Annotated in this window: 43 protein-coding genes and 2 riboswitches (2 of these 45 running past the window's edge); of the genes, 24 read left to right on the top strand and 19 right to left on the bottom strand. The window is 68.8% G+C overall.

Annotation, left to right across the window (positions count from 1 at the left end):
• Nucleotides 1–3070, top strand: the 3' portion of a protein-coding gene (locus AruCF_RS22370; RefSeq protein WP_049076254.1) for a translocation/assembly module TamB domain-containing protein. The gene continues 770 nt to the left of window position 1, outside the view; only the last 3070 of its 3840 coding nucleotides appear in the window; its start codon lies off the left edge, out of view; the stop codon is at nt 3068–3070.
• Between the two features lie 90 nt (nt 3071–3160).
• Complete coding sequence (gene dcd / locus AruCF_RS22365) at nt 3161–3724, top strand: dCTP deaminase (RefSeq protein ID WP_006385856.1); 564 nt, start codon at nt 3161–3163, stop codon at nt 3722–3724.
• Nucleotides 3725–3776: 52 nt separating this feature from the next.
• On the opposite strand, the gene AruCF_RS22360 is transcribed toward dcd, so the two are convergent.
• Nucleotides 3777–4625 (bottom strand): GNAT family N-acetyltransferase, encoded by an 849-nt coding sequence (locus AruCF_RS22360; protein ID WP_049076252.1) that lies wholly within the window; start codon nt 4623–4625, stop codon nt 3777–3779.
• Nucleotides 4626–4784: 159 nt separating this feature from the next.
• On the opposite strand from AruCF_RS22360, the gene AruCF_RS22355 reads away from it, so the two are divergent.
• Nucleotides 4785–6026 carry a GGDEF domain-containing protein gene (locus AruCF_RS22355; RefSeq protein WP_049078112.1) on the top strand — a complete coding sequence of 414 codons (1242 nt, stop codon included), beginning with the start codon at nt 4785–4787 and terminating at the stop codon, nt 6024–6026.
• 25 nt (nt 6027–6051) lie between these two features.
• Here the strand turns inward: AruCF_RS22355 and AruCF_RS22350 are convergent, their stop codons facing one another.
• Nucleotides 6052–6579 carry a GNAT family N-acetyltransferase gene (locus AruCF_RS22350; RefSeq protein WP_366617138.1) on the bottom strand — a complete coding sequence of 176 codons (528 nt, stop codon included), beginning with the start codon at nt 6577–6579 and terminating at the stop codon, nt 6052–6054.
• Nucleotides 6580–6685: 106 nt separating this feature from the next.
• On the opposite strand from AruCF_RS22350, the gene AruCF_RS22345 reads away from it, so the two are divergent.
• The 8 genes from AruCF_RS22345 (at nt 6686) to gcvP (ending at nt 17635) form a co-directional block, all read left to right on the top strand.
• A complete protein-coding gene (locus tag AruCF_RS22345; RefSeq protein ID WP_049076250.1) occupies nt 6686–7138 on the top strand; it encodes a hypothetical protein in 453 nt (150 codons plus the stop codon).
• Between the two features lie 267 nt (nt 7139–7405).
• A complete protein-coding gene (locus AruCF_RS22340; RefSeq protein ID WP_049076248.1) occupies nt 7406–9667 on the top strand; it encodes an arginine/lysine/ornithine decarboxylase in 2262 nt (753 codons plus the stop codon).
• Between the two features lie 17 nt (nt 9668–9684).
• A complete protein-coding gene (locus AruCF_RS22335) occupies nt 9685–10887 on the top strand; it encodes a BaiN/RdsA family NAD(P)/FAD-dependent oxidoreductase (protein ID WP_049076246.1) in 1203 nt (400 codons plus the stop codon).
• Between the two features lie 260 nt (nt 10888–11147).
• A complete protein-coding gene (locus AruCF_RS22330; protein WP_049076245.1) occupies nt 11148–11762 on the top strand; it encodes a superoxide dismutase in 615 nt (204 codons plus the stop codon).
• Between the two features lie 27 nt (nt 11763–11789).
• Nucleotides 11790–12683, top strand: coding sequence for a ZIP family metal transporter (locus AruCF_RS22325; RefSeq protein ID WP_049076242.1), 894 nt, complete (start codon nt 11790–11792; stop codon nt 12681–12683).
• Nucleotides 12684–12763: 80 nt separating this feature from the next.
• Nucleotides 12764–12856, top strand: a riboswitch (glycine riboswitch).
• A gap of 33 nt (nt 12857–12889) precedes the next feature.
• Nucleotides 12890–13012: riboswitch (glycine riboswitch) on the top strand.
• A gap of 83 nt (nt 13013–13095) precedes the next feature.
• Complete coding sequence (gene gcvT / locus AruCF_RS22320) at nt 13096–14196, top strand: glycine cleavage system aminomethyltransferase GcvT (protein ID WP_049076240.1); 1101 nt, start codon at nt 13096–13098, stop codon at nt 14194–14196.
• Nucleotides 14197–14292: 96 nt separating this feature from the next.
• Nucleotides 14293–14670: a glycine cleavage system protein GcvH gene (gcvH, locus tag AruCF_RS22315; protein ID WP_006385867.1), complete on the top strand. Its 378-nt coding sequence runs from the start codon at nt 14293–14295 to the stop codon at nt 14668–14670.
• Between the two features lie 91 nt (nt 14671–14761).
• Nucleotides 14762–17635, top strand: a complete 2874-nt coding sequence (gene gcvP / locus AruCF_RS22310; protein ID WP_049076238.1) for an aminomethyl-transferring glycine dehydrogenase — start codon at nt 14762–14764, stop codon at nt 17633–17635.
• Between the two features lie 106 nt (nt 17636–17741).
• Here the strand turns inward: gcvP and AruCF_RS22305 are convergent, their stop codons facing one another.
• The 10 genes from AruCF_RS22305 to aptA all read right to left on the bottom strand — a co-directional run bounded on the left by AruCF_RS22305 (nt 17742) and on the right by aptA (nt 32616).
• Nucleotides 17742–19712 carry a DUF945 family protein gene (locus AruCF_RS22305; protein WP_049076236.1) on the bottom strand — a complete coding sequence of 657 codons (1971 nt, stop codon included), beginning with the start codon at nt 19710–19712 and terminating at the stop codon, nt 17742–17744.
• Nucleotides 19713–19922: 210 nt separating this feature from the next.
• Nucleotides 19923–21398: a M81 family metallopeptidase gene (locus AruCF_RS22300; protein WP_049076234.1), complete on the bottom strand. Its 1476-nt coding sequence runs from the start codon at nt 21396–21398 to the stop codon at nt 19923–19925.
• A 45-nt stretch (nt 21399–21443) separates the two neighbouring features.
• Nucleotides 21444–22850 carry an amidase gene (locus tag AruCF_RS22295; protein WP_049076232.1) on the bottom strand — a complete coding sequence of 469 codons (1407 nt, stop codon included), beginning with the start codon at nt 22848–22850 and terminating at the stop codon, nt 21444–21446.
• A 44-nt stretch (nt 22851–22894) separates the two neighbouring features.
• On the bottom strand, nt 22895–24580 hold the full coding sequence (locus AruCF_RS22290) for an ABC transporter ATP-binding protein (RefSeq protein ID WP_063569874.1): 1686 nt from the start codon (nt 24578–24580) through the stop codon (nt 22895–22897).
• Nucleotides 24581–24585: 5 nt separating this feature from the next.
• A complete protein-coding gene (locus tag AruCF_RS22285; protein ID WP_049076228.1) occupies nt 24586–25491 on the bottom strand; it encodes an ABC transporter permease in 906 nt (301 codons plus the stop codon).
• A 9-nt stretch (nt 25492–25500) separates the two neighbouring features.
• The gene (locus AruCF_RS22280; RefSeq protein ID WP_049076226.1) at nt 25501–26442 is read right to left on the bottom strand and encodes an ABC transporter permease; all 942 of its coding nucleotides are present in this window, start codon (nt 26440–26442) and stop codon (nt 25501–25503) included.
• A 26-nt stretch (nt 26443–26468) separates the two neighbouring features.
• Nucleotides 26469–28034 (bottom strand): ABC transporter substrate-binding protein, encoded by a 1566-nt coding sequence (locus tag AruCF_RS22275; protein WP_049076225.1) that lies wholly within the window; start codon nt 28032–28034, stop codon nt 26469–26471.
• 84 nt (nt 28035–28118) lie between these two features.
• Nucleotides 28119–29624, bottom strand: coding sequence for a M81 family metallopeptidase (locus AruCF_RS22270; protein ID WP_049076223.1), 1506 nt, complete (start codon nt 29622–29624; stop codon nt 28119–28121).
• Nucleotides 29625–29696: 72 nt separating this feature from the next.
• A complete protein-coding gene (locus AruCF_RS22265; protein WP_049076221.1) occupies nt 29697–31193 on the bottom strand; it encodes a CoA-acylating methylmalonate-semialdehyde dehydrogenase in 1497 nt (498 codons plus the stop codon).
• A 97-nt stretch (nt 31194–31290) separates the two neighbouring features.
• Entirely contained in the window at nt 31291–32616 is a 1326-nt protein-coding gene (gene aptA / locus AruCF_RS22260) for an omega-aminotransferase AptA (protein ID WP_049076219.1), read from the bottom strand.
• Nucleotides 32617–32787: 171 nt separating this feature from the next.
• On the opposite strand from aptA, the gene AruCF_RS22255 reads away from it, so the two are divergent.
• Complete coding sequence (locus AruCF_RS22255) at nt 32788–34206, top strand: aminotransferase-like domain-containing protein (RefSeq protein WP_049076217.1); 1419 nt, start codon at nt 32788–32790, stop codon at nt 34204–34206.
• Nucleotides 34207–34279: 73 nt separating this feature from the next.
• Here AruCF_RS22255 and AruCF_RS22250 read toward each other — a convergent pair whose 3' ends face one another.
• From AruCF_RS22250 to AruCF_RS22235, 4 genes are all read right to left on the bottom strand, one after another.
• Nucleotides 34280–34765: a dihydrofolate reductase gene (locus tag AruCF_RS22250; RefSeq protein WP_054415457.1), complete on the bottom strand. Its 486-nt coding sequence runs from the start codon at nt 34763–34765 to the stop codon at nt 34280–34282.
• 143 nt (nt 34766–34908) lie between these two features.
• The gene (locus AruCF_RS22245; protein ID WP_049076216.1) at nt 34909–36972 is read right to left on the bottom strand and encodes a putative bifunctional diguanylate cyclase/phosphodiesterase; all 2064 of its coding nucleotides are present in this window, start codon (nt 36970–36972) and stop codon (nt 34909–34911) included.
• Nucleotides 36973–37358: 386 nt separating this feature from the next.
• Nucleotides 37359–38330 carry a thymidylate synthase gene (locus AruCF_RS22240; protein WP_049076214.1) on the bottom strand — a complete coding sequence of 324 codons (972 nt, stop codon included), beginning with the start codon at nt 38328–38330 and terminating at the stop codon, nt 37359–37361.
• 48 nt (nt 38331–38378) lie between these two features.
• On the bottom strand, nt 38379–38822 hold the full coding sequence (locus AruCF_RS22235; RefSeq protein ID WP_049076211.1) for an OsmC family protein: 444 nt from the start codon (nt 38820–38822) through the stop codon (nt 38379–38381).
• A gap of 118 nt (nt 38823–38940) precedes the next feature.
• Between AruCF_RS22235 and coq7 the strand changes: the two genes are divergently transcribed.
• The 10 genes from coq7 to AruCF_RS22185 all read left to right on the top strand — a co-directional run bounded on the left by coq7 (nt 38941) and on the right by AruCF_RS22185 (nt 51811).
• Nucleotides 38941–39618, top strand: coding sequence for a 2-polyprenyl-3-methyl-6-methoxy-1,4-benzoquinone monooxygenase (coq7, locus tag AruCF_RS22230; protein WP_049076209.1), 678 nt, complete (start codon nt 38941–38943; stop codon nt 39616–39618).
• A gap of 793 nt (nt 39619–40411) precedes the next feature.
• Complete coding sequence (locus AruCF_RS22225) at nt 40412–41515, top strand: MraY family glycosyltransferase (protein WP_049076208.1); 1104 nt, start codon at nt 40412–40414, stop codon at nt 41513–41515.
• Between the two features lie 101 nt (nt 41516–41616).
• Nucleotides 41617–42894 (top strand): Vi polysaccharide biosynthesis UDP-N-acetylglucosamine C-6 dehydrogenase TviB, encoded by a 1278-nt coding sequence (tviB, locus tag AruCF_RS22220; RefSeq protein WP_049076207.1) that lies wholly within the window; start codon nt 41617–41619, stop codon nt 42892–42894.
• A 12-nt stretch (nt 42895–42906) separates the two neighbouring features.
• Nucleotides 42907–43932 carry an SDR family oxidoreductase gene (locus AruCF_RS22215; protein ID WP_049076206.1) on the top strand — a complete coding sequence of 342 codons (1026 nt, stop codon included), beginning with the start codon at nt 42907–42909 and terminating at the stop codon, nt 43930–43932.
• Between the two features lies 1 nt (nt 43933).
• Nucleotides 43934–45283 carry a murein biosynthesis integral membrane protein MurJ gene (gene murJ, locus AruCF_RS22210; RefSeq protein WP_049076205.1) on the top strand — a complete coding sequence of 450 codons (1350 nt, stop codon included), beginning with the start codon at nt 43934–43936 and terminating at the stop codon, nt 45281–45283.
• Nucleotides 45284–46429 carry a glycosyltransferase family 4 protein gene (locus AruCF_RS22205; RefSeq protein WP_049076204.1) on the top strand — a complete coding sequence of 382 codons (1146 nt, stop codon included), beginning with the start codon at nt 45284–45286 and terminating at the stop codon, nt 46427–46429.
• A gap of 47 nt (nt 46430–46476) precedes the next feature.
• Nucleotides 46477–48408 (top strand): asparagine synthase (glutamine-hydrolyzing), encoded by a 1932-nt coding sequence (gene asnB / locus AruCF_RS22200; protein WP_049076203.1) that lies wholly within the window; start codon nt 46477–46479, stop codon nt 48406–48408.
• Nucleotides 48409–48411: 3 nt separating this feature from the next.
• Nucleotides 48412–49527 (top strand): glycosyltransferase family 4 protein, encoded by a 1116-nt coding sequence (locus tag AruCF_RS22195; RefSeq protein ID WP_049076202.1) that lies wholly within the window; start codon nt 48412–48414, stop codon nt 49525–49527.
• The gene (locus AruCF_RS22190; protein WP_049076201.1) at nt 49524–50681 is read left to right on the top strand and encodes a glycosyltransferase family 4 protein; all 1158 of its coding nucleotides are present in this window, start codon (nt 49524–49526) and stop codon (nt 50679–50681) included. The genes AruCF_RS22195 and AruCF_RS22190 overlap by 4 nt, the downstream gene beginning before the upstream one ends.
• A complete protein-coding gene (locus AruCF_RS22185) occupies nt 50678–51811 on the top strand; it encodes a glycosyltransferase family 4 protein (protein ID WP_049076199.1) in 1134 nt (377 codons plus the stop codon). The genes AruCF_RS22190 and AruCF_RS22185 overlap by 4 nt, the downstream gene beginning before the upstream one ends.
• 4 nt (nt 51812–51815) lie before the next feature.
• Here the strand turns inward: AruCF_RS22185 and AruCF_RS22180 are convergent, their stop codons facing one another.
• From AruCF_RS22180 to AruCF_RS22170, 3 genes are all read right to left on the bottom strand, one after another.
• Nucleotides 51816–53495, bottom strand: coding sequence for a gamma-glutamyltransferase family protein (locus tag AruCF_RS22180; RefSeq protein ID WP_235432703.1), 1680 nt, complete (start codon nt 53493–53495; stop codon nt 51816–51818).
• Between the two features lie 75 nt (nt 53496–53570).
• On the bottom strand, nt 53571–55130 hold the full coding sequence (gene pgi, locus AruCF_RS22175; RefSeq protein ID WP_049076197.1) for a glucose-6-phosphate isomerase: 1560 nt from the start codon (nt 55128–55130) through the stop codon (nt 53571–53573).
• A 7-nt stretch (nt 55131–55137) separates the two neighbouring features.
• Nucleotides 55138–56529 carry a phosphomannomutase/phosphoglucomutase gene (locus tag AruCF_RS22170; RefSeq protein ID WP_049076196.1) on the bottom strand — a complete coding sequence of 464 codons (1392 nt, stop codon included), beginning with the start codon at nt 56527–56529 and terminating at the stop codon, nt 55138–55140.
• 310 nt (nt 56530–56839) lie between these two features.
• Between AruCF_RS22170 and AruCF_RS22165 the strand changes: the two genes are divergently transcribed.
• Nucleotides 56840–57469, top strand: a complete 630-nt coding sequence (locus AruCF_RS22165; protein WP_049076195.1) for a BPTD_3102 family carboxylase-like protein — start codon at nt 56840–56842, stop codon at nt 57467–57469.
• Between the two features lie 86 nt (nt 57470–57555).
• Nucleotides 57556–57671: the 5' end (the start) of an FAD-binding oxidoreductase gene (locus tag AruCF_RS22160; RefSeq protein WP_049076194.1), read on the top strand. Its footprint extends 1300 nt past the window's final position; only the first 116 of its 1416 coding nucleotides appear in the window; it begins with the start codon at nt 57556–57558; its stop codon lies off the right edge, out of view.

Genomic DNA, 57671 nt, shown 5'->3' with positions numbered 1-57671 from the left:
GGCCAAGGGGGAATCCGCCAAGGCCGCCGCCGGCGCCAGGCCGTCCTCCGCCACGCCGACCGAGGGCGCCCAGGCCAAGACCACGGATGCGTTCGTCGGCCCGCCGGCGCCGGCCTGCCAGGTGATGTTGCAGGCCGATGCGGCGGGCTCGCTGGACGGCATCCAGGCCAAGCTGGATGGCACCGGCGCCGGTCTGGCGTTGGAGGTGATGGCCGATCTGGCGCCGCGCACGCCGCTGGTGCTGCGCAGCGCGCGGGCCGAGGCGCGGTTGCCGGATCAGTCGACGCTGTCGGCGCGCCTGGACCTGCGGGCGGTGGACGGCCAGCCGGGCCGCGACCGCATCGTCGGCACCGTTGGGGCGCGGCGCCTGGACCTGTCGCCCTGGCTGGGTGACGCGATTCCGCCGGCCATCGTCAGCGCCAGCGCGCAGTTGAGCGCCGAGTTCGAGAACCTCAGCCAGTTGCGCCAGGCCGCGATCGACCTGCGCTTCGAAGACGGCGCGCGCTGGAACAAGCAGGCGCTGGCGGGCGCGGTTAAGGCCCGGGTGGATATCGCCGCGCCCGCCGCCGGCCCGCGGGCCAGCGCCAGCGCCGTGGCGTCGGGCCCAGATGCCGCGCCGGGAGCCCCCGATGCCGCGGTCAGGCCCGCCGCCGATGCGCCCGATGCCGCCGCCAAGCCCGCCGCTGGCACGCCCGACGCCGGTACGCCCGACGCCGATCTGCTGGCCGGACTGCGCATCCACGGCCTGGACGTCGATCTCAAGCTGGGCGCCAACCGGATCCGGGCGCAGGGCGAGATCGGCGGGGCCGACGGCGCGCTGACGCTGGACGCGCAGGCGCCGCAGCTGGATGCATTCTGGCCCGGCATTCCGGGCGGCGCCGACCTCAAGGGCAAGCTCGGCGGCACCATCGCCGCCCATAAGGCCGAGATCACCGCCGGCTACAACCCGCCCAAGCCGCGCCCCGGCGTGTTGGGCGAATCGCGGGCCCAGGCCACGCTCGCCTTCGCTGGCGGTTGGGGCAAAGGCGCGGCGGGGGCGGCCGACGCCGCCCTGACCGGTTGGCGCGGCACGGTTTCGCGCCTGACGGCCGACAGCGCCGGCTTTACCGTTTCGGTCGACCGGCCCGTGACGCTGTCTTACCTGCCGGCGGCGGTGGCGCCGCAATGGCAGTGGCAGGTGGGCCAGACCGTGCTGGGGTTGGCCCTGCCGGGCAAGGAAAAACTGGCGATCGCGCACAAGGGGTCGCGCGGCGACGCCAAGCGCTGGGAAACCGCCGGGCAGGCCGACAACCTGGTCATCACCGCCGCGATGGCGCGGCAGGTGATCGCCGCCGTCGACCCGGAGGCCGCGGCCAAGATGAACAAAGGACCGAAGCGCGTCAATGCTACGGTGGCGGAAAGCCAGCGCCGCATCGCGCTGGACGCGTCCTGGGACCTGAAATTCGACGGCCGCCTGGCCGGCCGCGCCCGCATCGCGCGGCGCGACGGCGATCTGCTGATCCCGGGCGACCCGCCGGTGCCGCTGGGGGTGAAGGCGCTGGTGCTGGACCTGACCGCCACGCCGACCTCGGCCAACGCCAGCCGGCTGGACGCCAAGCTGGACCTGGCCACCGACAAGATGGGCAAGATCGCCGGCAATGGCACGGCGGTGCTGGCGGTGGACGCCAAGGGCGGCATGGCGCTCGATCCGCGCCAGCCGATCCGCGCCAGGCTGGATGCGGATATCACCGATCTGGCCTGGGTCGGCCTGTTCGTCGGCGACTCCATGGAGGTCGGCGGCCAGGTCAAGGCCAACCTCGAAGCCCAGGGCACGCTCAGCGGCAAGTGGAGCGCGAGCGGCGCGATCCGCGGCGACAAGCTGCGCGTGGTGCGCATTGACGACGGCGTGCGCCTGATCGACGGCACGCTGGCCGCGCGGCTGGACGGCGACAAGCTGGTGCTCGACAGCCTGCGTTTCCCGGCCTCGCTGCGCGTGATGCCGGCCGAATGGCGCACCAAGGAATGGATCACCACCAACCCCGAGGCCAAGGGCGGCTATGCCGAAGCCAAGGGGCAATGGAACCTGATCGACGGCGGCGGCAACGTGCGCCTGACGCTGTACCGCTTTCCGGCGCTGCAGCGTTCCGACCGCTATGCCATGGTCTCCGGCACCATCGACCTGAACGCCGCGATGCCGCGCATCGACATCGTCGGCGACCTGAAGGCGGACGCCGGCTGGTTCAGCCTGGAGATCCTGCAGGGCGTGCCGTCGCTGGACGACGACGTCAAGGTGCGGCGCGCGGGCGACGACCCCGGCACCGTGTCGACGCCGCTGCAGACCAGCATGAACCTGAAGTTCGACATGGGGCCGCGCTTCTATATCACCGGCATGGGGCTGGACGCCGGCCTGTTGGGGTCGATCCAGATCCTGCTGAACGACGGCCGCCTGACCGGCGTGGGCGCGCTGCGCACGCGGGGCGGCGGCATCGAGGCCTATGGCCAGAAACTGCGGCTGCGGCGCGGCACGCTGACCTTCCAGGGCCGCCTGGACAACCCGCTGCTGGACATCGAGGCCCTGCGCACGGGCGAGCAGGTCGAGGCCGGTGTCAAGGTGGTGGGCACCGCGCAGCGTCCGCGTATCGACCTGGTGTCGTATCCGGACGTCAGCGACGTCGAGAAGCTGTCGTGGCTGCTGCTGGGGCGCGGCCCCGACGAAAGCGGCAGCGACGCCGCGCTGCTGCTGTCGGTGGGCACGGCCCTGCTGGGCGGCGGCGAGCCGTTCTACAAGCAATTCGGGCTGGACGACGTCAGCGTGCGCACCGGCAACCTGGGCAGCTCGGGCAGCATTCTGCCGGACCGCACCGTGGCCGGCGACGTCAACCGCGACAGCGATAGCCAGCTGGCGACGCAATTCCTGGTGGCCAGCAAGTCGTTCGCCAATGGCATCACGCTCAGCGTCGAGCAGGCGCTGGCCGGCAGCGACACCGTGGGCCGGGCCAGCTACCGGCTGGCGCGGGGCCTGTCGCTGGACCTGAAGGGCGGTTCGGTCAACGGCATCGCGCTGGTGTACCGTACCTTCTTCGGCGATTGATATCCGATGCCGTTCCGTCCCCATTCGGGAACGGGGCGGCGCTCGGGATAAAATGTCGCCCATTCCATTCCCCCAAGCACCTCTGCCATCATGAGCATCAAAAGCGACCGCTGGATCCGCCGCCAGGCCGAAGCCGGCATGATCGAACCCTTCGAAGCGGGTCAGGTCCGCACGGCCAATGGCGGGCGCATCGTCAGCTACGGCACCAGCAGCTACGGCTACGACGTGCGCTGCGCCGACGAATTCAAGATCTTCACCAACATCAATTCCACCATCGTCGACCCCAAGAATTTCGACGAAGGCTCGTTCGTGGATTTCAAGGGCGATGTCTGCATCATCCCGCCCAATTCGTTCGCGCTGGCCCGCACGGTCGAATACTTCCGCATCCCGCGCAGCGTGCTGACGATCTGCCTGGGCAAGAGCACCTACGCGCGCTGCGGCATCATCGTCAACGTGACGCCGCTGGAACCCGAATGGGAAGGCCACGTCACGCTGGAATTCTCGAACACCACGCCGCTGCCCGCCAAGATCTACGCCGGCGAAGGCTGCGCGCAGATGCTGTTCCTGGAAAGCGACGAGATCTGCGAGACCTCGTACGCCGACCGGGGCGGCAAGTACCAGGGCCAGCGCGGCGTCACGCTGCCGCGCACCTGATGGCCCAGCGGCGGGGGCGCCGCCCGGCGCGCCCGCCTTGCCTGAACGCCCGTCAGGCGCTTCCCGGCGCCAGGCGCAGGTATTCGATGTCCCATTCGCTTTCCGACACCTGCGCGAAACCGTGGCGGCGATAGAAGCGGTTCGAGTCGCTGCCGCGCAGCGCGCCCACACTGACCGGCAGGCCGCGTCGGTCGGCATCCTGCAGCAAGCGGCTCAGCACCTGGCCGCCCACCCCCAGCCCCTGCGCCGCGGGCACCACATACAGATGATCCAGCCGCAAGCCGTCGCCGTCCGGGCGCACGGCATAGAAGCCGATGCGCGCGCCGTCGCGCTCGATGAACCAGGTGTGGTCGGGCCGGAACGTGGCGCGCAGCCGCGCCCGCGCCCGTTCCGGGTCGAACCGGCCCAGGCGTTCCAGGCTGTCGCGCATGGCTTCGATACGGATCGCCAGCAGGGTGTCGAAGTCGGCCTCGGTCACCGGCGCGTCGCGTAGCGCGCCCGCCGCCAGCGCGTCGTAGCCCCGGCCCAGGAACTGCATGATGCAGATGCCATGGCCGAATGGATCGCTCAGGTGGGCGATGCGGCCCCAGTCATGCGACGCCGCCGGGTCCTCCAGCCGCGCGCCCGCGGCCACCGCCTGGGCGACCGCGTCGTCGACGTCATCGACCACCACGTCCAGGTGCACCGGCGTCCAGTGGCGGGCGTAGTCGCGCGGCTGGCGCACGGCGCCCGCGGCCGGCGTGCCGGCGGCCTTTTGCAGCAGGTAGATGGGCGCCGACGCGCCCAGCATTTCGGCGGCCCCCGGTCCCAGCCGGCGGTGCAGCGTCAGCCCGAAGGCGCGGCCATAGAAATCGATGGCCGCCTCAAGATCGGGAACGTCGATATTGACCAGGATGCGCATGAGGTTTTTCCAGGGGGGCGAGCGCTGAACATAGCACGGCGCGCCCGCCGCGCAAGCGTCGCTAACTCGCTAAAGAACCCGCGACCGCGACCGTAAAATGGCATATGTGTTTGCCGATTTGGCGACGTCATCTCAGCAAGCGTGAGCAAGGCCCTATCCGTGCGTTACCCCCATATCCCCTGGCTGCCCCTGTTGTTCTACCCTGCGCTGCCGGTGATGGCGGCGGTCGGGCTGTTGCTGTGGCGCCAGTGGCCTCCGGCGCTGACCCAGATCGTGCCGTTCGTGCCGTGGGTCATGGCGCTGGTCGGCGCGGCCATCTGCCTGATGTACCAGCGCTCGCAGACACTGGCATTGATGCTGGCGGTGCTGGCCGCCGTGGCCGCGTGGCCGATGCTGGCCAGCCAGGCGCCCTGGGCGCTGGGGCCGGCGCTGGTGTGGTGGTCGCTGGCCTACACCATCAATGCGCTGTGGCCCGAGCGCGCCGGCATGCTGCGCGACCTGGCCGCGCGCCTGGGGCTGATGGCCGCGGGCGCCGCCGTCATCGCGTTGGCGGGCAAGGAAGGGGTGGCGCAATTGTTCGGCGCGCTGGCGGTGCAAGGCGTGCTGGCGCGGCTGGGCGTGCCGTTCGAGGCGCTGGCGGCGCTGTTGCTCACCGGCCTGACCCTGACCCTGTTGCTGTTGCGCTATGGCCGTCCGCAGCAGGCCGGCCAATGGCTGGGTTTCGTCTGCATGGCCTGGGCGCTGCCGCGCGGCGCCCAGCACGGCATCGAACTGGCCGTGATGGCCGCCGCCGCGTTGACCTCGCTGTCCATTTCGCTGGCGCACGAGGGCTATCACATGGCCTTCCGCGACGAACTCACCGGTCTGCCCGGGCGGCGCGCGCTCAACGAGCGCCTGCAGCGCATGGGCCGCGTCTATACGCTGGCCATGGCCGACGTGGACCACTTCAAGGCATTCAACGACACCCACGGCCACGACGTCGGCGACCAGGTGCTGCGCATGGTGGCGGCGCAACTGCGCCGGGTGTCTGGCGGCGGCTATGCCTATCGCTACGGCGGCGAGGAATTCACGTTGGTGTTTCCGGGCAAGACCGCGGTCGAGGCCATTCCGCACCTGGAAACCGTGCGGCGCGCGATCGAGGCCTACCAGATGCGCCTGCGTGACAAGCCGGCGCGGCCCAAGGCCGATCAGCTCGGTCTGCGCCGGCGCGGCGCGCGCGCCGGCCGCAATGCGCGTCCGCTGCGCGTGACGGTCAGCATCGGCGTGGCCGAGCGCGGCGAGACGCTGCGCGCGCCGGATGCGGTCATCAAGGCCGCCGACCAGGCGCTGTACAAGGCCAAGGACGGCGGCCGCAACCAGGTCTGCGCCTATGGCGCGCGGCGGCGCGCGGGCGCCGCCTGACGCGGGTGCGCCGAACCCGGGGGCGTCAACGGCCGGGCAGCGGCAGCGCCATCAGCAATTCGTCGTACAGCGTGCCGTTGACGCACAGCGCTTCCTGCTCGTGGCCGTACTGCTCGAAGCCGAGGCTGGCGTACAACTGACAGGCGGCGGCATTGTTGGCGGTGACGCTCAATTGCACCGTGCGCACGCCGCGCATGGCGGCGGCATGGTCGATGGCCGCCCGCATCAGCAGCCGGGCCAGGCCGCGGCCGCGCCAGGGTGGCGCCACGTAGACGCTCCAGACATGCGCCTTGTGCCGCATCTTCAGTTTGCGCTGCCGGGCCACGCCGATGATGCCGGCCAGCGCGTCTCCGGCGAACACGCCGAACATCGCGCTGTCGTCCGCGGGGGCGATCCAGCCGCGGATGTCTTCCAGTGTCAGCGTGTGTTCCTCTTCGTAACTCGATCCGAATGCTTCCGGCGTCTCGCGCAGGGCGTCCAGGCGCAGCTGGCGTAGCGCCGGGGCATCCTCGGGGGCAAGACGTCGGACCAGCGGGGCGGGAGCGGAATTCACGGGACGGGGCGAGTGTTGGGAATAGGGAACGGTCTGGCCAGTATAGGGGCAGGGGCCGCCTATAATGGGGTCAACGCCGCTCGCGGTTTTCACAAAGGAGCCACTGATGTTCGGTTTCCTCAAGATAAACCAGGACGCCAAGCGCGACGAAGTCCAGGAAGAGTTCGTGGCGCGCGTGGCCACCGCCGCGCAGGATTTCGTCCAGGCAGCCGGATCGGCCGGCACCGGGCTCGACTACTCCCCGTCGAGCGTCCACGCGCTAGACGACGCGCTCGAAGCCGCGCACCTGGGCACGCTGCCCCTGACCCCCATGCAGACCGTTGGCGCGGCCGCCTACCTCTACGAAGTGGCGCGGCGCGCCCATGGCGGCCTGTACGAGGTCTGCGACGACGAGGACCCGGTGGTGCTGGTCTGCGGCGGGCCCGACGCCGAAATCTGCTTCGGCGCCATCGCCAAGGTCGAACGGCGCATCCGCTACGGCGCCGCCGAGGCCATCCCGCCGTACTTCGACCGCTTCCTGGCGGCGCTGGCGGCGGGCCAGGACGTCACCATCCGTTAGGATCGGCCGCCCGGCGCGGGCCGCTTCATGGGGCGGACCGGGGGCGCGGCAGGCCCCTCGTCCGCCACCCGGGTCCGCGCCTCGCGCGGCCCGCTGGCGGCCGCCCTCGGGAAAACCATAGGGCCTGGAGAAAAACGGCCCTACAATTCCGCCATTCCCGCCGCCGGCGGGAACCTCGCGCCCGCCTGTCATCAGACGGTTTTTCACTAGAAGTACACTCGCGTCCGCCAACCCGGTCCGATTCGCCTTGCCCCCAGGAGCGCCTGCATGAAATTCCGCTTCCCCATCTTCATCATCGACGAGGACTACCGTTCCGAGAACGCGTCCGGTCTGGGTATCCGCGCCCTGTCCGCGGCGATCGAGGCCGAGGGCGTCGAGGTGATCGGGGTGACCAGTTACGGCGACCTGAGTTCGTTCGCCCAGCAGCAGAGCCGTGCCAGCGCCTTCATCCTGTCGATCGACGATGAAGAGTTCGACGTGGATTCGCCCGAGGACGTGGCCAGCGCGATCAAGAACCTGCGCACCTTCATCGGCGAACTGCGTTTCCGCAACGCCGACATCCCCATCTACCTGTACGGCGAGACGCGCACCTCGGAACACATTCCGAACGACATCCTGCGCGAACTGCACGGCTTCATCCACATGTTCGAGGACACCCCCGAATTCGTGGCGCGCCACATCATCCGCGAAGCGCGCAGCTATGTGGACAGCCTGCCGCCGCCGTTCTTCCGCGAGCTGGTCAAGTACGCGCAGGATGGCTCCTATTCCTGGCACTGCCCGGGCCACTCTGGCGGCGTGGCATTCCTGAAGAGCCCGGTGGGCCAGATGTTCCACCAGTTCTTCGGCGAGAACATGCTGCGCGCCGACGTCTGCAACGCCGTCGACGAACTGGGCCAACTGCTGGACCACACCGGCCCGGTGGCCGAGTCCGAACTGAACGCGGCGCGCATCTTCCACGCCGACCACTGCTACTTCGTGACCAACGGCACCTCGACCTCGAACAAGGTGGTGTGGCACGCCAACGTCGCCGCCGGCGACGTGGTGGTGGTGGACCGCAACTGCCACAAGTCGATCCTGCACGCCATCACCATGACGGGCGCGATCCCGGTGTTCCTGCGCCCGACGCGCAACCACCTGGGCATCATCGGCCCGATCCCGCTGGAAGAGTTCCATCCGGACAGCATCCGCAAGAAGATCGAGGCCAACCCGTTCGCGCGCGAAGCCGTGAACAAGAACCCGCGCATCCTGACGCTGACGCAGAGCACCTACGACGGCGTGATCTACAACGTCGAGATGATCAAGAAGGAACTGGGCAGCTACGTCGACACGCTGCACTTTGACGAAGCCTGGCTGCCGCACGCCTCGTTCCACGAGTTCTACCAGGACATGCACGCGATCGGCCAGGACCGTCCGCGCAGCAAGGACGCGATGGTGTTCGCCACGCACTCCACGCACAAGCTGCTGGCCGGCATCTCGCAGGCCTCGCAGATCATCGTGCAGGAATCCGAGACCCGCAAGCTGGACCGCAACGTCTTCAACGAAGCCTACCTGATGCACACGTCGACCTCGCCGCAGTACGCGATCATCGCGTCGTGCGACGTGGCCGCCGCCATGATGGAGCCGCCGGGCGGCACCGCGCTGGTCGAGGAGAGCATCCGCGAAGCCATGGACTTCCGCCGCGCCATGCGCAAGGTGGAATCGGAGTTCGGCAAGAACGACTGGTGGTTCAAGGTCTGGGGCCCGAACCGCCTGGTGTCCGAAGGCATCGGCAACCGCGATGAGTGGATCCTGGAGTCGAACGACCACTGGCACGGCTTCGGCGACCTGGCCGAAGGCTTCAACATGCTGGACCCGATCAAGGCCACGGTCATCACGCCGGGGCTGGACATGTCCGGCAGCTTCGGCGAAACCGGGATCCCGGCCGCGCTGGTCTCCAAGTACCTGACCGAGCATGGGGTGGTGGTCGAGAAGACCGGCCTGTATTCGTTCTTCATCCTGTTCACCATCGGCATCACCAAGGGCCGCTGGAACACGCTGCTGACCGCGTTGCAGCAGTTCAAGGACGACTACGACCGCAACCAGCCGCTGTGGCGCATCCTGCCGGACTTCTGCCGCGGCCATCGCCGCTACGAGCGCATGGGCCTGCGCGACCTGTGCCAGCAGATCCACGAGGCCTACCGCGAACGCGACGTGGCCCGCCTGACCACCGAGATGTACCTGAGCGACATGGTGCCGGCGCTCAAGCCGTCCGACGCCTTCGCCCGCATGGCGCACCGCGAGGTCGAGCGCGTGGATATCGACAAGCTGGAAGGCCGCGTCACCGGCGTGCTGCTGACGCCGTATCCTCCGGGCATCCCGCTGCTGATCCCGGGCGAGCGCTTCAACCGCACCATCGTCCAGTACCTGCAGTTCGCGCGCGAGTTCAACGAGCGTTTCCCGGGCTTCGAGACCTACATCCACGGCCTGGCCGACGAAGTGGGGCCGGACGGCGAGAAGCGTTATTACGTTGATTGCCTGATCGAAGACTGATCGGGTCCGGAGTCCTGATGTTCGATGTCGCCGTTCTCGGCGCCGGCGCCGCTGGCATGATGTGTGCCGCGGTCGCCGGTCAGCGCGGCCTGCGCGTGGTGCTGGTGGATCACGCCGAACGGCTGGCCGAGAAGATCCGTATCTCGGGCGGCGGCCGCTGCAACTTCACCAACATCGGCGCGGGGCCCGCCAATTTCCTCTCCGACAACCCGCATTTCTGCCGGTCGGCGTTGTCGGGCTACACCCCGCAGGACTTCCTGGCGCTGCTCAGGCGCCACCGCATCGCCTGGCACGAGAAGCATCGCGGCCAGCTGTTCTGCGACGATTCCAGCGAATCCATCATCGAGATGCTGCGCGCCGAATGCGACGCCGGCGGCGTGCAGTGGCGCATGGGCTGCCAGGTGGCCGAAGTGGCCCGTGGCGAGGCCGGCTTCGAGCTGCGCACCAGCCAGGGCGTGATCCGCGCGGCCAAGCTGGTGGTGGCCACCGGCGGCATGGCGATCCCGCAGTTGGGCGCCACCGATTTTGGCCTGAAGCTGGCGCGCCAGTTCGGCCTGAAGGTGGTCGAGCCGCGGCCGGCGCTGGTGCCGCTGACCTTCGACGCCGCGCACTGGCAGCCGCTGGCCGAGCTGTCCGGCGTGGCGCTGGAGGTCAACCTGGCGACGGGGCAGGGCAAGGCGCGCGGCGAGTTTCTCGAAGACCTGCTGTTCACCCATCGGGGCCTGTCGGGCCCGGCGATCCTGCAGATCTCCAGCTACTGGAAGCCGGGCGAGCCCATCGTCATCGACCTGGCGCCGGGGCGCGACCTGGCGGCCGAACTGCTGGCGGCCAAGTCCGGCAACCGGCAGCAGTTGCACACGGTGCTGGCCGGCCTGTGGCCCAAGCGCCTGGCCGACCGCTGGCTGCAGCTGGCCGAGCAGGGCGGCAAGCCGGGCCTGGCGGCGCTGCGCCTGGCCGATGCGCCCGACAAGACCCTGCGCGCGCTGGCGCAGGACATCCACCAATGGACCCTGGTGCCCAGCGGCACCGCCGGCTACAAGAAGGCCGAGGTCATGCGCGGCGGGGTCGATACGCGCGGGCTGGACCAGAAATCGATGCAGGCCCGCGCCACGCCCGGCCTGTACTTCATCGGCGAAACCGTGGACGTCACCGGCTGGCTGGGCGGCTACAACTTCCAGTGGGCCTGGGCCTCCGGCGTGGCCTGCGGCAAGGCGCTCTAGCCGTTCCGGGCGCTGCCCGCGTGCCCCGCGCTCCGGCCACATTCCTTCCCGGGCGCGACGCCCGCTTTGTCCAACGCTTTTCCCGCCGCCGGCGCGGGCACGCTTCGTGCTGCTCGCCCAGGGCTGTCCGGCCCATAGCCTGCCTGCATGACAGGCATTGCAACGTTATCGTTGTCGTATCAAATAAAAATACCTATCATTTGTATTTTCAAAAATAAGACGCTCGCCATCGTCGGCGGCGTTGCCCGACGGAGATCGCCTTGGCCTACACCCTGCCGCCCCTGCCTTACGCCTACGACGCGCTTGAACCGCACATCGATGCGCTGACGATGGAGATCCACCACGGCAAGCATCACCAGACCTACGTCAACAACCTGAACGCCGCGCTGGAAGGCGCCGGCATCGCCGCCGACGAGCCGGTCGACGCCCTGGTGGCGCGCATCGACCAGTTGCCCGAGGCGATCCGCGGCGCGGTGCGCAACAACGGCGGCGGGCATGCCAATCACAGCCTGTTCTGGGCGGTCATGTCGCCGCGCGGCGGCGGCGAGCCCGACGGCGCGCTGGCCCGCGCCATCGATGCCGAGCTGGGCGGCCAGGCAGCCTTCCGCGATGCCTTCACCAAGGCCGCGCTGACGCGCTTCGGCAGCGGCTGGGCCTGGCTCAGCGTGACGCCGGACGGCAAGCTGGCAGTGGAAAGCAGCGCCAACCAGGATAGCCCGCTGATGCAGGGCAACACGCCGATCCTGGGGCTGGACGTGTGGGAGCACGCCTACTACCTCAAGTACCAGAACCGCCGTCCGGAATACATCGGCGCCTTCTACAATGTGATCGATTGGTCCGAGGTGGCGCGCCGCTACGCCGCCGCCGTGGGCTGAGCCGGCATTGCGCGGGGGCAGTGGACCATGAACACCTTCAGCCGTCATCGCATCCGGCCCGCGGCCACCAGCGTCAGCGTCTGGACGCTGGCGGTGCTGGTCGCCTGCCTGGGCCTGCACCAGGCGTGGGTCTATTTCGATGCCAATGCGCCGCACGTGGCCGACGCGCTGCTGGGCGGCATGGTCGCCGCCGGCGCCACCGCGGCGGGCACGCTGCCGATCCTGTTCGCGCGCACCATCCCCCAGAAGATGCAGGACAGCATGTTCGGCTTCGGCGCCGGCGTGATGCTGGCGGCCAGCGCGTTCTCGCTGGTGGCGCCTGGCATCGCGGCGGCCGAGTCGCAGGGCGCCGGCCCCTGGGGCGCGGGCCTGACGGTGGGCGCCGCCATCCTGCTGGGCGCGGCGGCGCTGCTGCTGATGGACCGGCTGTTGCCGCACGAGCATTTCATCAAGGGCCGCGAGGGCATCGAGGCGCACCGCCTGCGCCGCGCCTGGCTGTTCGTCTTCGCCATTACGCTGCACAACCTGCCCGAAGGCCTGGCCATCGGCGTCGGCTACGCCGGCAACGATCCGCTGCGGGGCACCGCGCTGGCCACCGGTATCGCCATCCAGGACATCCCCGAAGGATTGGTGGTGGCGGTGGCGCTGATCGCCGCGGGCTACAAGCGCGCGTTCGCGGTGGCGCTGGGCATGCTGTCGGGCCTGGTCGAGCCGGTCGGCGCGGTGCTGGGCGCGGTGGTGGTGGGCTGGTCGGCGGCGTTGCTGCCGTGGGGCTTGGGCTTTGCCGCCGGCGCCATGCTGTTCGTGATCAGCCACGAGATCATCCCCGAGTCGCACCGCAAGGGGCACGAGGTCTACGCCACCTGCGGCCTGATGCTGGGCTTCGTGCTGATGATGCTGCTGGACACCGCGCTGGGCTGACACGGGCGCGGCGCGGCGACCGGCCAGCGTTCACGGATCAACAACGCAATCGCGTTTCGCGGTATGCTTTCGGCGCTGTCACGCATGTTGCGGGAGAGAGCGGCCGTACGCGGCTGCCGCCGAAGGCGCAATTCGCCCGGAATCGCTCAGGTATCCCATACCGCGCATGCTTGCCCTGTCCCGGTTTTCACCGCGCGGACGCGGCAAAGCAGCACTCTGGAGAGACCTGGCGCCGCTGCCCAATCAGGGACATAGCGAGCAGCCCAGGCGCCGAAGGTGCAAACCCGCCACGCGGGGCAACTCTCAGGCAAAAGGACAGAGGGGCGGAAGATTCAGCCGTCGCGTGGGCGCATCCCGTCCGCCGGCGGCATTCCGTAACCCTGGCAACACTGCCGCTCCGGAGTACCCGCGCATGTCCGCACCCCTCAAACGCACCCCGCTGGCCGACGAACATATCGCCTCCGGCGCCCGCATGGTCGATTTCGGCGGCTGGGACATGCCCCTGGCCTACGGCTCCCAACTGGAGGAGCACCACGCGGTGCGCCAGGACGCCGGCATGTTCGACGTCTCGCACATGCTCAACGCCGATATAACCGGCCCCGACGCCTACGCCTTCCTGCAGCGCCTGGTGGCTAACGACGTGGCCAAGCTGACCGTGCCCGGCAAGGCGCTCTACACCTGCATGCTGAACCCGCAGGGCGGCGTCATCGACGATCTGATCGTGTATTTCTTCGCCGCGGATGAATGGCGCGTGGTGGTCAACGCCGGCACCGCCGACGAGGACATGGCCTGGATGCAGCGCGTCAGGCAGGCCGGCAAGTTCGACGTCACCATCACGCCGCGCCGCGACCTGGCCATGATCGCCGTGCAGGGCCCCAACGCCCGCGCCAAGGTCTGGGCCGCGCGCCCCGCCTGGCAGGCCGCCAGCGAGCCGCTGACCCCGTTCGTGGCCGCCCGCGTCGGCGACGACACCCTGGTCGCGCGCACCGGCTACACCGGCGAAGACGGCTTCGAGATCGTGCTGCCCGCCGCCGAGGCGGTGCAACTGTGGCGCGACCTGGCGGCCCAGGGCGTGCGCCCGGCCGGCCTGGGCGCGCGCGACACGCTGCGCCTGGAAGCCGGCATGAACCTCTACGGCCAGGACATGGACGAACTGACCCAGCCCGGCGAAGCCGCGCTGACCTGGACGGTGTCCCTGAAGAACCCCGAGCGCCGCTTCATCGGCCGCGACGCGCTGGAGCAGTTCGCCACGCCCGCCGCGTTCGTCGGCCTGAAGCTGCAGGAACGCGGCGTGATGCGCGCCCACATGGCGGTGCGCACCAAGAACGGCACGGGCGAACTCACCAGCGGCACCATGTCGCCGACGCTGGGCGTGTCGATCGGCTTTGCCCGCCTGCCGCAAGGCGTGGTCGCGGGCGACACGGTCGAGGTCGACATCCGCGGCAAGTGGGTGCCCGCCCTGGTCTGCAAGCTGCCGTTTGTCCGTAACGGCAAAGCCGTCGAACACTCGTAAACTCGAAGCTTCGCGCCGCTGGCCGGGCCCTCGGGGCAGGCCGCCGGCGCGAGGCGCGCAACACCATTTCCCTATCCGAATCCCCCAGGAGTTCCCATGAGTCTGCCCACCGATCGCAAGTACACCGAGTCCCATGAATGGGTCAAAGCCGAAGGCGACGTGTTCGTCGTCGGCATCACCGATACCGCCCAGGACCAGCTGGGTGACCTGGTCTTCGTCGGCGACGTCAAGGTCGGCGCCAAGCTGAACGCGGGCGAGACCGCCGGCGTGGTCGAGTCGGTCAAGGCCGCCTCCGACATCTACGCGCCCGTGGCCGGCGAAATCGTCGCCTTCAACGACGAGCTGGAAAGCAACCCCAACCTGATCAACGAATCGGCCTTCACCGCCTGGATCTTCAAGATCAAGCCGGTCAACGCCGCCGATGCCGACAAGCTGCTGGACGCCGCCGGCTACGAAGCCGTCGCCAACGGCTAAGCCCGTCAGGGCGGGCGCGGCGCTGGCGCCGCCGCCCGTCCATGCATCACCGTCCGTCCCTCCCGACGACACCGCCATCCCGAGATCCCCCATGTCGCGCGCCCTAGACACCCACACCGACTTCATCCCCCGCCACATCGGCCCCTCCGACGCCGACCAGGCCGCCATGCTCGCCGCCATCGGCAGCCCCAGCCTGGACGCCCTGATCGAAGAAGTCGTGCCGCCCAAGATCCGCAGCCAGGCGCCGCTGGCGCTGCCGCCGTCGCGCAGCGAAGCCGACGTGCTGGCCGAACTGAAGCAGATCGCCGGCCGCAACAAGGTCTTCCGCAACTACATCGGCCAGGGGTACTACGGCACGCAGACGCCCAACGTGGTGTTGCGCAACATTCTCGAGAATCCCGCCTGGTACACGGCCTACACGCCGTACCAGCCCGAGATCTCGCAGGGCCGCCTGGAGGCCCTGCTGAACTACCAGACCATGGTTGCCGACCTGACCGGGCTGGACATCTCCAACGCCTCGCTGCTCGATGAAAGCACCGCCGCCGCCGAAGCCATGACGCTGGCGCGCCGCGGCGCCAAGTCGCAGAGCCCGGTGTTCTTCATCTCGCGCCACGTGCATCCGCAGACCATCGAAGTCGTGCGCACCCGCGCCGAGGGCCTGGACATCGAGATCGCCATCGGCGACGAGGCCGACGGCCTGCCGGAGTGCTTCGGCGTGCTGCTGCAGTACCCGCACAGCACCGGCTCGGTGGCCGACTACCGCAAGCTGGCCGAGGCCGCCCACGCGCAGGGCGCGGTGGTGGCCGTGGCCACCGACCTGCTGGCGCTGGCCCTGCTGGCCGCGCCGGGCGAGTGGGGCGCGGATATCGCCATCGGTTCGGCCCAGCGCTTCGGCGTGCCGTTTGGTTTCGGCGGCCCGCACGCCGGCTTCATGGCCTGCAAGGACGCCTTCAAGCGCAACATGGCCGGCCGCCTGGTGGGCGTGTCCAAGGACGCCCAGGGCAACCCGGCGATGCGCCTGGCGCTGCAGACGCGCGAACAGCACATCCGCCGCGAGAAGGCCACCTCGAACATCTGCACCGCGCAGGTGCTGCTGGCCGTGATGGCCGGCATGTACGCAGTCTGGCACGGCCCGGCCGGCATCCGCCGCATCGCCGAGCGCGTGCAGCGCTACACCGCCATCCTGCGCGCCGAACTCGGCAAGCTGGGCATCAAGGTCGCCAACGACACCTTCTTCGACACGCTGCTGCTGGAAACCGGCCCGGCCACGCCCGCCATCATCACGGCGGCCGAGTGCGAGCACATCAACCTGCGCCGTGTCGACGGCGCGCGCCTGGCCGTGTCGCTGGACGAGACCGTCACCGCCGCCGACCTGCAGGCGCTGGTGAACGTGTTCGCCGCCGGCCTGGAACGCGACGACGTCGAACTGGACATCGAGGCGCTGGACGCCAAGGCGGCCGGCGGCATCCCCGCCGCGGTGGCGCGTGAAAGCGCCATCCTCAAGCATCCGGTGTTCTCCAGCGTGCAATCGGAAACCGACATGCTGCGCTACCTGCGCAAGCTGGCCGACAAGGACCTGGCGCTGGACCGCACCATGATCCCGCTGGGCTCCTGCACCATGAAGCTGAACGCCACGGCCGAGATGATCCCCATCACCTGGCCCGAGTTCGCGCTGGTGCACCCGTTCGCGCCCGCCTCGCAGAGCAAGGGCTACGACGAGCTGATCACGCGCCTGTCGGCCGCGCTGTGCGAAATCACCGGCTACGACAACATCAGCCTGCAACCCAACTCGGGCGCGCAGGGCGAATACGCCGGCCTGCTGGCAATTCGCGGCTACCACCAGGCCAACGGCCAGCACCAGCGCAACGTCTGCCTGATCCCGTCGTCGGCCCACGGCACCAACCCCGCGTCGGCGCAGCTGGCCGGCATGGACGTGGTGGTGGTGGCCTCCGACGCCAACGGCAACGTCGACCTGGGCGACCTGCGCGCCAAGATCGAACAGGTCGGCGACAAGCTGGCCGCGCTGATGATCACCTACCCGTCCACGCACGGCGTGTTCGAGGAAGCCGTGACCGAGATCTGCGACCTGGTGCACCAGGCCGGCGGCCAGGTGTACCTGGACGGCGCCAACATGAACGCCATGGTCGGCGTGGCCAAGCCGGGCAAGTTCGGCTCGGACGTGTCGCACCTGAACCTGCACAAGACCTTCTGCATCCCGCACGGCGGCGGCGGCCCGGGCGTCGGCCCGGTGGCGGTGCGCGCGCACCTCGCGCCGTACCTGCCCGGCGTGGTGAACGAGCAGGGCAAGCTGCCCGGCGAAGCCAAGGTTGGCCCGGTCTCGGCCGCGCCGTTCGGTTCGGCCGGCATCCTGCCGATCCCGTTCGTGTATATCGCGCTGATGGGCGCCGACGGCCTGCGCCGCGCCACCGAAGTCGCGATCCTGAACGCCAACTACATCGCCACCCGCCTGCGCGGCCACTACCCGGTGCTGTACGCGGGCCGCAACGGCCGCGTGGCGCACGAGTGCATCCTGGACGTGCGTCCGCTCAAGGAAACCAGCGGCATCAGCGCCGAGGACATCGCCAAGCGCCTGATGGACTACGGCTTCCATGCCCCCACCATGAGCTTCCCGGTGGCCGGCACGCTGATGGTCGAGCCGACCGAATCCGAAGGCGTGGCCGAGCTGGACCGCTTCATCGAGGCGATGATCTCGATCCGCGAGGAAATCGCCCAGGTCGAGCGCGGCGAACGCGATCGCGAGGACAACGTCCTGAAGAACGCGCCGCACACCGCGCAGATGCTGCTGGCCGAGGAATGGCTGCACGACTACCCGCGCCAACAGGCCGCCTACCCGGTGGCGTCGCTGCGCGAGGCCAAGTACTGGCCGCCGGTGGCGCGCGTGGACAACGCCTATGGCGACCGCAATCTGGTGTGCGCCTGCCTGCCGGTCGAAGCCTACGCCTGATGCCGCGTGACGGCCCGCCCCTTGGGGCGGGTCATCGAGGCTTGCCTGGCGACAGGCAAAAAAAACCCCCATCGCACGATGGGGGTTTTGCTTTTGCGCGGCCGTCTTACTTCCTGGCCGGCGCCGCCGACATCGCGGTGGCGAATTCCTCGGTGATGCTGAAGTAGGTGTTCAGCAGGATCTGCAGGTTCTTCTTGCCAATGCCGCCTTCGGCGTTCATGTCCATCTGCAGCACGGCCTGGTTCTTGTCGTCCAGGTAGGCGCGGGTCCAGCGGTATTCCTGGTTCCAGGCGTTGATGGCCTTGAGCGTGGCCGGCTTTTTGCTGGCGTAGGTGGCGGTGGCGACCAGGTCGTAGCACTTCTCGGAGAAGTCATTGCACAGGAATTCCAGGCGCAGGTCGGTGGCGCCGGAATTGCTGGCGTCCAGGATCAGCACCGGGCCGTCGTCGCCGTCGGTCTTGCGGGTGGTGTAGCCCATGTCTTCCAGCATGTGGACGACCATGTCGACGTCGAACTCATTGACCACGTCGGCGTTGCTGGTCGCGGCCATCTCGTCGTCCATGGCGGTGGCGCCGGCGGCCGGCTCGGTTTCTTCCTCGTCATCGTCCATCGCGCTGTTCATGCCGGTCGCGCCCAGCAGGCCCGAGAACATTTCGTCGGCGGGAATCTTCTTGCCGTTCAGGTCGCCCATGCCGTCGGCGAAGTGGAACTTGCCCACGATGTTGTCGCCGTCGTTCTTGCCGACGTTGAACATCTCGGCCATGCCGGACATGCTGCGGATGTTGTCGGCGGCCTCGGCTTCGGCCTTGTCGGCGGGCATGCCGTCCTTCTTGATGGCGTACTGCACCATCAGGTCCTGCACCATCGGCTTGGAGATCACCAGCGTGGCGTCGATCTGCTTGATGGCCTTGACCACGATTTCCTGCGGCGTCAGGTCCTTGACGTTGGGAGGATTGGCCAGGTCCAGCGTGACGTTCAGCTTGCTTTCGCCCTTGACGGTCTTCCAGCTGATCGGGTCGATGCTGAACGAAGGGTTGCCGGCCAGCAGCTTGCCGGCGTTATCCAGCAGCACCTGGAACTGTTCGTCGTTCAAGCCCTCGTCGTGGGCATCGGCCATGTATTGGCGCATCAGCTGGTTGTAGGTATCGGACAGCTGCTTGACCGCGGCGCCGTCCAGCCGGGCCAGCTTGATGACGGCCTGGCCGTTGCCCAGCGGCACGTCGTTGACGTTGATGTCGCCGGTCTGGTAGGCGGCCTGGATGTTGATGTTCTTGTCGTCCTCGGCCAGCTTGACGGTGTAGCTGAAGTTGTCGAGGATCACCTTGGCGTCGGCGTCCGGCTTGATGACTTCGATGCGCTTGATCTTGATGCCCGAGTCGCCGACCGACAGGCCGAACTTGCCCATGCGGCTGTCGACGTCCATGGTCAGGCCGGACATCGCCATCTTGATCGGATCGCTGCCCTTGGTGCCGTCCACCGCCAGGGTGTCGGTCTTGGCATTGGCGGTGATGGCGGCCAGGCCGCGGTCGAACGTGCCGGTGATTTCCATGCCGCTGAAATCGACCGAATTGCCTTCATGCGCCACCTTCACCGGCGCGATGCGGGCGGTCGCTGCCGTGCTGCCGCCAAAGCTGACCATGGCATCGGTGACCAGGGGCGAGACGTCCTTGGTCAGCTCGAACACCGGCTTGACGTTGTCCGTCTTGGCCATTTCGGTGTGGACGAAAGCCAGCTTGGGCGCGATGGCGCCGCGCGCCAGCGCGCTCTTGGGGAACGGGCCGTGTTCGATGCGGGCGTCGAATTCCAGCATGCCGTCCGGCATGTCGCTCAGACTCTTGTCGCTCTTGACGAACGACACGCCGTAGCGCGCCTGCGTCGAGAACAGGCCACGCTCGTATTTGATCTGGTCGATGCGCAGGCCGAACAAAGGCGTGATCTTGGCCAGCTTCTCGTTGGCCTCGGCCAGGCGACGCTGGGCGCCTTCCTCGATGCGCTTGCCGGTGTACCACGTGGCACCGACCCAGCTTCCCGCTCCCACTATGACCACCGCGAGGGTGATCGCTACGCTCTTTTTCATCGTTTTGCTTTGTCGTTGATTGTCGAGTCTCGTCCCAGCGGCGCGACGCCATTGCTGGGCGCGGGCGGCAGGACGCGTTCATCGGCCTGTCAGGACCCGCGGCGAGTATACCGAGGCGGGGTGGCCTCTTGCCGCGCGCCCGGTTACCGAAGATTTCAAAATGAAAGCCGGCGCCCTCGGGCGCCGGCCATATTGTCGACAAACCCCGATTTACAGCGGGTCGAGCGGGTAGATCGGCCGGCGCACGTGCTTGAAGTCAAGCTGGCCGTAGTCGGAGGTGGTGACGCCCACGCCGGTGCACTCGATGATCTCGGTGGCCATTTCGGAGAAGCCGGCGCGCCAGTGGACCCGGCTCTTGAGCACCACATAGCGCTTTTGCAGCGGATCGATGCCGGCCGACAGCAGGCAATTGATGTCGAAGGGTTCCTGGTGCCGCGATACCACCACGATCTCGACCCGTCCGGTATCGATCACCACCGTCAGGCCGGTGTCGTTGCGCACGCCACGGTACATGGGGCCGCGGTTCAGGTAGACGCCGTCGAACACCAGCTTGACGCGGCCCGTCACGGTCAGCGGTTCGCCGCGGCGATTGATGGCGGGCATGTCGACCTTGCCCCCCAGCGGCAGCGTGACGGTGCTGCCCACGCCCGCCGTGGCCGCCTCGCGCGCCGCCTGGGGATCGCAGATGGCGTAGAACACCACGTTGTCCAGTTCCTGGCGCAGCACCTCGGCCAGCACCGCGGTGGTGTCCATGGTGCCCCCGGAGCCGGTGTTGTCGTAGTGGTCCAGCAGCACCACCGGTCCCTGCTCGATGGCCTTGGCCCGGGCAATGGTGGGCGCCAGCGGCTCGGAATGGAACACCCATTTCGCGCGGTCGTTCCAGGCGCGGTCCAGCAGCTCGTCGCGGTATTGCTCCGCCTGGGCCAGGTTGGCGTCCGTACAGACCACGGCGCTCAGGCCGGCCTCGCGGATGTCGGCGTGGGGGAAACCCACGAACACCGAGGCCGCCAGCACGCCGTCGGCCTCCAGCTGGCGGCAGCGTTCCTGCAGCGACTTGTTGGGATCGGCGTGGGTGCCCTGGCACATGACGTGCGGCAGCATGGGCTTGCCGCCCCAGGTCATCACGGGTTTGATCTCGCCCTTGAGCGTGCGCACGATGACGTTGGCCGCGCGCACGCCGGCCTCGCGGATGTCGACGTGCGGATAGGTATGGAAGCCGCTGATGACGGTGGCGTTGTCGACGATGTCGGCGTAGATGTTGGCGTGCATGTCCAGCGTCACCGCCACCGGCGTGTTGGGATCGATCTCGCGCAGGCGGCGCAGCAGGTCGCCCTCGGCGTCTTCCACGCCTTCGGCGACCATGGCGCCGTGCAGGTCCAGCAGGATGGCGTCGTAGCCGCCCTTGCGGACCTCGTCCAGCACCCGCTTGCACAACAGCTCGTGGGTCTCGGCGCTGGCCGGGCCGCTGGGCCAGGACTCGGCGGCCACCGGCACCACGATCTCGGCGCCGACGCGGCGCGCCACCTCGATGTAGCCGCCCAGGCCGCTGTCGGTGTTCTCGTAGGCGCGGATGGCGCGGTCGCCGGCCAGGATTTCAGGATTGCCGCGGAAAAAGCGCGCGAGCGGGGTCGGCACGGGCGAGAAGGTGTTCGTCTCGTGCTTGATCATTGCCAGAAGCCAACGCATGGAAATTCCTGTGGGTTGCCAAAGGGGAAGGGGAGCGGGGCGGCGTCAGGCCCGGGGCGGTTGCGGCCAGGGCTGCTGGGCCGGGCGCATGCGTTCCCAGGCGCGGGCCACGCGCAGCACGCCCAGATCGTCGAAGCGCGCGCCGGCGATCTGCAGGCCGATCGGCAGGCCCGACTTGGTATAGCCGCAATTGACCGAGGCGGCCGGCTGCTCGCTCATGTTGTAGGGCAGGGTGTAGCCGATGTGGTGCATGGTCGTGGCGACTTCGTTGGTGGGCGCGGCCCACTCGGCGTTGTAGGCCACCACCGGCGCCACCGGCGACAGCACGTAGTCGTAGGGGGCGGTGGCGGCAACGGTCCTGGCGCGCACGTTGAGGGTTTCGTAGTAGCTGCGGAACACGGCCTCGCCGGATTGGCCGCCGCCGCTTTCGGCCCAGGCGCGGATGAACGGCAGGATCTTGTCGCGGCGCGCTTGCGGCAGGGCCCCCAGGTCAATGGCCGAGCGGGTGCGCCAGAAACGGTCGACGCCGTCCAGCATCTCCGGCGTCATCCACGGCTTGAGCGGCGTGACGATGGCGCCGGCCGACTCGAACAGTCGGGCCGCGGCTTCGACGGCGGCGCGGATCTCCGGGTCCAGCGGCAGGCCGCAGCCGGCCTCCAGTTGCAGGCCGATGCGCAGGCCGCGCACGTCGGCATCCAGGTTGAGCCAGTCGAAGTCCTGGAACGGCAGGCTCATGTGGTCGCGCGCGTCGGGTTGCGACAGCACGCCCATCATCAGCGCGGCGTCAGCGATGTCGCGCGTCATGGGGCCGGCGCAGCGGCCCATGAAGGGCGGGTCGATGGGAATGCGGCCCAGGCTGGGCTTGAGCGTGGCGATGCCGCACCAGGCCGCCGGCAGGCGCACCGAGCCGCCGATGTCGGTGCCGATGTGCAGCGGGCCGTAGCCCGCCGCCGCCGCCGCCCCGGCGCCGGCGCTGGAGCCGCCCGGGTTTTTGCTCAGGTCCCAGGGGTTGCGCGTCAGCGCATGGAAACTCGACAGTCCCGAGGACAGCATGCCGTAGTCGGGCATGGTGGTCTTGCCCAGCACTACCGCGCCAGCCTCGCGCATGCGCGCCGCCGGCGGGGCGTCGGCCGCGGCCGGCGTCAGGTCGGTGGCGGCGGTGCCAAGCGGCACCGGCACGCCGCGGGTGGCGATGTTTTCCTTGATGGTGGCGGGCACGCCGTCCAGCGAGTAGCCGCCGCAAGCCTGCGGCTCGCCCTTCATCCAGCGCGCCTCGGAAGCGCGCGCCTGCGCCAGCGCCTGGTCGGGATCGAGCGCATAGGTGGCGTGGATGTGCGGTTCCCAGCGCGCGATGTGGTCGAGCACCGAGCGGGTCGCCTCGACCGGCGACAGGGTCTTGTTGCGATAGGCGGCCAGCAGTTCCTGGGCCGAGAGTTCATGCGGTTGCGACATGGCGGGTTCCGATTGCGTGGGATGCCTGGGTTGATTGGGACGCCTCAGGCGGCGGGGGCCGCCAGCCCGGCCGCCACGGGCCGGAAATTGCGGAAGTCCCAGTCGCGCCCGGGCGCCGCGTCGATCAGGGCGCGGGTGTACTCGTGGCGGGGATCGGTCAGCACGGCCTGGGCGGCGCCGGTCTCGACGACCTTGCCGCGTTGCATGACCATGATGGTGTCGCAGATCTGCGCGGCCACGCGCAGGTCATGCGTGATGAACAGCACGCCCACGCCGGTGCGCTCGCGCACCTGCTCGAGCAGTTCCAGCACCTGCGCCTGCACCGACACGTCCAGCGCCGACACGGCTTCGTCGGCCACCAGGATCTCGGGGTCCATCACCAGCGCGCGGGCGATGCAGATGCGCTGGCGCTGGCCGCCGGAGAATTGGTGCGGATAGCGCCGCATGGCGTCGGGGCTGAGCCCGACCACCGACAGCGTTTCGCCGGCGCGTTGCAGCGCCTGCTCGCGCGGCACGCCGAAATTGAGCAGGCCTTCGATGATGGATTCGCCCACGGTGCGGCGCGGGTTGAGCGAGCGGTACGGGTCCTGGAACACGATCTGGATGCGGCGGCGCACCGGTCGCAGCGCCGCGCCGGACAGGGTGCTGAGGTCTTCGCCGCCCATCATCATGTGGCCGGCGGTGGGCTCGATCAGGCGCACGATGCAGCGCGCCACCGTCGATTTGCCCGAACCGGATTCGCCCACGATGCCCAGGATCTCGCCCTTGCGCAGCGTCAGGTTGACGTCGGCCGCGGCGATGACGTTCTGCGGCGCGCGGCGTGAGAACAGCGAGCCCTTGCCGCCGTAGGTGCGGCCCAGGCCCTTGACGTGCAGCACCGGCTGGCCGGCGGGCGCTTCGCGGTGCGAGGGCACCAGGCTGGGCACCGACGACACCAGGCGGCGCGTGTACGACTGCTTGGGTTCGGCCAGGATTTCGTTGCGCGTGCCGCTCTCGATCAGGTCGCCGCGGTTCATCACCACGATGCGATCGGCGATCTCGGCCACCACGCCGAAGTCGTGCGTGATGAACAGCACGGCGGTCCGGTGCTTGACCTGCAGTTCCTTGATCAGCAGCAGGATCTGCTTCTGCGTGGTGACGTCCAGCGCCGTGGTCGGCTCGTCGGCGATCAGCAGCTTGGGCTCCAGGATCAGCGCCATAGCGATCACGATGCGCTGGCGCTGGCCGCCCGAGAGCTGGTGCGGATAGGCATCGTAGATGCGCTCGACGTCGGGCAGGTGCACCGAGCGGAACATGTCCAGCACCTTGGCGCGGCGTTCGGCGGCCGACATGCGGCGATGCAGCCGCAGCACTTCATCGACCTGCTTGCCGACGGTGTGCACCGGGTTCAGCGCCGTCATGGGTTCCTGGAACACCATGGCCATGCGGGTGGCGCGCAGCTCGCGCAGGCGGCGCGGCGTGGCGCTGGCCACGTCCTCGCCTTCGACCCGGATCGAACCCGCGCTGATGCGCAGCACGCCGGGGGGCAGCAGGCCCATGACGGCCAGCGAGGTGACCGACTTGCCCGAGCCGGATTCGCCGACCACGCACACGGTTTCGCCGGCGTGCACGTCCAGGCTCAGATTGCGCACCACGCGGTTGCCGGCGCCGCCGACTTCCACCGACAGGTTGCGGATCGCCAGCACGGCGGACGAGGTATCGCCCGCGGGGGGAGTGGGAGAGTAGGTCATCGGCATCAGATCCTGCGCACCATTTTCGGATCGAGGGCGTCGCGCAGCGCGTCGCCCAGGATGTTCACGCTGAGCACGGTCAGCGACAGGAACAGCCCCGGGAACAGGATCAGGCCGGGCAGCATGCGGAAGTACATGCGGCCCTCGGACATGATGTTGCCCCAGGAGGCGATCTCGGGCGGGATGCCCGCGCCCAGGAAGCTGAGGATGGCCTCGGTCAGCATGGCCGAAGCGAACACATAGGTGCCCTGAACGGTCAGCGGCGCGATGGTGCTGGGCACCATGTGGCGCCACAGCAGCAGCGGCAGCGGCGTGCCCAGCGCCAGCGCGGCCTCGACGTAGGGCTCGCCGCGGACGGTCAGGATCTGGCCGCGCACCAGCCGCACCACCCGCGGGATCTCGGGAATGGTGATGGCCACCAGCACCGTGGTCAGGCTGGCGCCGGTGACCGACACCAGCGCGATCGCCAGCAGGATGCCGGGGATCGCCATGATGGCGTCCATGGTGCGCATGATGATGCCGTCGAGCGAGCGGAACCAGCCGGCGATGACGCCGACCACCAGCCCGATGGCGACGCTGACGACCGCGGCGCCCAGGCCCGCGATCAGCGAGACGCGCGCGCCGTAGGCCACGCGCGACCAGACGTCGCGGCCGAAGGCGTCGGTGCCGAACAGGTAGTCGGTGAACGGCTGCTTCAGGCGCGCCCCGGGATTGATGAAAGTCGGGTCGACCGTGCCCAGCAGCGGGGCGAACAGGGCGATGGCGACAATGATGAGCAGCACCACCAGGGCCAGCATCACCGGCCAGCTTTTGAGGCCCTGGCGGATCTGGCGCCAGGCGGTGACGTGGGGCGTGCCGCCGCCGGGAAGATCGGCGGCCGCTTGCGCGGCGGCGTCGGTTGGCGTTTGCATGGCGTGGCCTCAGTATCGGATACGGGGGTCGAACACCGTGTAGGCGCAATCGACAACCAGATTGATGAACACGTAGACGAAGGCGAAGAACAGCGTCAGGCCCTGGATCACGGGGTAGTCGCGCGCCAGCACGGCTTCGACCACCAGCCGGCCCAGGCCGGGGATGTTGAACACCGATTCGGTCACCACCACGCCGCTGATCAGCAGCGCAATGCCCAGGCCCACCACCGTGGCGATGGGCACGGCGGCATTGCGCAGCGCGTGGCCCAGCAGCACGCCGGTCTCGGTCAGCCCCTTGGAGCGCGCGGTGCGGATGAAGTCCTCGCCCATCACCTCGATGACGCTGGTGCGCGTGATGCGCGCGATCAGGGCGATGTACACCGTGGACAAGGCCAGCGACGGCAGGATCAGCCGGTGCAGGAACAGCCAGAAGCCATTGGCCAGCGGCGTGTAGCCTTGCACGTTGAACCAGCCCAGCTTGATGGCGAAGGCCCAGATCAGCAGGTAGCCGGTGACGAACACCGGCACCGAAAAGCCCAGTACCGAAAAGCCCATCACCGCCCGGTCCAGCAGCCGGCCCTGGCGCCAGGCCGCCAGCACGCCCAGCGGAATCGCCACGACCAGCGTGAAGACCAGCGTCAGCAACGCCAGGCTCAACGACGGTTCGAGCCGCTGGCCGATGAGCTGAGTGACCGGCACGCCGGACATCAGCGAGGTGCCGAGGTCTCCCTGCAGCAACTTGCCGCCCCAGATGAAGAACTGCTTGGCGACCGGCTGGTCCAGGCCCATCGTCTGGCGGATCTGCTCGATCCGTTCGGGCGTGGCGCCGTCGCCCGCCATGATGATGGCCGGATCGCCCGGGCTCAGACGCAATATCGCAAAGACCACCACCGCGACCATCACCAGAACGGGGATGGTCGCGAGGAGCCGGCGTGAGACGAATGCCAGCATGTATTTCCCCCTGAACTACTTGCCCGTCAAGGGGCTTTTTTCACATTCCAGAACGCGAACACCGGCGCATGCACCAGGCCCGAGAGCTTGGTGGTGTACACGGTGGGCACGGACATCTGGCCCAGCGGCACGTACAGGCCTTCGTCGATGCCGATGCGCTGCAATTCATCGGCGATCTTCTTCTGCTCGGCCGGATCGGAGGTCAGCGCGAACTTGGTGCGCAGTTCCTCGACCTGGGGGAAGTCGGGCCAGCCGAACCAGGCGTTGTCGCCGTTGGCCGCGGCCGGGGCCGAGCGCACCGGGTCCATCACGTCGGTGGCGTACCAGTTGGTGTTGTGGATGTTCCAGCCGCCTTCGGCCGGCGCCGCCTTCGAGGCGCGGCGGGTGGCCACGCTCTGCCAGTCCATCGCCGCCAGGTTGACGTTGAAGCCGGCCTTGCGCAGCGCCTGGGCCATCACCACCGGCTGCGCCGACAGCGTGCCGACGTCGGTGGCGTGCATCACCAGGATCGGGGTGTTGTCATAGCCGGCTTCCTTCAGCAGGGCCTTGGCCTTCTCGATGTTCGAGGGCACCACCACGTCCTTGCCGATGTCCGATTCCAGCGGCGTGCCGCAGCCCCACAACGAGGCGCAGGTCTTCCAGTACTTGGGATTGCCGACCAGCGCCTTCATCACGTCTTCCTGGCCGATGGCGTACATCGCGGCCTGGCGGATCTTCTTGTTGTTGAAGGGCGGGTACTTGAAGTTGAAACGGTACATCGTGAAGTAGCCGACCGGGCTGAGCGACTCTTCCTTCAGGTCCTTGTTGCCCTCGACCATCGGCAGCAGGTCGTAGGGGAACTGCTCGACGAAGTCGATTTCGCCGCCCAGCAGCGCGTTGGCGGTGGTCAGGGCGTCGGGCATCACGTCCCACTCGACCTTGTCCACGTTCACCACCTTGCCGCCTGCCAGGCCGCTGGCGGGCTCCTTGCGCGGCACGTAGTCGGTGTTCTTGACGTAGACGGTCTTCACGCCCGGCTTGAATTCGGCCACCTTGAAGGGGCCCGAACCCGTCATGTCGGTGATCGGCTGGCCAATGGCCTGTTCGGCGATGCGCTTGGGCATCATGAACGGCGCGGTGCCGGTCGGCTTGGACAGGGCGCGCAGCGCCAGGTCCGTGGGTTCCTTCATGACGATGCGGAAACTGTTGTCGTCGATGACTTCGATCTTGTCGGTGAATTTCAGCAGCGTGCGGCCCATGCCGTCGCCCGCGGCCCAGCGCTTGATCGACGCGACGCAGTCCTCGGCCGTGACGGGCTTGCCGTCATGCCATTTCTGGCCCGGGCGCAGCGTCATGGTGTAGGTCTTGCCGTCGGCCGAGACATCCCACTTTTCCAGCATCTGCGGCTGGATCTTGTTGTCGGCGTCGGTGGCCAGCAGGGTGTCGTAGATCATGTAGCCGTGCCACGTCGTGATGTACGCGGTGGTGGCGTGCGGATCGGTCAGGCGCAGCGGCGAGTGCATCACCGCCTTGATGACGGTGTCGGCGTAGGCGCCGTGGGCCATCAGCAGGGTGGCGCCGGCGAACGCGGCCGCGCGGACGAACTTGAGCATGAAATTCCCCTTTTATGCGTAGTGAGCGGCGCGGATTGCCGCTACGTCGTTGACGCGCCGCGCCCCGGGCGCGGCGTGCGAGGGTCAGTCGGTTGCGGCGCCGGCAAAGACCGGGCCGCAAGGCGCCATTCTGATACCGGGACGCAACCGTGTCCATGGTTGTTTTGCCGCATCCATCAGCATGGAACCCGGCGCGGCGCAAACCAGGATCGTGTGGGCGATCGGGGTGAAGTCGGCGCGGAAATGCGCCGAGCTTTTCACCGCCAGGATGGCCGCGCGGCGCGGCTCGATGCCGGCGAAGCGGAACATCTCCTGGTCGGCCATCTGCACCTTGTTGGAGGCCACCACGATGCGCACGCCGCCGATGCGCAGACAGGCGCTGGGGCCCAGGTCCATATGGAAGCCGCGGTAGAACGCGCCATGCGTATCGAAGCGCCCATCCGAAGTTTTCTCCACGATGAACTCCGCGTCCAGCGGTTCGTCGTCGGGAATACCCGAGTGTCCACCCAATGCAATGCGGACCGATTTACCCACGCCAGCGCGGTGCGCGGCCAGCGCCGCTGCCGGATCGACGATCAGGCCGATGGCGGCATCGCGCGCCTGGTGGCGGATCAGCGCGCGCAGCAGGCCGGTGGTGTCGGAACTGCCGCCGGCGCCGGGGTTGTCCTGCGCGTCGGCGATCACCACCGGCGCGTTGGCCTCGCGCGCCAGGCGCAGGGCGGTCGTGACGGCGTCATCGGGTGAATACAGGGTGCCGCCAAAATCCCGTTCGGCATCGAGCACCGCGCGCGCCAGCGTGTCGGCGGCCGCGTCGGCCTCGGCCTGGGTGGCGCCGTAGGCCCATGCCGCCGGCAGGCAGTCGGGAAAGTCCGCGGCGGGAAAGCCGGTGGCCAGCGACGCGCTCTGGGCGCCGCGCGCCTCGATGTCGCCCACCATCTGGTACAGGCTGCGCGCCGGCTCGATGTCGGTCGATTGCCAGCACAGCGGAATCAGGTAGGGCAACTGTCGCAGCGCCACGCAGGGACGGGGCGCGCCGGCCAGGCGCCGCGCCAGCAGCGCGGCGGCGCGCTGGCCGGTCTCGGCCATGTCGATGTGCGGATAGGTGCGGTAGCAGACCAGCGCGTCGGCGTAACGCACCATTGCCGCTGTCATGTTGGCGTGCAGGTCGAGGCTGGCCACCACCGGCACGTCAGGGCCAACCAGCGCCCGCACGCGCTTGAGCAGTTCGCCCTCGCCGTCGTCCAGGTGCTCGGTGACCATGGCGCCGTGCAGGTCCAGGTACACGCCATCCAGCGGCATCGCCGCTTGCAGGCCCTGCAGGATCAGGGCGCTGATGCGTTCGAAGGCATCCTCGGTGACCGGGCCGGACGGGCTGGCCGCGGCCCACGTGGCCGGCAGCAGCGTGTGCTGTTGCATGGCCTCGATGAAGCCGGCCACGGGAATGTTGGCGCCGGCCACGGCCTGGAACATCGCCGGACCGCTGACCAGCTTTGGCCAGCCGCCGCCCTTGTCGGCAAAGTCTTCCCACGCCGCGCGCGAGGGCGCGAACGTATTGGTTTCATGCTGAAAGCCGCCTATCCCGATGCGCATCAGGATTCCCCTTGTTGTGTGTCTTTCGGCAAAACCCCGGCCTCTTGGCGGGCCGGGGCGGTGTGGGCAGGATTACTTGGCCACGGGCATGGTGAATTCCGCGCCCTTGGCGATGCTGTCCGGCCAGCGCTGCATCACGCTCTTGTAGCGCGAGTAGAAGCGGATGCCTTCCTCGCCGTAGGCGTGGTGGTCGCCGAACAGCGAGCGCTTCCAGCCGCCGAACGAGTGCCAGGCCATCGGCACCGGGATTGGCACGTTGATGCCGACCATGCCCACCTTGATCTGGCGGGCGAAGGCGCGCGCCACGCCGCCGTCGGACGTGAAGCAGGCCACGCCGTTGCCGAATTCATGGGCGTTGATCAGTTCGACCGCGGCGGCGAAGTCGGGCACGCGCACCACGCACAGCACCGGTCCGAAGATCTCTTCGCGGTAGATGTTCATCGCGGGCTTGACCTTGTCGAACAGCGTGCCGCCCAGGAAGAAGCCCTTTTCGGCGCCCGGCACCTTCAGGCCGCGGCCGTCGACCACCAGCTCGGCGCCGGCGGCGACGCCGTCCTCGATGTAGCCGATGACCTTGTTGCGGTGCTGCGCCGTGACCAGCGGGCCCATTTCGGCGTCGCCCTGCATGCCATCCTTGACCACCAGCGCTTTGACGCGCGGGATCAGGCGTTCGATGACTTTGTCGGCCACGTCGCCCACCGCCACGGCCACCGAGATCGCCATGCAGCGCTCGCCGGCCGAGCCGTAGGCCGCGCCCATCAGCGCATCGGTGACCTGATCGAGATCGGCGTCCGGCATCACCACCAGGTGGTTCTTGGCGCCGCCCAGGGCCTGCACGCGCTTGCCGCGGCGCGTGCCTTCGGCGTAGATGTATTCGGCGATGGGGGTCGAGCCGACGAAGGACAGGGCCTCGACGTCGGGGTGCGCGATCAGCGCGTCCACGGCCTGCTTGTCGCCGTGCACCACGTTGAACACGCCCGGCGGCAGGCCGGCTTCGGTCAGCAGCTCGGCCAGGCGCAGCGAGGCCGAGGGATCGCGTTCGGACGGCTTGAGCACGAAGGTGTTGCCGCAGGCGATGGCCACCGGGAACATCCAGCACGGCACCATCATCGGGAAGTTGAACGGCGTGATGCCGGCCACCACGCCCAGCGCCTGGCGCATGCTCCAGTTGTCGATGCCGCCGCCGATCTGGTCGGAATACTGGCCCTTGAACAACTGCGGAATGCCGCAGGCGAATTCGACCACTTCGATGCCGCGCATCACTTCGCCCTTGGCGTCCGAGAACACCTTGCCGTGCTCGCGCGTGATCAGTTCGGCCAGTTCGTCCTGGTGCTTGTCCAGTAGCGCCTTGAAGTTGAACAGCACCCGGGCGCGCTTGAGCGCGGGGGTTTCCGACCAGGCCGGAAAGGCGGCCTTGGCGGCGGCCACGGCCAGCGCCACTTCGTCGGTGGAGGCCAGCGGCACGGACGTGATGATCTCGCCCGTGGCCGGATTGAAACCGTCGGCGTAGCGGTTGCTGCGGCCATCGTAGGGCTGGCCGTTGATGTAGTGGGAGAGGTTCTTCTTCATGGGAAAGCTCGGAGCGGGGTTCTTTGAAAACGCCGGAGGGCGGCCCGGGGCCGCCCGCCATTGTGTGCGATGCGCGGCGCCTGCGCCGCGCCGGGGACTACGCGACTTCCTTGAGCACCTTGCCGATCTGCTCGAAGATCTGGCCGATCTGGGCCTCGTCGATGATCAGCGGGGGCGAAACGGCGATGATGTCGCCGGTGTAACGCACCATCAGTCCGCTGTCGAAGCACTTCTGGAATACCTCGGCGGCGCGCGCGCCCGGCGCGCCGGCGCGCGGCGCCAGCTCGACGCCGGCCACCAGGCCCAGGTTGCGCACGTCGATGACGTGCGGCGCGCCCTTCAGGCTGTGGGCGGCCTGCTCGAAGGCGCCGGACAGCTTGCGGGCGCGGGCGAACAGGTCCTCGCGGCGGTAGATGTCCAGCGTCGCCAGGATGGCGGCGGCCGCCAGCGGGTGGGCCGAATAGGTGTAGCCGTGGAAGAACTCGATCCCGCCGGCCGGGCCGTTGACGATGGCGTCATGCACCTCGCGGCGCACCGCGACCGCGCCTGCCGGCACGGCGGCGTTGCTGACGCCCTTGGCCATCGCGATCAGGTCCGGCGTCACGCCGAAGAATTCCGACGCGGTGGCCGCGCCGAGGCGGCCGTAGGCGGTGATGACTTCGTCGAAGATCAGCAGGATGCCGTGCTTGGACGTGATCTCGCGCAGCTTTTCCAGGTAGCCCTTGGGCGGGATCAGCACGCCGGTGGAGCCGGCCATGGGTTCGACGATGACCGCGGCGATGGTCGAGGCGTCGTGCAGCGCGATGATGCGCTCCAGGTCCTCGGCCAGGTGCGCGCCCCAGGCCGGCTGGCCCTTGGAATAGGCGTTCTGCTCCAGGTTGTGGGTGTGGGGCAGGTGGTCCACGGCGGGCAGCAGCGCGCCCGAGAAGGTCTTGCGGTTGGGCGAGATGCCGCCGACCGAAATGCCGCCGAAGCCCACGCCGTGGTAGCCGCGCTCGCGGCCGATCAGGCGGGTGCGCTGGCCTTCGCCGCGGGCGCGGTGGTAGGCCAGGGCGATCTTCAGGGCGGTGTCGACCGATTCGGAACCGGAGTTGGTGAAGAACACGCGGTCCAGGCCCTGCGGCATGAAGCTGGCGACGGCCGTGGCGGCCTCGAAGGCCAGCGGGTGGCCGAGCTGGAAGCCCGGGGCGTAGTCCATGATGCCGGCCTGGCGCGAGATCGCCTCGACGATCTCCTGGCGGCCGTGACCGGCGTTCACGCACCACAGGCCGGCGGTGCCATCCAGCACCTGGCGGCCGTCGGCCGAGGTGTAGTACATGCCCTTGGCCGCCGCCAGCATGCGCGGATGCGCCTTGAACTGCTTGTTGGCGGTGAAGGGCATCCACAGATGGGACAGGTCGGGCAACTCGGCGGGGGCGTTCATGGCGGCTCCAGGGGAAGGACAAGCGCCGGAGCCTGCGCGCGTGTCGGGCGGGCGGCCGGCGGGATGCGATTGATTCTGGTACGTCCGGCGAGGAATGAAAATATACAATCCGCGCAAACCGGGCTAACTGTATAGTTGCAAGCATGACAACTGTACAGATAGCGTAGCGCCGTGATCGACTTCCAGCCCGTGCGCGCCCGGGGGCAGGCGCCAACCCTGGTGGACCAGCTGGTGGCGGCCGTGCTGCGCGCCATCGAGGCGCAGGAGCTGCGTCCGGGTATGTCCCTACCCTCGGTGCGCGACTTCGCGCGCCAGTACCAGGTCAGCACCTTCACCGTGGCCAGCGCCTATAACCGCCTGGTATCACTGGGCTGGCTGGCGGCGCGCCCCGGCGCCGGCTATCGCGTGGCCTCGCCCGACGCGCCGCCGCGCCGGGGCGAGCCGCAGTCCTGGGAGCCGCCGCGGCTGAACGCGGCCTGGCTGCTGTCGGACATCTTCGCGGACCACTCCATTCCCATCAAGTCGGGCTGCGGCTGGCTGCCGGGCGAGTGGCTCAATGAAGAGGGGCTGCACATGGCGCTGCGCCACATGGGCCGGGTGCCGGCCATGCGCATCGCCAACTACGGCCATCCCTATGGCTACGCGCCGCTGCGCGAGACCATCGCCGCCACGCTCAGCGCGCAGGGCATGGAAGTGGAAGTGTCGCAAGTGCTGCTGACCCAGGGCGTGACGCACGGGTTGGACATGGTGATCCGCACGCTGCTGCGGCCGGGCGACACAGTGCTGGTCGAGCAGCCGGCCTACGCCAACCTGTTGCAAATGCTGCGGTTGGCCGGGCTGCGGGTGGTGCCGGTGGCGCGCACGCTGGATGGCCTGGATTGCGAGGCGCTGGAGCAGGCCGCGTCGCAGCACCGGCCGCGCGCGCTGTTCGTCAACACCGCCCTGCAGAACCCGTCCGGCGCCAGCATCAGCATGGCCAACGCCTTTCGCATCCTGCAACTGGCCGAGCGCCACGGGCTGTGGGTGGTCGAGGACGACATTTCCCGCGAACTGGCGCCCGGCGTCACGCCCATGCTGGCGGCGCTCGATGGCGGCCGCCGGGTGGTCTACCTGGGCGGCTATTCCAAGGTCATCAGCCCGTCGGTGCGCGTCGGTTACGTGGTGGCGCACCGCGACCTGGCGCGCGACATCGCGCGCACCAAGATGGCGGTGGGGCTGACCTCGCCGGAGATCATGGAGCGCATCGTGCACCAGGTCATCCGCGAGGGCCGCTACCGGGCGCACATCGAGCGCACCCGCGAACGGTTGGCCCAGGCGCATGCGACCGTGGCCGGGTTGATGGCGCAGCATGGTTTCGAGATCTACGCGCGGCCCCAGGCGGGCCTGTTCCTGTGGGCCAAGGTGGCCGGGCAATGGCGCGAGCGCGGCGCCAACGGCCTGGCGGGGCTGGCGCTGAAGGACGGCATCTGGCTGGCGCCGGGGTCGTATTTCGAGGCCGACGAGGCCGATACGCCGTGGGTGCGCTTCAACGTGGCGTATTCGGAAGCGCCGGCGCTGTGGCGCTTCATGCGCAACGAGGGCGCGGCCTAGGGCCTGTCGCCGCGGCCGGGCGCGGCGCCCGCGGCATCCTGGCAAGGGCGCGGCGCCGCATGCGCGAGTGGGTTCAGGCGCGTTCGTACGTCACGAAGTCGTAGCGGTAGCCGTTTTCCTCCGGCTGCGCCTCGCGCGCCGTTTCGCGCCATTGGAAGCCGGGCAGCAGCGGGAAGAAGGCGTCGCCTTCGACCTCGGCATGGACTTCGGTGGCCAGGACGCGGCTGGCCAGCGCCAGGGCCTGCGTGTAGATCTGCGCGCCGCCGATGACGAAGGCTTCGGGGCTGTCGCCGCAGGCGGCGACGGCGGCTTCCAGCGTCGGCACCACGGTGGCGCCGGCGGCCTCCAGGGCGGGGTTGCGGCTGATGACGATGTTGGCGCGGCCGGGCAGGGGACGACCGAGCGAATCCCAGGTCTTGCGGCCCATGATGATGGGATGGCCCAGCGTGCTGCGCTTGAAGTGCGCCAGGTCGCCCGGCAGCTTCCAGGGCAGGGCGTTGTCACGGCCGATGGCGCGGTTGGTGGAATAGGCGACGATCAGGGTCAGGCGGGCGGACATGCGGGCGGTTTGGTCGGCAAAGGCGGCCGACGGCGCCGGCACAGTCTGGCAAGCGTATCAAATTTGGCGGGCCGGCGGATCGCGATGGCGCCGCCGTCGAGCGGCGCGGACAGGCGGCAGGCGCGGATGCGCCGTGCGCGGGATCAGCCGGCGGCGTGCTCCAGGAATTCGTCGGCCGGCATGGGCTTGCCCAACAGGAAGCCCTGCAGCGAATCGCACCCCAGTCCCGTCAGGAATTTCTGCTGCGCCGTGGTTTCCACGCCTTCGGCCACGATGCGCAGATTCAGCTGCTGCGCCAGCGCGACGATGGCCGAGACGATGGCGGCGTCCTCGTTGTCGTTGTCCAGCTGGTTGACGAAGCCGCGGTCGATCTTCAGTTCGGTGGCGGGCAGGCGCTTCAGGTACAGCAGGCTGGAGTAGCCGGTGCCGAAATCGTCGATCGAGATGGTCACGCCCAGGCCGGACAGGCGCTTGAGCACGGTCAGGCTGGCCTCGGCGTCACGCATCGCGGTCGATTCCGTCACTTCCAGCGTCAGGCATGTCGGCGGCACGTCGTGGCGCGCCAGCGCGCCGCGCACGGTCTCGACCAGGCCGGAATGGGCGAACTGCAGCGCCGAAATGTTGACGGCGATGGTCCAGTGACCCTGTCCGGCGTTGATCCATTCGCGCATCTGGCGGCAGGCCTCGTTGATGACCCATTCGCCGATCGACAGGATCAGGCCGGTCTTTTCCGCCGTGGGGATGAACTGGTCCGGCCCCACCAGGCCGCGGGTCGGGTGGTTCCAGCGCAGCAGCGCCTCCGCGCCGATGATGGGACCGGCGGGCGCCTCGTACTTGGGCTGGTAATGCAGCACGAACTGGTTGCGCTCCTGCGCCAGGCGCAGGTCGTGCAGCAACTCGATCTGTTCGTGCGCGTCGGCATTCATCGACGGCTCGAAGAAGCTGTAGCCGGTGCCGCCCAGGCGCTTGGCGTGGTACATCGCGGCGTCGGCGTTGGTCAGCAGGGCGTGGGTGTCCTCGCCGTCGTTGGGGTAGATCGCGATGCCGACGCTGGAGGTCACCAGCACTTCGTGGCCATACACCATGACGGGGCGGGCGATCGCCTCGATCAGCCGGTCCGCCACATTGGCGGCGTCGGTCGGTTCCACCACCTCGCTGAGCACGATGAATTCATCGCCGCCCAGGCGCGCCACGGTGTCCTGGGTGCGCAGGGTCTGGCGGATGCGCTGGGCCAGGTCGATCAGCAGGGCGTCGCCGGTGTGGTGGCCATAGGCGTCGTTGACCGCCTTGAAACCGTCCAGGTCGAAGAACAGCACCGCGAAATAGCCCTTGCGGCGGCTGGCGCTTTCGATGGCCTGCTCCAGCCGGTCTTCCAGCAGGATGCGGTTGGGCAGCTTGGTCAGCGTATCGTGCAGGGCCAGTTGCACCAGTTCTTCGTTGGCCTCGGCCAGCGATGACGCCAGCGCCGAGGTGCGGGCTTCGAGGCGGTTGTCCAGCACGGCCACCACCAGGGCGATGGCGAGCACGCTGAGCGTGACGGCCGTCACGGCGATGGCGAGCCAGCCGGCCGAGATGCCGGCGTCGGCCGCCATGCAGATGCTGCCGGCGGGGAAGCCGGCGGCTTCCATGCCGGTGTAGTGCATGCCGACGATCGCCAGCCCCATGACCACGGCCGCCAGCGGCCGCGACAGCGCCACCCGCGGTCCGTCGTGGCGCAGGCGGTAGGTGATCCACAGCGCCGCGCCCGAGGCCGCCACCGCGATCGCGATGGACAGGGCGAACCAGGCCGGGTCGTAGACGATGCCCGGCATCATGCGCATGGCGGCCATGCCGATATAGTGCATGGCGGCGATGCCGGCGCCCATCAGCAGGGCGCCGCTGAGCAGCCGGGGCCAGGGCAGATCGTCCTTGCAGACGATCCACAGCGCAAACGCCGAGCAGCCGATGGCGATGGCCAGCGACAGCACCGTCAGCGGCAGGTCGTAGCCCATCGGGATCGGCAGGTTGAACGCCAGCATGCCGACGAAATGCATGGACCAGATGCCGATGCCCATCGCCAGCGCGCCGCCGCCCAGCCAATAACGCGCCGCCGGCAGTCCGCTCGCCGCCCGCACGCGGTTGGCCATGCCCAGCGCCGTGTACGACGCCAGGATGGCCACCCCTAGGGATACGAGGACGAGCGAAGGGTTATATGTTCCAACGAGCATTTTTGGGGTCCTGTCCTGAGCGCATACAGCCGCCGCGCCGGCCTCAATTCAAATCAATTAGTAGTCAACGGTTGCAACTAGGCCGCAAGGGAATCCTGCTGTCGACGCTGGCGATTCACATACTCTCTTGTCTGGATGGGGGAGGCGACGCCGCCCTGCAGGCGGTCGGCGGGACCGGCGGGATTGTCCGGTCGCGCGGCGAGTGGCAGGCACGGCGCGGCAAGGGCCGTTCAGCAGCGACGGCGCGCAGGGCTTGCAGGACGCGCGTCCGAGGCTAAGGGATGGGTTATACCGAAAACGCGCTTCCAGATGCTCACCAATCTTCACCAGCGCCAGGCGGAGGCGCGCCCGTTGCCCGGCGGGCGCCGGGCGTATCGGAAGTGGCCCTAGACGGCCATGGGGGCGGTGAGAGGGGCGTGATGGGTGTAGCCGGCCAGCGAGAAATCGCCGGGTTCCACCTTTTCCAGCCATTCGGGCTCGTAGCGGCCGGTCTGGGCGAAATCGGGGATGCGGTCGGACAGCACCAGCCGGGGCGCCTCGTGCGGCGTGCGGGTCAGTTGCTCACGCAGCATCGGCAGGTGATTCTCATAGATGTGGGCATCGCCGATGAAGTACGTGAACCAGCGCGGCGTGTAGCCGGTCAGCCGGCCGACCAGATGCAGCAGCGCCGCCCCTTCGGTCAGGTTGAACGGCGTGCCCAGGCCGACATCGTTCGAGCGGATGTACAGGCACAGCGAGATCTCGCGCGTCGTCGCGTTCGGCAGGAACTGGTACAGCAGGTGGCAGGGCGGCAGCGCCATTTCCTCGATCTGCGCCCAGTTCCAGCCATGGAACAGGATGCGGCGGTCGCTCGGACGCTCGTGGATGGTGTCCAGGCACTGGCGCAGCTGGTCGACCGCCTTGTACAGCAGCACCTTGGGCGCGCCGCCTTCCTGCACATCGGCCACCTTGGCGTAGCCGCGCGCCAGGGCGTCGGCGATCTGGCCGTCGCGGCCGGCGTCCAGCAGCTTGTAGGCCGGCCACTGGCGCCATTGCACGCCATAGACCGGGCCGAGGTCGTCCGGCCCTTCGCGGTACGGGTTGGCGAGCCACTGGGCGTTTTCGTTGGCGTTCTGGTCCCAGACCTTGCAACCCAGCTCCCGGAACTCGGCGGCGCTGCGCACGCCGCGCAGGAAGCCGACCATTTCGCCGATGGCGGACTTGAAGGCCAGCTTCTTGGTGGTCACGGCCGGAAAGCCCTGCTGCAGGTCGAAGCGCAGCGAGGCGCCCGGCATGCTCAGCGTGCGTATGCCCGTCCGGTTTTCCTGCCACGCGCCGGTGTCCAGGATGGATTGAACGAGGTCCAGGTATTGTTTCATGGGTACAGAATCAGAAAAGGCTGAAGTGGCGCCGGCAACGGGCTCGTGTCAGGCGGCCGCGGGGGCTTCCTGGGTATCGACGATGTCCACCGAGAAGGTCAGTTCGGCGGTCTTTTCGAGCATGGCGGAAGCCGAGCAGTATTTCTCGTGCGACAGCTGCACGGCGCGCTCGACCGCCGCGCGCGGCAGGTTGCGGCCGGTGACGGTGAAGGCGAAGTGGATGCGCGTGAACACCTTGGGGTCGACATCGGCGCGGTCTGCCTGCAGCTTGACGCTGCAGCCGGTCACGGCGTGGCGGCCGCGCTTGAGGATCAGCACGACGTCATAGGCAGTGCAGCTGCCGGTGCCGGCCAGCAGCATTTCCATGGGGCGGGGCGCCAGGTTGTGGCCGCCGCCGTCCACCGCGCCGTCCATCACGGCCACGTGGCCGCTGCCGGTGCTGGCGGTGAACAGCATGCCATTGGGGCCGCCCCAGTCGATCGTGCATTCCATTTGTCAGGTCCTTTGTGCTTGAGCGCAGTCAATGGCTGATGATACCCGTTGCGTACAATTCCAGGCATGAGAGCCCCGCCCCGCGTCAGGGGTGTGCGCCCCAATCCAGGAGTTGTCCATGTCCCCCACCCTGTCCCCCTCCGCGCCCACCGCTTTCCTGCGCCGTTCGAATCCCCTGGACGCGCTGCTGGCCGAGGCCGACCGCGCCCTGCGCGTGCTGTCCGGCAGCGCCAGCGCCGGCCGGCCCAATCCGGCCACCGCCGAGGAGGCGCCCGACACCCTGTCGGCCCAGGAAAAGCGCCACGCCGCCGGGCTGATGCGGGTCAACCACGTGGGCGAGGTCTGCGCCCAGGCGCTGTACCGCGGCCAGGCGGCCGTGTGTCGCGAGCCGGGCCCGCGCGCCCTGTTGCTGGAGGCCGCCGGCGAAGAGGTCGACCACCTGGTGTGGTGCAACCAGCGCCTGTCGGAACTGGGCAGCCGGCCCAGCCTGCTGAATCCGGTCTGGTACGCCGGTTCCTTCGCGCTCGGCCTGCTGGCCGGCTACGCGGGCGCGCCGCGCAACCTGGGTTTCATGGCCGAGACCGAGAAACAGGTCGAGGCGCACCTGGAAGGGCATCTGCGCACGCTGCCCGAGCAGGACGCGCGTTCGCGCCAGATCGTGCAGAAAATGAAGGACGACGAGGCGCAGCACCGCGCCAGCGCCGAGGCGGCGGGCGGCGTGCCGCTGCCCGCGCCTGTCAAGGCCGCCATGCGCGCCATGTCCAAGGTCATGACGACCACGGCGTACTGGGTCTGAACCGCGGCACGCCACAAGGTGGGGCATCAAAATGTTGCGATGCGCAAAAATTGCCGCAAATTGGTGCCACATGCACCTTTCTGGTGCGAATCATAGGGCGGGATTACCCGGCAAAGGCTAGGGTAAGTCCGCAAGGGGTTAACCCGTTCGGCAATAACCCTCCGTTTCCGAAGGTCATTGCGGGGCGCGGCTTTCCGGGCGATGGCGCGCGCCGTTGCGGCAAAAATGCAACGCCCAAACGGCTGAAGGGCAGGGGGCAAAAAAAATCTTGCATCGCACAAAAAAACCCGATACTATGCATCTCATCGGATGTTGAAACGCAGTCGGCGCGGTGCCAAACCCCGACAGCGCAGCGAGCGAAAGCCGCTCCCAACATGCCACGGTTGTCTCCTCCACCCTCCTCCTTTGGTGGATTTAGCCCGAGATCTCACGATCTCGGGCTTTTTTTTAAGCAAAAACAACCCGTCCCTTTTTTCTGAAGAAATCCACGCCGATCCGAGTCCGCAAGGGCATGCCTGTCCGGGCGGGGGCTTCGCGTTTTCCCTTGGATATTTCACGTGCGCGGGGGCGGAAAGTTCTACAATCAATCCATGAAATTCGTATTTCCGCGGGTCGGTGTCCACGTTGCAGCCTGCCCGGCCAGCCGGGGACGCCAGCACAGGCGCCCATCCGGACCGCGGGCGTTACGTTCTGTCCCGGTGATTTGCACTTCCTTATCCCTCCCATATATGGGCGTTACACCTGCCATTGATAATGGCCGGCCTGTCTCGATAGACCAACCAGAGGTGACCCTGTGACCTGGCTGTACATATGCGTGGTCGCGTTCATGGTGGGGGGACTCATCGTGGCGTCGGAGCGCTGGCATGGCGCCTTCACCGGCGACAGCGATCTCAACAAACCGCAAGCGAACCATTCGCGCGCCACGCCCCGCGTGGGCGGACTGGCCGTGCTGGCGGGCACGCTCATGGGCCTGCTGGTGCTCGGGCCCGACAACATGACCCTGACCTGGCTCTGGCCGGCGCTGTTCGTCTCGGCGCTGCCGGTGTTCGTGGCGGGTCTGCTCGAAGACATCACCAAGGACATCGGCGCCAGCAAGCGCCTGCTGGCGGCTTTCGCATCCGCCGCGATCGCCTGGTGGCTGCTGGGCGGAGTCAGCCGCGTCGGCATGGCGCCGGTGGATTACGTCCTGTCCTATTGGCCGGTTTCCCTGATTTTCACCATGTTCGCGGTGGGCGGCTGTACCCATGCCCTGAACATCGTCGACGGCATGAACGGCCTGGCCGGCATGGTCGCGACGCTGATGGCGGTGTCCATCAGCCTGGTCGCGCTGCAGGTGGGCGACGTGCCGATCTTCCTGGTGGCCGCGGCGCTGGCGTCCGCCACGCTTGGCTTCCTGGTCTGGAACTTCCCGTTCGGCCGGGTTTTCCTGGGCGATGGCGGCGCGTACTTCCTGGGTTTCATGCTGGCCGAGCTGGCCGTGCTGTTGGTGGTGCGCAATCCGTCGGTGTCGCCGTTCTATGCGCTGGCGGTGCTGTTCTACCCCGTCTTCGAAACCGGTTTCTCGATCTGGCGCCGGCGCTTCAAGCGCGGCGTGCCGGTCGACCAGCCGGATGCGCTGCACCTGCATCAACTGGTCTTCCGCCGCCTGGTGCGCGTGACCTTCAGCCGGGGCCGCCGCCACGCGGTGCCGGCGCTGTGCAACGCCCTGGCGTCACCCTACATGTGGGTGCTGGCGCTGATTGGGCTGGTGCCCGCCACCATCTGGTGGGACAACGCCTGGGCGCTCAGCGCCAGCCTGCTGGTGTTCGCCGGCGTCTATATCTGGCTGTATGCGCGACTGGTGTCCTGGCGCCGTCCCGGATGGCTGCTGTTGCCATCCGTCTTGCGAGCCGATTAAGAGTTGGGCGCCCCGGCGATATCCGCCGGGGGCCCGGTCATTCATTCATCACCCCGACCATATTTAAAATGCCGTAATCGTTTTACGGTGAAGGGAGAGTTATGTTGCGTATTCAGGATGTGAAACTCGCGGTCGTCGGCCTGGGCTATGTCGGCCTGCCGCTGGCGGTGGAATTCGGCAAGAAGCGCTCGGTCATCGGCTTCGATATCAATACGCGCCGGATCGATGCCCTGAAGGCCGGTCACGACCACACGCTTGAAGTCAGCGACGCCGAACTGGCCGAAGCCAAGCAGCTGACCTACACCGCCGACCGCGCCGAACTGGGCCAGGCCAACGTTTTCATCGTCACCGTGCCCACGCCGATCGACGAGTACAAGCAGCCCGACCTGACCCCGCTGGTCAAGGCCAGTGAAACCATCGGCTCGGTGCTCAAGCGCGGCGACATCGTCATCTACGAATCCACCGTCTACCCCGGCGCCACCGAGGAAGACTGCGTGCCGGTGCTGGAGCGCGTGTCGGGCCTGAAATTCAACGTCGATTTCTACGCCGGCTACAGCCCCGAGCGCATCAACCCGGGCGACAAGGAACACCGCGTCAACACCATCAAGAAGGTCACCTCGGGCTCGACGCCGGAAGTGGCCGAGCTGGTGGACCAGCTCTACAAGCAGATCATCACCGCCGGCACCCACAAGGCCGCCAGCATCCGCGTGGCCGAGGCCGCCAAGGTGATCGAGAACACCCAGCGCGACGTCAACATCGCGCTGATCAACGAGCTGGCCCTGATCTTCAACAAGATGGGCATCGACACCGAAGCCGTGCTGCAGGCCGCCGGCACCAAGTGGAACTTCCTGCCGTTCCGTCCGGGCCTGGTGGGCGGCCACTGCATCGGCGTGGACCCGTACTACCTGACGCACAAGGCGCAGTCGATCGGCTACCACCCCGAGATCATCCTGGCCGGCCGCCGCCTGAACGACTCGATGGGCAGCTACGTGGTGTCGCAGCTGGTCAAGGCCATGACCAAGCGCCGCATCCACGTGCAGGGCGCGCGCGTGCTGGTGATGGGCCTGACCTTCAAGGAAAACTGCCCCGATCTGCGCAACACCCGCATCGTCGACATCGTCAAGGAACTGGGCGACTACAACGTCGACGTGGACGTGTACGACCCGTGGGTGGAGCCCGAAGAGGCGGTGCATGAATACGGCATCACTCCGGTGGCCAAGCCGGAAGCGGGCAAGTACGACGCCGTGATCCTGGCGGTGGCGCACCACCAGTTCAAGGACCTGGGCGCCGAGGGCATCCGCAAGCTGGGCAAGCCGGAACACATCCTTTATGACCTGAAGTACGTGTTGTCGCCCGCCGAATCCGATCTGCGCCTGTAAGGAGGACGTCGCATGACCACACGTTTCGAGACTGTCACCCGGGAACTTTCCGCCGCGCCGCGCAAGTGGCTGGTGACCGGCTGCGCCGGCTTCATCGGTTCCAACCTGCTGGAAACGCTGCTGAAGCTGGACCAGACCGTCGTCGGCCTGGACAACTTCGCCACTGGCTATCAACGCAATCTGGATGAGGTGCGCGGCTCGGTCACGGCCGAGCAGTGGGCCCGCTTCTCGTTCATCGAAGGCGATATCCGCGACCTGGAAGCCTGCCGCCGCGCCACGCAGGGCGTGGACTTCGTGCTGCACCAGGCGGCGCTGGGCTCGGTGCCGCGTTCGCTCAAGGACCCGATCACCACCAACGAGGTGAATATCGGCGGCTTCCTGAACATGCTGGTGGCCGCGCGCGACGCCGAGGTCAAGTCGTTCGTCTATGCGGCTTCCAGCTCGACCTACGGCGATCACCCGGCCTTGCCCAAGGTCGAGGAGAACATCGGCAATCCGCTGTCGCCGTATGCCGTCACCAAGTACGTCAACGAGCTGTATGCGAGCGTCTTCGCGCGTTCCTACGGTTTCGAGACCGTCGGCCTGCGCTATTTCAACGTGTTCGGCAAGCGCCAGGATCCGGACGGCGCCTATGCGGCGGTGATCCCGAAGTGGACCGCCGCGATGATCAAGGGCGAAGACGTCACCATCAACGGCGATGGCGAGACCAGCCGCGATTTCTGCTTCGTCGAGAACGCGGTCCAGGCGAACATCCTGGCCGCGATGGCGCCGCCCGAAGCCCGCAACCAGGTCTACAACGTGGCCGTCAGCGGCCGCAGCACCCTGAACGACCTGTTCGGTTTCCTGGTGCGGGCGCTGGGCAACCAGAACGTGGCCTACGGCAAACAGCCGGTCTACGGCGATTTCCGCGCGGGCGATGTGCGCCATTCGCAGGCCGACGTCAGCAAGGCTGGCCGCCTGCTGGGCTACCAACCCACGCACACGGTGCTGCAGGGCCTGGAAGTGGCGATGCCCTGGTACACGCAATTCCTGCGTTGATTTGAAAGCACTCATCCGCAAACTCGGCAACATCCACCCGGACCACCAGCGCATCTTCAAAGGCGCGTTCCGGGTGGCGGTGTTCCTGCTGCTGGGCAAGGCCGCCGGCGCCGTCAAGGAGATGGCGGTGGCGTACCGCTACGGCGTCAGCGACGCCGTCGACGCCTACCAGTTCACGATGACCATGGCCACCTGGCTGCCGGTCACCATCGTGGGCGTGCTGTCGGTGGTGCTGATCCCGGTGCTGGTGCGGCTGCGCCGCGCCGAGGCCGCCGAACGCGAACAATTCATCCGTGAACTACAGGGCTGGGTGGCCGCGGCCGGGATCGCGCTGGCCGCGCTGACCTGGTTTGCCTGGCCGCAAGTGGTTGGCATGCTGGGCCAGGGCCTGTCGGCCCGGGTGCGCGACATGACGGGCGAACTGCTGCTGGGCTTCGCGCCGGTCGCGGCGCTGCTGCTGGTCGCGGGCATCAGCGCGGCGCGCCTGCGCGCGCACGAACGCCACGTCAACACCCTGCTGGACAGCGTGCCGGCGGTGGCGACGTTGGCGTGGGTGATGCTGGCGGCCAGCGCCGACAGCGTCGGCCCGCTGCTGTGGGGCACGCTGGTGGGCTACGCGATCCAGACCGCCTGGCTGGCGTGGCTGGCCGCGCGCGCCGACGGCGGCTTCTGGGGCGCGCCGATGTTGACCCTGCGTTCGCCGCACTGGCCCGAACTGATGGGCGCGGCCGGCGTGATGCTGATCGGCCAGGTGGCAATGAGTTTCGTCGGCCCGCTGGACCAGTACGCCGCCGCCAACCTGGGCGCCAACGCCAACGCCACGCTGGGCTACGCCAGCCGGCTGCTGTCGCTGCTGCTGGGCATCGGCGCGGTGTCGGTCGGGCGCGCGGCGCTGCCGGTGTTGGCCGACGTGCAGGCGCGTGGCGACACGGCGCGCGCGCGCGGCATGGCGCTGAAATGGTCGGTGCTGATGGTGGCGGCCGGCGGCGTCGCCGTGGCGATCGGCTGGGTGCTTGCGCCCTGGGGCGTGGCGGTGCTGTTCCAGCGCGGCGCCTTCACCGCCGAGAATACCGAGGCTGTGGCGCATGTATTGCGTTGGGGCCTGCTGCAACTGCCGTTCTATTTCGGCGTGCTGATCCTGGTGCAGCTGTTGGCCAGCCAGAACCGTTATCGCATCATGGCCGCCATCGCGGTCGGCAATTTCGCGTTGAAAGCGGCGCTCAACACCGTGCTGGCGCCGAAGATGGGGGCCGCGGGCATCATGCTGGCGACCAGCCTGATGTATGTGCTGTCCTATGCCTGCTACCTGGTAGTGGCCCTGCGCCGCGCCGAACCCAAAGAGGCCGACTGAATGCCCGTCGCTTCCGCTTCCGGCCGCCCGCAACGCGTGCTGCTGTTCATCCATTCGCTGCACGGCGGCGGCGCCGAACGGGTCGCCGCCGACCTGAGCGCGCATTGGGCCGGCATGGGCCGCGAGGTCATGGTGGTGACCCAGGCTGGCGCCGAGGGCGACGTCTACACCCTGCACCCGAAGGTGCGGCGCGAGGTGCTGCATACGGCGGGCGAGGGCGGGGGCCTGCGCGGCATCTGGAGCAACGTGCAGCGCGTGCGGGCGCTGCGGCGCGTGATCAAGGCGTTCCGGCCCGACATCGTGCTGGGCATGATGACCACGGCATCGGTGTTGTCGGTGTTGGCCTGCGCCGGGCTGTCGTGCCGCGTCATCGCCACCGAACACACCCATCCGCCGTCGCAGACCCTGTCGGGTTTCTGGCAGCGCCTGCGGCGCCTGACCTATCCGCGCGCCGCGCGAGTGGTGGCCCTGACCCGCGGCACCGCCCAATGGCTCGAACAGCATGTGCCGGGCTCGCGCCTGGCGGTGATCCCCAATCCGGTGCATTGGCCATTGCCCAAGGGCGAGCCGGCGCTGGCGCCGCCTTCGGGCGACGGCCGCAAGCGCCTGCTGGCGGTGGGGCGGCTGCACGCCGACAAGGGCTTTGACCTGCTGCTGCGCGCCTATGCCCGGCTGGCCCCGTCGCATCCGGACTGGGATCTGGTTATCCTGGGCGAGGGCGAAGAGCGCTGCGCCCTGGAAACGCAGGTGCGCGAGGCCGGTTTGCAGGAGCGGGTCAGCCTGCCGGGACGCGCGGGCAACGTGGGCGATTGGTACCAAAGCGCCGACCTGTACGTGCTGACGTCGCGCTTCGAGGGACTGTCCAATACCTTGCTGGAATCGATGGCCAGTGGCTTGGCCGCGGTGGCGTTTGACTGCGATACCGGACCGCGCGAAATCGTGCGAGAAGGCGTTGATGGCGTGCTGGTGCGGCCCAATGGCGACGTCGATGCGCTGTGCCGCGAGCTGGATGCGGTGATGGGCGATGAGGCGGCTCGCCGGCGCATGGCGCAAGCGGCCACGGCGGTGCGCGAGCGCTTTTCCGCCGAGCGGGTGCTGGGCCTATGGGAAGAACTTTTTGACGGTGTGCGCGGATCGGGCCGCTAGGCCGCGCGCCATGCCGTTGCTGCGGTGACCACGAGAACCTGAAAATCATGTGTGGAATTGTCGGAATTTGGGGCCCCCTGGGTGACAAGGCGCAAGTGCTGGCGGAAAGCTGCCGCCGCATCCGCCACCGCGGGCCGGACAGCAACGGCTTCTGGGAAGACACCGGCGCCGAGCTGGCGCTGGCGCACGTGCGCCTGGCGATTCAGGACCTGACCGAAGCCGGCCATCAGCCGATGGTGTCCGCCTGCGGCCGCTACGTGATGGTGTTCAACGGCGAGATCTACAACCACATGGACATGCGCCAGCAGCTCGAGGCTTCGGGCCTGGCGCCGTCCTGGCGCGGCCATTCCGATACCGAAACGCTGCTGGCCGGATTTACCGCGCTGGGCATCGAGGCGACGCTGCAGGCCTCGGTCGGCATGTTCGCCATCGCGCTGTGGGACCGCGCCTCGCGCAAGCTGGTGCTGGCGCGCGACCGCATGGGCGAAAAGCCGCTGTACTACGGCTATTCCGGCGCCGAACTGGTGTTCGCGTCCGAACTCAAGGGCCTGATGCCGATCCCCGGTTTCGGCCGCAACCTGAACCGCAATGCGTTGGCGTCGTTCATGCGGCACAACTACATTCCGGCGCCGCAGTCCATCTACGAAGGCATCGCCAAGCTGCCCCCGGGCACCTGGATCGAATTCACCGCCGACGATACCCGCAGCCGCCGCATGCCCGAGCCGCGCGTGTACTGGTCGGCGCGCGAGGCCGCCGACACCGCGGCGCAATCGCTGCTGTCGTTCGAGTCCGACGCGCAGGCCACCGACGCGCTCGAAGGCGTGCTGTCCAAGGCGGTGGGCGGCCAGATGCTGTCCGACGTCAGCCTGGGCGCGTTCCTGTCGGGCGGCATCGACTCGTCCACGATCGTCTCGCTGATGCAGGCGCAGAGCTCGCAGCCGGTGCGCACCTTCGCCATCGGCTTCCATGAGAAGGGCTACGACGAGGCGCAGCACGCCAAGGCGGTGGCCATGCACCTGGGCACCGACCACACCGAGCTGTACGTCACCGCCGACGATGCGCTGGCGGTGGTGCCGGGCCTGGCCGACATGTACGACGAACCGTTCGCCGATTCGTCGCAGATCCCGACCTCGCTGGTGACGCGCATGGCGCGCCAGCACGTCACGGTGGCGCTGTCCGGCGACGGCGGCGACGAACTGTTCGGCGGGTACTCACGCTATTTCCGCGTCAACAACTGGTGGCAGAAGTGCGAGCGCATTCCGTCGCTGCTGCGCACGCCGGCCGGCGCGCTGCTCAGCGCCTCGACCCACCTGCCGGGGCGCGGCGCCTGGCGCGGCAAGGTCGGCAAGCTGGGCGAATTGCTGCGCGCCGATTCGCGCGGCGATTTCTACCGCCTGTTCGTGTCGTACTGGTCAGACCCGGCGCGCGTGGTCAAGGGCGGCGTGGAGCCGGTGTCCGAATTCGCGCAGGCGATGCGCGGCTCGACCTTCGAATCCATGATGAAGCTCGATACTGTGACCTATCTGCCGGACGACATCCTGGTGAAGGTGGACCGCGCCGCCATGGCGGTGAGCCTGGAGACCCGTGTGCCGCTGATCGATCACCGCGTCTACGAGTTCGCCTGGAGCCTGCCGCACCAGTACAAGGTGCGCGGCGCCACCGGCAAGTGGCTGTTGCGCCAGGTGCTGTACCGCCACGTGCCGCAGGCGCTGGTGGATCGGCCCAAGCGCGGCTTTGCCGTGCCGCTGGCGGCCTGGCTGCGCGGCCCCCTGCGCGACTGGGCCGAGGCGCTGCTGGATCCGGCGCGCCTGCGCCAGGAAGGCTGGTTCGAGCCCGAACCCATCCTGCGCAAGTGGCGCGAACACGTGTCCGGACATCGCAATTGGGATAGCCATCTGTGGGGCGTGCTGATGATGCAGGCCTGGCTGGACCGCTACCGCGCCGGTGACGAACAGGGAGGATCGGTTGGGAGTCGCTGACGAATGAAGATACTGATGCTGGTCAGTTCCATGCATGCCGGGGGCGCCGAGCGCGTGGCCGCCACGCTGGTCAACGCGTGGGCCGAACGCGGCGACGACGTCACCCTGACGCCGACCTATTCGTCCAAGGGCACCTGCTTCTACCCGCTGTCGGACAAGGTCAGGCTGGCCTGGCTGGCGGATCTGGCCGGCACGCGCGTCTCCGGCCCGATGGCCGCGTTCAGGCGCCTGCTGGCGCTGCGCCGCCACATCCGCGACACGGCGCCGGACGTGGTGGTGTCGTTCCTGACCAACGTCAACGTGGCCGCCATCCTGGCCACCCGCGGCCTGCGCGTGCCGCTGATCGTCTGCGAGCGCACCAATCCGGTCGCCGAAACCACCACCGGCACGGTCTGGCGCCGGCTGCGCCGCCTGCTGTATCCGCGCGCCGACATGGTGACGGTGCAGGCGGCCGACACGGCCGGCCCGTTCTCGCGCCAGGTGCCGGGCATCAAGCGCCTGGCCGTGATTCCCAACCCGCTGCCGGCGCCCTTGCTGGACGCGCCGCGAGTCGTCCAGCGCGAGGATGACGCGCCCCGCACGCTGCTGGCGATGGGGCGGCTGGTGACCGACAAGCAGTTCGACCTGCTGATCGACGTATTCGCGCAGCTGGCGCCTGAATTCCCCGATTGGAACCTGCGCATCTGGGGCGAGGGCCCCGAGCGCGGCGCGCTGGAGCGCCAGGTCGCGAACCTCGGCCTGGACGGGCGCGTCAGCCTGCCGGGCCGCACCGAGACGCCCTGGGACGAACTGGCGCGGGGCCAGGCCTTCGTGCTCAGCTCGCTGGTGGAAGGTTTTCCCAATGTGCTGTTGGAAGCGATGGCGCTGGGCCTGCCCTGCGCCGCCTTCGACTGCCCCAGCGGTCCGCGCGAAATGACGCGCGACGGCCAGGATGCCCTGCTGGTGCCCGCTGGCAACCGCGATGCCCTGCGCGATGCCCTGCGCCGGCTGCTGGGCGATGTGGGATTGCGCCGGCAACTGGGAGAGCGCGGCGCCGACGCGGTGCGCCAGCGCTATGCGCTGGCCAGCGTGCTGACCGAATGGGACGAGTTGTTCGAGGCCGTGAGGGAAGGGCAATGAGCGCCGCCGCATTGCGCGTCGTGCACGTGATCACCGGCCTGGGCCAGGGCGGCGCGGAATCGGTGCTGTGGCGGCTGGCCACGTTCCCCGGGCAGGAGGTCGAGCACATCGTCGTGTCGCTGACCGACGACGGCATCTATGGCGAACGGCTGCGCGCCGCCGGCGTCACGGTGCACGCGCTGGGCATGCCGCGGGGCCGGATCACGCTGGGCGGTTTCATGGCGCTGCGCCGCCTGATCGCCGGCGCCCGGCCCGATGCCGTGCAGACCTGGATGTATCACGCCGACCTGATCGGGGGCCTGGCGGCCCGCCTGGCGGGTGTGCGCGCCGTGGCCTGGGGCATCCGCAATTCCGGCGCCCACCTGGAGCGCAGCAGCCGCTCGGCCCGCATGGTGCTGCGCGCCTGCGCGCTGCTGTCGGGCGTGCTGCCGGGCGCGATCGTGTGCGCCGCACAGGACGCGGCCGAGCGCCACGCCGCCAAGGGCTATCGCCGCGATCGCATGGTGGTGATCTCCAATGGCTATGACCTGTCGCGCTACGCGCCGGATGCGGCCGCCCGCGCGCGGGTGCGCGCCCAGTGGGGCCTGGACGGCGATGTGCCGGTGATCGGCTGCGTGGCGCGTTGGGATCCCTTGAAAGACCACGCCAATCTGCTGCGCGCGGTCGCGGCGCTGGTGCGCGACGGACGCGACGCCGGCTTGCGCTGCGTGCTGGTGGGGCGCGGCATGACGATCGACAACCCCGAACTGATGGCGCTGGTCGACAAGCTCGGCCTGCGCGAACGCCTGGTGCTGGCCGGGCCCAGCGACGACGTGCCGGCCGTGATGAACGGCCTGGACCTGCATGTGCTGTCCAGCTGCGCGGAAGGCTTTCCCAATGTGGTGGCGGAGGCCATGGCCTGCGGCGTCTATTGCGTGGTGACGGATGTGGGCGACGCCGCCTATATCGTCGGCGATACCGGCGTGGTGGTGCCGCCAGAGCAGCCCGAGGCGCTGGCGCGCGGTATCGAGACCGCGCTGCGCGATGTGGCCTCGCGCGGGCAGGGGCGTGCGGGCGAGGCCGGCCGCGCCCGGGTGCTGGCCAATTTCGACCTGGCCCGCATGGTGCGGGACTACATCGCGGTGTGGCGCCGCCTTTCCGGAGCATCGGCATGAGCGCCGCCCGTCGTCTGCTGTTCGTGGTCAACAACCCGGCCTTCTTCATGTCGCACCGGGTGCCGGTGGCGCTGGCCGCGCAGCGCGCCGGCTATGACGTGCACGTGGCGACGATGGACGGCCCCGCTGTGGCCGAGATCCAGGCGCTGGGCATGACCCACCACGTCATTCCGATGACGCGCAGCGGCAAGCACCCGTTGCAGGAGCTGGGCACACTGGTGGCGCTGTGGCGGCTGTTCCGGCGCCTGCGGCCACAGGTGGTGCACCTGGTGACCATCAAGCCGGTCCTGTACGGCGGCATTGCCGCGCGGCTGGCGCGGGTGCCGGGCATGGTGGCGGCGATATCCGGGCTGGGCTTCGTGTTCCTGTCCAATTCGCTGAAGATGCGGTTGGTGCGCGCGGTGGTGGCGCGGCTGTACCGGCTCGCATTGGGTCATCGGAACAGCCGCGTCATTTTCCAGAACCGCAGCGACCGCGACCTGCTGCAGTCGCTTGGCGCGGTGCGCGACGAACAGGTGGTGCTGATCCGCGGCGCCGGGGTCGATCTGGACCAATACCGCGCACAGCCCGAGCCGCCGGCGCCGCCGGTGGTGGTGACCATGGTGGCGCGCCTGCTGCGCGACAAGGGGGTGCAGGAATTCGTGCAGGCCGCGCGCTTGCTGCGCGAACGCGGCGTGCCGGTGACGATGCGGCTGGTGGGCGGCGTGGATGCCGGCAATCCGGCCTCGGCCACGCCGGCCGAGGTCCAGGCCTGGCAGGCGGAGGGCTGCGTCGAGGCATTGGGCGAGCGCAACGATGTGCCGCGGCTGTACGCCGCTTCGCACATCGCCGTGCTGCCGTCCTATCGCGAAGGGCTGCCCAAGTCCTTGATCGAGGCCGCCGCCTGCGCGCGCGCCGTGGTCACCACCGACGTGCCGGGATGCCGCGATGCGATCGATCCGGACAAGACCGGACTGCTGGTGCCGGTGCGCGACCCGCAGGCGCTGGCGGACGCCATCGCCCGGCTGGCCGGCGACAGCGCCTTGCGCCAGGCCATGGGCGCGGCCGGCCGCGCCCTGGCCGAACGCGAATTCAACATCGAGCGCGTCGCCAGCATCCACGTCGAGCTGTACGACACGCTCAGCGCCTGAGGCCTCAGCCGCCCAGCGCGGCGCCATCGCGGCGCGGATCGGCGGCGCCGTCCAGTCCTTGCGGCGTCACGCGGATCGCGGCGGCGCCGCTTTTCATTTCGACCTGCTCGACCTTGTGGCCCTGCGCGGCCAGTTGCGCCGCCGCCTGCGGCGGCACCCGGCCCTTTTCGACCTGGCTGCGGCCGGTATTGCCGGCGACGTGCGGCAGCGCCAGCGCATCGGCCGGGCGCAGCCCCCAGGCCAGCGTGCCCACCACGGCCTGGGCGATGTAGTCGACGATATAGCCGCCGCCGGCCGAGCCGGTGACCAGCGCCAGCTTGCCATCGCCATCGAACACCATGGTCGGCGCCATCGAGGTGACCGGCCGCTTGTTGGGCGCCATGGCGTTGGGCGCACCCTTGCCGTGCGCCGATGAGAAGTTGGTCAGGGCGTTGTTCAGGAAGAAGCCGTGCGGCATCAGCCACGAACCGAAGTTCAGGTTGATGGTGGTGGTCATGGACAGGGCGTTGCCGTGCGCATCGACGATGGCGACCTGGCTGGTTTCGGTGGTGCCCGGGGCCTCGGCGCCGCCGGGCGCCGCCACGCCCGCGAACACGCCGGGACGCGGCTGCGTCACCGCCTTGCCGGACAGCAGGGTGGCGCGCTGGCGCACGTAGTCGGGCGCGATGAGTTGCCGGACCGGCGCCTTGACCTGGTCGGGATCGCCGATATAGGCCAGGCGGTCGGCGCGGGCGATGCGGGCGCTGTCGATCAACAGGTGATCGGCCTGGGCGGAGCCCGGCGCCAGCGTGTCAATGCGGCGCGCGGCCAGCATGCCCAACTGCTGCAGCACCGAGACGCCGCCGAAACTGGGGGGCGGGAAGGTGCAGACCTTCCAGGACAGGAACGGGCCGCAGATCGGCGTGCGCTCGACCGGGCGGTAGGCGGCCAGGTCCTGTGCCTGGATCAGGCTGGGATGCTTGCCGGCGCCGATCACGGCGAGGATGTCGGCACTGAGCGCGCCGTGGTTGATGGCGTCGGGATCGGCCGCGACCTTGCGCAAGGCGTCGGCCAGCAACGGGTTGCGCACCGTGGCGCCCACCGGCAGCAACTGGCCCTGCGCGTCGTAGAACACCTGGCGGATCGCGGGATTCTCGGCCAGCTGCGGCAGCCGTTGCAGGCTGTCGTGCAGGTAGGGCGACATCGGGAAGCCTTCTTCGGCGCTGCGGATGCCGGCCTTGAACAGGCTGGCCCACGGCAGCTTGCCCTGGCGCTGGTGCGCCAGCGCCATCACGCGCACGGTGCCGGGCACGCCGACCGGGCGGCCCAGCCGGGCCACATCCTTGAGCGGCAGGGTGGCGCCGTCGATGTCGGTGCGCAGGCTGGCGGTGGTGCGCGCGGGCGCCGCCGCCAGGCCGTCCAGCGCGGACAGGGTGCCGCTGGCCTGGTCCCACACCAGCATCAGCGTGCCGCCGCCCAACCCGGACGATTGCGGCTCGACCACGGTCAGCACCATCTGCACGGCGATGGCGGCGTCGACCACGCTGCCGCCGCGCTTGAGCGCGTCGAGCCCCGCGGCCGCGGCCAACGGATTGGCCGCGGCGACCATGCCGGGGGAGGGGGAGGACTGCGCCTGCGCGACGGTTGCCGCGCATAGCGCCAAGGCGGCCAGGATCCGTGCGGTGCTGCGAACTGGCGTAGGCATGGGGCGCTCCGGGAAAGGACGACGGGCCATTATTCGCCCGTCATGGCGTCCTGTCCATAGCAGCCCGTGGGGCGCTCAGTCGCGTCGCGCGATGGCGTCGATCCAGAAGCGCGTGGAGGGATCCTGCGGCGCCGCCTGCTGGGCGGGCGCGTCCAGCTCGCGGATGATGTTCTTGGCCAGCGCCTTGCCGAACTCCACGCCCCATTGGTCGAACGGATTGATGCCCCAGATCACGCCCTGCGTGAACACCTTGTGCTCGTAGAGCGCCAGCAGCGCGCCGAGTGTGTAGGCCTCCAGGCGCGGCAGCACGATCAGCGAAGACGGCCGCCCCCCCGGGTGGACCTTGTGCTGCGCCAGCAGGCGCGCGCGCGCCGGATCGGATTCGACCTGTGACGTCTCGGCCAGCGCCTCGTCGAACGACTTGCCGCGCAGCAGCGCGGCGCGCTGGGCCAGGCAATTGGCGATCAGCAGTTCATGGTGGCGCGCATAGGCATGGTCGGGCTGTTCGCACAGGATGAAGTCGACGGGCGCGCCCGCGGCGTCCTGGTGCAGCCACTGGAAGAAGGTGTGCTGGCAGTCGGTGCCCGACATGCCCCACACGGCCGGCCCGGTCGGCACGCCCGTCGGGCTGCCGTCGGCGGTGGCCACCTTGCCCAGCGATTCCATTTCGAGCTGCTGGGCCCACGGCACCACGTGATAGAGGCGCGAATCGTAGGGCGAGATGACCAGCGAGTCGAAGCCCAGCACGCTGCGGTTGACGACGCCGGCCAGCGCCAGCTGCAGCGGCGCGTTCTCGGCCAGCGGCGCCTGGCGGAAATGTTCGTCCATGGCGGCGGCGCCGGCCAGCAGCTGGTCGAAGGTGTCATTGCCCAGCGCCAGCGCGACCGGCAGGCCGATGGCCGACCAGAGCGAATAGCGGCCGCCGACCCAGTCCCAGATCTGGAAGATGTGATCGGGCGAAATGCCCAGGTTGAGCGCGGCTTCGACATTGGCGGTGATCGCCACCACCTGCTTGATCGGGTCGGCCACGCCGGCTTCGCGCAGCCAGTTCATGGCGACTTCGGCGTTCGCCAGCGGCTCGGTGGTGGTGAAGGACTTGGAGGCGACGATGACCAGGGTGTTGTGCGGATCCAGCCGGCTCATGGCGTCGGCAATGGAGTGCGAGTCGACGTTCGAGGCAAAACGCACTTCGCGCTTGGCGAGGCCGTAGCGCAGGGCGCGCGTGACCAGGCGCGGCCCCCAATCGCTGCCGCCAATGCCCAGATGCAAGACACAGCTGTAGCGGTTGGCTAGATCGGCGTCCCGCACAAATTGACGCACGCGTTCCCGCTCGGTGTTCACGCTGGTCGCGACCATGGCGGGAGGCTGCGTGGCGCGCAGGGCCGTGTGCCAGGCGGGGCGGTGTTCCGTCCAGTTGGCGTCGCCGCCGTCGAACAAGCGGGCCCGCGCAGCCTCGAAGCCCTGCTGCTCCAGCAGATCGACGGCAGCTTCCTGCAGCGCCGGCGAATGCGCCTGCGCGCTCAGGTCCAGGCGCAAGCCGGGGGCGTTGATCAGGCGCAATTGTTCGCCGTCAAGACTGGCGGCTTTTGCCGCCGTGGCAAAGCGACGCCAGGCGGGGCTGTTGGACAGTGACATAGACGATCTAGAAAGGCAGGGTGACTTGGGGGGCGAGTTTAGCGAATTCCCTTCGGAAGTCGGCCTGGATGCGGCTCAGGGCCTCCGGTGTCTGCGCTTCGAAGCGCAGGACCACCACCGGGGTGGTGTTCGACGGGCGGGCCAGGCCGAAGCCGTCCGGGTATTCGGCGCGCACGCCGTCGATGGTGATGACCCGAGTGGCGCCCGGGAACTGGCCCTGTTCCTGCAGCGCCTGGACCAGCGAGAACGGCTGGCCTTCTTCCATTTCCAGCTTCAGCTCGGGCGTGGAGACGTCTTGCGGCAGGGCCTCCAGGGGCGCCCCGGCGTCGCTGTAGCGCGACACGATCTCCAGCAGGCGGGCGCCGGTATAGAGCCCGTCGTCAAAGCCGTACCAGCGCTCCTTGAAGAAGATGTGGCCGCTCATTTCGCCGGCCAGCGGCGCGCCGGTTTCGGCCAGCTTGGCCTTGACCAGCGAATGCCCGGTCTTCCACATCAGCGCTTCGCCGCCCGCGGCCTCGACCGACAGGCCCACGTGCCGGCTGCACTTGACGTCATAGATGATGGTGGCGCCAGGATTGCGCTCGAGCACGTCGCGGGCGAACAGCACCAGCTGGCGGTCGGGCCAGATGATCTGGCCGGACTTGGTCACCACGCCGAGGCGATCGCCGTCGCCGTCGAAGGCCAGGCCAAGCTCGCAGTCGGTGGTGGCCAGGCAATGGATCAGGTCCTGCAGGTTCTTGGGTTCGGCCGGATCGGGATGGTGATTGGGGAAGGTGCCGTCGACCTCGCAGAACAGCTCGGTGACCTCGCAACCCAGGGCGCGGAACAGCCGCGGCGCGATGGCGCCGGCCACGCCGTTGCCGCAATCGATCGCGATCTTCATGGGGCGGGCCAGTTTGACGCCCGAGGCGACACGGGCGATGTAGGCCGCCACCAGGTCCAGCTCGCGGCGCACGCCGGTGCGGGCGGCGGCCGCATCAGTGGGGCCGTTCATGCGCCGGGCCAGCGCCTGCACGTCGTCGCCATAGAGCGCGCGGCCGCCCATCATCATCTTGAAGCCGTTGTACTTGGGCGGATTGTGGCTGCCGGTGATGGCAACGCCGGAGCCGGTCTGCATGGTGTGGGCGGCGAAATACACCAGCGGCGTGGGCACCTGGCCGATATCCAGGGTGTCGACGCCGCCCTCCAGCATGCCTTCCTGCAGCGCCTGGGACAGCATTTCGCTGCTCAGCCGCCCGTCGCGGCCCACCACCAGCGTCTGCACGCCCTGCTCGCGCGCGACCGCCGCCAGCGCCCCGCCCAGCGAGCGGGCAAAGCGCGCGTCGATCAGGTCCGGGACGGTGCCGCGGATGTCATAGGCCTTGAAGACGGAGGCGGGAAATTGCGCGTTGTCGGCCACGGCGGTTCCTTGTTTTCTATGAGTGCTGTTCTGGTAAACCCCTAGTTCGACTCAGGCCGCAAACAGGGGGTAAAACACGAATTATCCCCCATTGCGAGGCGCCATACTGCCCCTTCCACGGCAGAGCGTCCTCCCAGGCTGGATTGGCCGCCCCGGCCTGGTGCCTGGCGCCGGGCGGGAATGCCTCGTTCCGGTGCGCCGGCGGGTCTGCCTGCCGGCCTGTCCGGGGACGGCGACCAATGGCATGGAACTTGCTCGTCATCCGAAGGTGATACGCTTGTCATGCAAGCAGAAAGACCGGAGGGGCCCAATGGGAGCCAAAGTATCCACAGTCACGTCATCAGGCGGCGCCCGGCGCAGGCGCGGGCCGCCCACGGACTTCGCCGGGCCGGCGGCCGGGCGGGAACGCCGGCTCGACATCCATGTTTTCACCTCGCCCCAGGGCGAGTTGGCGACGGGCCGCGCCTGGGAGCGCTGCGTCTGGCGCGACGCCCGCGTGCTGATCGCCGAGTGCCCGGCGCCGCACCTGCCCGCCTCGGTCGAAAGCGCCCTGCGCGCCATCGCCGCCAGCGTGGCGCGGGATCGCGCCTGGCAGGGCATGGGCACGGTCGCCTTTTCGCTCGATGACCGCAGCGGCGTGTTCCGCGTGATCCGAGCCGACTCGCAGCCCCGCTCGGGCGCCGCGGTGGCCGATTTCGAGCCGGTCGCGGCGCATGCGCTGGAAGTGCGCATCGACGGTTGCGCCGACCGCCACATGCCGTGCACGCACCTGCTGGTGTGCGGCGCCACCCGTGGCGAAGCGCTGCGGCGCGCCTATCGCGCCCTGTCCGAAATGCCGGGCCCCGCGGGCGTCGACCGGGCGTTCCTGATGAACCGCATCGCCTCGCGCGCCTATTGCACGGGCTTGACCGGCACCCGTCTGGACCAGGCCGTCGGCTGAGCGCCCGTCCTGCCTCTACAATAGTCCGCACCATCCCTGAACAGCGTCCGGGCGCGGCCCGGCGCGATCCTCTCCGTGCGGCGTCTATGACTTTGCTGAGCGAATTGCAGTCCCTCCTGGGCGAGTCCCATGTGCTGGCCGGCGCCGACGCCGAGCCTTTCGCGCTGGATTGGCGGCGCCGTTATCGCGGCGTGGCGCTGGC

Source organism: Achromobacter ruhlandii (assembly GCF_002082135.1).
Lineage (GTDB): Bacteria > Pseudomonadota > Gammaproteobacteria > Burkholderiales > Burkholderiaceae_B > Achromobacter > Achromobacter ruhlandii.
This window is presented reverse-complemented; position numbering and strand designations above follow the sequence as displayed.

Coding starts and splice junctions, on each gene's coding strand:
- dcd (WP_006385856.1), top strand. CDS start 3,161: ATGAGCATCAAAAGCGACCGCTGGATCCGCCGCCAGGCCGAAGCCGGC.
- AruCF_RS22360 (WP_049076252.1), bottom strand. CDS start 4,625: ATGCGCATCCTGGTCAATATCGACGTTCCCGATCTTGAGGCGGCCATC.
- AruCF_RS22345 (WP_049076250.1), top strand. CDS start 6,686: ATGTTCGGTTTCCTCAAGATAAACCAGGACGCCAAGCGCGACGAAGTC.
- AruCF_RS22340 (WP_049076248.1), top strand. CDS start 7,406: ATGAAATTCCGCTTCCCCATCTTCATCATCGACGAGGACTACCGTTCC.
- AruCF_RS22335 (WP_049076246.1), top strand. CDS start 9,685: ATGTTCGATGTCGCCGTTCTCGGCGCCGGCGCCGCTGGCATGATGTGT.
- AruCF_RS22325 (WP_049076242.1), top strand. CDS start 11,790: ATGAACACCTTCAGCCGTCATCGCATCCGGCCCGCGGCCACCAGCGTC.
- gcvT (WP_049076240.1), top strand. CDS start 13,096: ATGTCCGCACCCCTCAAACGCACCCCGCTGGCCGACGAACATATCGCC.
- gcvH (WP_006385867.1), top strand. CDS start 14,293: ATGAGTCTGCCCACCGATCGCAAGTACACCGAGTCCCATGAATGGGTC.
- gcvP (WP_049076238.1), top strand. CDS start 14,762: ATGTCGCGCGCCCTAGACACCCACACCGACTTCATCCCCCGCCACATC.
- AruCF_RS22305 (WP_049076236.1), bottom strand. CDS start 19,712: ATGAAAAAGAGCGTAGCGATCACCCTCGCGGTGGTCATAGTGGGAGCG.
- AruCF_RS22300 (WP_049076234.1), bottom strand. CDS start 21,398: ATGCGTTGGCTTCTGGCAATGATCAAGCACGAGACGAACACCTTCTCG.
- AruCF_RS22295 (WP_049076232.1), bottom strand. CDS start 22,850: ATGTCGCAACCGCATGAACTCTCGGCCCAGGAACTGCTGGCCGCCTAT.
- AruCF_RS22290 (WP_063569874.1), bottom strand. CDS start 24,580: ATGACCTACTCTCCCACTCCCCCCGCGGGCGATACCTCGTCCGCCGTG.
- AruCF_RS22285 (WP_049076228.1), bottom strand. CDS start 25,491: ATGCAAACGCCAACCGACGCCGCCGCGCAAGCGGCCGCCGATCTTCCC.
- AruCF_RS22280 (WP_049076226.1), bottom strand. CDS start 26,442: ATGCTGGCATTCGTCTCACGCCGGCTCCTCGCGACCATCCCCGTTCTG.
- AruCF_RS22275 (WP_049076225.1), bottom strand. CDS start 28,034: ATGCTCAAGTTCGTCCGCGCGGCCGCGTTCGCCGGCGCCACCCTGCTG.
- AruCF_RS22270 (WP_049076223.1), bottom strand. CDS start 29,624: ATGCGCATCGGGATAGGCGGCTTTCAGCATGAAACCAATACGTTCGCG.
- AruCF_RS22265 (WP_049076221.1), bottom strand. CDS start 31,193: ATGAAGAAGAACCTCTCCCACTACATCAACGGCCAGCCCTACGATGGC.
- aptA (WP_049076219.1), bottom strand. CDS start 32,616: ATGAACGCCCCCGCCGAGTTGCCCGACCTGTCCCATCTGTGGATGCCC.
- AruCF_RS22250 (WP_054415457.1), bottom strand. CDS start 34,765: ATGTCCGCCCGCCTGACCCTGATCGTCGCCTATTCCACCAACCGCGCC.
- AruCF_RS22245 (WP_049076216.1), bottom strand. CDS start 36,972: ATGCTCGTTGGAACATATAACCCTTCGCTCGTCCTCGTATCCCTAGGG.
- AruCF_RS22240 (WP_049076214.1), bottom strand. CDS start 38,330: ATGAAACAATACCTGGACCTCGTTCAATCCATCCTGGACACCGGCGCG.
- AruCF_RS22235 (WP_049076211.1), bottom strand. CDS start 38,822: ATGGAATGCACGATCGACTGGGGCGGCCCCAATGGCATGCTGTTCACC.
- coq7 (WP_049076209.1), top strand. CDS start 38,941: ATGTCCCCCACCCTGTCCCCCTCCGCGCCCACCGCTTTCCTGCGCCGT.
- tviB (WP_049076207.1), top strand. CDS start 41,617: ATGTTGCGTATTCAGGATGTGAAACTCGCGGTCGTCGGCCTGGGCTAT.
- AruCF_RS22215 (WP_049076206.1), top strand. CDS start 42,907: ATGACCACACGTTTCGAGACTGTCACCCGGGAACTTTCCGCCGCGCCG.
- AruCF_RS22205 (WP_049076204.1), top strand. CDS start 45,284: ATGCCCGTCGCTTCCGCTTCCGGCCGCCCGCAACGCGTGCTGCTGTTC.
- asnB (WP_049076203.1), top strand. CDS start 46,477: ATGTGTGGAATTGTCGGAATTTGGGGCCCCCTGGGTGACAAGGCGCAA.
- AruCF_RS22195 (WP_049076202.1), top strand. CDS start 48,412: ATGAAGATACTGATGCTGGTCAGTTCCATGCATGCCGGGGGCGCCGAG.
- AruCF_RS22190 (WP_049076201.1), top strand. CDS start 49,524: ATGAGCGCCGCCGCATTGCGCGTCGTGCACGTGATCACCGGCCTGGGC.
- AruCF_RS22185 (WP_049076199.1), top strand. CDS start 50,678: ATGAGCGCCGCCCGTCGTCTGCTGTTCGTGGTCAACAACCCGGCCTTC.
- AruCF_RS22180 (WP_235432703.1), bottom strand. CDS start 53,495: ATGCCTACGCCAGTTCGCAGCACCGCACGGATCCTGGCCGCCTTGGCG.
- pgi (WP_049076197.1), bottom strand. CDS start 55,130: ATGTCACTGTCCAACAGCCCCGCCTGGCGTCGCTTTGCCACGGCGGCA.
- AruCF_RS22165 (WP_049076195.1), top strand. CDS start 56,840: ATGGGAGCCAAAGTATCCACAGTCACGTCATCAGGCGGCGCCCGGCGC.